The organism is Pseudomonas sp. SJZ077, from assembly GCF_007993905.1.
GTDB lineage: Bacteria > Pseudomonadota > Gammaproteobacteria > Pseudomonadales > Pseudomonadaceae > Aquipseudomonas > Aquipseudomonas mandelii.
The window spans coordinates 57672-114218 of sequence record NZ_VIUJ01000006.1 but is presented as its reverse complement, the minus strand read 5'-3'; the positions used below and the strand labels follow the sequence as shown (position 1 = coordinate 114218).

The 56547-nt window shown below is 58.5% G+C and carries 53 protein-coding genes and 3 pseudogenes (2 of these 56 running past the window's edge); 33 read left to right on the top strand and 23 right to left on the bottom strand.

Annotation, left to right across the window (positions count from 1 at the left end; genetic code table 11):
- The 5 genes in view from FBY01_RS11785 to FBY01_RS11765 are tightly spaced (at most 46 nt apart) and all read right to left on the bottom strand, a layout consistent with a single transcriptional unit that may run on beyond the window.
- Positions 1-892, bottom strand: the 5' portion of a protein-coding gene (locus FBY01_RS11785) for a dihydrolipoamide acetyltransferase family protein (RefSeq protein WP_145307743.1). 227 nt of this gene lie to the left of the window's left edge; the window shows 892 of its 1119 coding nt (coding positions 1-892); its start codon is at positions 890-892; its stop codon lies beyond the left edge, outside the window.
- Positions 893-938: 46 nt separating this feature from the next.
- The gene (locus FBY01_RS11780) at positions 939-1925 is read right to left on the bottom strand and encodes an alpha-ketoacid dehydrogenase subunit beta (protein WP_042932032.1); all 987 of its coding nucleotides are present in this window, start codon (positions 1923-1925) and stop codon (positions 939-941) included.
- Positions 1922-2905, bottom strand: a complete 984-nt coding sequence (gene pdhA, locus FBY01_RS11775; RefSeq protein ID WP_145307745.1) for a pyruvate dehydrogenase (acetyl-transferring) E1 component subunit alpha — start codon at positions 2903-2905, stop codon at positions 1922-1924. Before pdhA ends, FBY01_RS11780 begins: the two co-directional genes overlap by 4 nt.
- A complete protein-coding gene (gene acsA, locus FBY01_RS11770) occupies positions 2902-4665 on the bottom strand; it encodes an acetate--CoA ligase (protein WP_145307747.1) in 1764 nt (587 codons plus the stop codon). The genes pdhA and acsA overlap by 4 nt, the downstream gene beginning before the upstream one ends.
- Before the next feature lie 32 nt (positions 4666-4697).
- The gene (locus FBY01_RS11765) at positions 4698-5585 is read right to left on the bottom strand and encodes a universal stress protein (protein WP_145307749.1); all 888 of its coding nucleotides are present in this window, start codon (positions 5583-5585) and stop codon (positions 4698-4700) included.
- A 259-nt stretch (positions 5586-5844) separates the two neighbouring features.
- Between FBY01_RS11765 and FBY01_RS11760 the strand changes: the two genes are divergently transcribed.
- A complete protein-coding gene (locus tag FBY01_RS11760; protein ID WP_145307751.1) occupies positions 5845-6897 on the top strand; it encodes a phosphotransferase in 1053 nt (350 codons plus the stop codon).
- 20 nt (positions 6898-6917) lie between these two features.
- Here FBY01_RS11760 and groL read toward each other — a convergent pair whose 3' ends face one another.
- Complete coding sequence (groL, locus tag FBY01_RS11755; protein ID WP_145307753.1) at positions 6918-8534, bottom strand: chaperonin GroEL; 1617 nt, start codon at positions 8532-8534, stop codon at positions 6918-6920.
- A gap of 318 nt (positions 8535-8852) precedes the next feature.
- On the opposite strand from groL, the gene FBY01_RS11750 reads away from it, so the two are divergent.
- The 3 genes and pseudogenes from FBY01_RS11750 to FBY01_RS11740 form a co-directional block, all read left to right on the top strand.
- Entirely contained in the window at positions 8853-9350 is a 498-nt protein-coding gene (locus FBY01_RS11750; RefSeq protein WP_010460640.1) for a BCAM0308 family protein, read from the top strand.
- Positions 9351-9437: 87 nt separating this feature from the next.
- Positions 9438-9671: a hypothetical protein gene (locus FBY01_RS11745; protein ID WP_145307755.1), complete on the top strand. Its 234-nt coding sequence runs from the start codon at positions 9438-9440 to the stop codon at positions 9669-9671.
- 44 nt (positions 9672-9715) lie between these two features.
- A pseudogene (locus FBY01_RS11740) lies at positions 9716-9937 on the top strand (LEA type 2 family protein); the annotation flags it as partial.
- A 149-nt stretch (positions 9938-10086) separates the two neighbouring features.
- Here FBY01_RS11740 and FBY01_RS11735 read toward each other — a convergent pair.
- Positions 10087-11010: a carbon-nitrogen hydrolase family protein gene (locus tag FBY01_RS11735; RefSeq protein ID WP_145307757.1), complete on the bottom strand. Its 924-nt coding sequence runs from the start codon at positions 11008-11010 to the stop codon at positions 10087-10089.
- Between the two features lie 85 nt (positions 11011-11095).
- Here FBY01_RS11735 and FBY01_RS11730 point away from each other — a divergent pair, with 85 nt between their 5' ends.
- Positions 11096-12004, top strand: a complete 909-nt coding sequence (locus tag FBY01_RS11730; protein ID WP_145307759.1) for a LysR family transcriptional regulator — start codon at positions 11096-11098, stop codon at positions 12002-12004.
- A gap of 9 nt (positions 12005-12013) precedes the next feature.
- Here the strand turns inward: FBY01_RS11730 and FBY01_RS11725 are convergent, their stop codons facing one another.
- A complete protein-coding gene (locus FBY01_RS11725; protein WP_010460650.1) occupies positions 12014-12265 on the bottom strand; it encodes a hypothetical protein in 252 nt (83 codons plus the stop codon).
- A gap of 164 nt (positions 12266-12429) precedes the next feature.
- Between FBY01_RS11725 and FBY01_RS11720 the strand changes: the two genes are divergently transcribed.
- Entirely contained in the window at positions 12430-12747 is a 318-nt protein-coding gene (locus tag FBY01_RS11720; protein WP_010460652.1) for a YqjD family protein, read from the top strand.
- Positions 12748-12843: 96 nt separating this feature from the next.
- Here FBY01_RS11720 and FBY01_RS11715 read toward each other — a convergent pair whose 3' ends face one another.
- Positions 12844-13884 carry an Ldh family oxidoreductase gene (locus FBY01_RS11715; protein ID WP_083376650.1) on the bottom strand — a complete coding sequence of 347 codons (1041 nt, stop codon included), beginning with the start codon at positions 13882-13884 and terminating at the stop codon, positions 12844-12846.
- A gap of 227 nt (positions 13885-14111) precedes the next feature.
- Between FBY01_RS11715 and FBY01_RS11710 the strand changes: the two genes are divergently transcribed.
- Positions 14112-18950 (top strand): dermonecrotic toxin domain-containing protein, encoded by a 4839-nt coding sequence (locus tag FBY01_RS11710; protein WP_145307761.1) that lies wholly within the window; start codon positions 14112-14114, stop codon positions 18948-18950.
- A 96-nt stretch (positions 18951-19046) separates the two neighbouring features.
- Positions 19047-20048 carry a FecR family protein gene (locus FBY01_RS11705; protein WP_145307763.1) on the top strand — a complete coding sequence of 334 codons (1002 nt, stop codon included), beginning with the start codon at positions 19047-19049 and terminating at the stop codon, positions 20046-20048.
- A 54-nt stretch (positions 20049-20102) separates the two neighbouring features.
- Here FBY01_RS11705 and FBY01_RS11700 read toward each other — a convergent pair whose 3' ends face one another.
- Complete coding sequence (locus FBY01_RS11700) at positions 20103-22448, bottom strand: acylase (RefSeq protein WP_145307765.1); 2346 nt, start codon at positions 22446-22448, stop codon at positions 20103-20105.
- A gap of 244 nt (positions 22449-22692) precedes the next feature.
- Here FBY01_RS11700 and FBY01_RS11695 point away from each other — a divergent pair, with 244 nt between their 5' ends.
- On the top strand, positions 22693-23064 hold the full coding sequence (locus FBY01_RS11695) for a hypothetical protein (protein WP_010460662.1): 372 nt from the start codon (positions 22693-22695) through the stop codon (positions 23062-23064).
- A 19-nt stretch (positions 23065-23083) separates the two neighbouring features.
- Here the strand turns inward: FBY01_RS11695 and FBY01_RS11690 are convergent, their stop codons facing one another.
- On the bottom strand, positions 23084-23272 hold the full coding sequence (locus tag FBY01_RS11690) for a hypothetical protein (protein ID WP_010460665.1): 189 nt from the start codon (positions 23270-23272) through the stop codon (positions 23084-23086).
- Between the two features lie 157 nt (positions 23273-23429).
- On the opposite strand from FBY01_RS11690, the gene FBY01_RS31540 reads away from it, so the two are divergent.
- The 6 genes from FBY01_RS31540 to FBY01_RS11665 all read left to right on the top strand — a co-directional run bounded on the left by FBY01_RS31540 (position 23430) and on the right by FBY01_RS11665 (position 30909).
- Positions 23430-23567, top strand: a complete 138-nt coding sequence (locus tag FBY01_RS31540) for a hypothetical protein (protein WP_010460667.1) — start codon at positions 23430-23432, stop codon at positions 23565-23567.
- 266 nt (positions 23568-23833) lie between these two features.
- Entirely contained in the window at positions 23834-25075 is a 1242-nt protein-coding gene (locus tag FBY01_RS11685) for an MFS transporter (RefSeq protein WP_145307767.1), read from the top strand.
- A gap of 21 nt (positions 25076-25096) precedes the next feature.
- Positions 25097-26227, top strand: a complete 1131-nt coding sequence (locus FBY01_RS11680) for an acyl-protein synthase (RefSeq protein ID WP_145307769.1) — start codon at positions 25097-25099, stop codon at positions 26225-26227.
- 1 nt (position 26228) lies between these two features.
- Positions 26229-28631 carry an aldehyde dehydrogenase family protein gene (locus FBY01_RS11675; protein WP_145307772.1) on the top strand — a complete coding sequence of 801 codons (2403 nt, stop codon included), beginning with the start codon at positions 26229-26231 and terminating at the stop codon, positions 28629-28631.
- 53 nt (positions 28632-28684) lie between these two features.
- A complete protein-coding gene (locus tag FBY01_RS11670) occupies positions 28685-29974 on the top strand; it encodes an AMP-binding protein (RefSeq protein ID WP_145307774.1) in 1290 nt (429 codons plus the stop codon).
- Positions 29974-30909 carry a GNAT family N-acetyltransferase gene (locus FBY01_RS11665; RefSeq protein ID WP_145307775.1) on the top strand — a complete coding sequence of 312 codons (936 nt, stop codon included), beginning with the start codon at positions 29974-29976 and terminating at the stop codon, positions 30907-30909. The genes FBY01_RS11670 and FBY01_RS11665 overlap by 1 nt, the downstream gene beginning before the upstream one ends.
- Here FBY01_RS11665 and FBY01_RS11660 read toward each other — a convergent pair.
- Positions 30898-31824: a LysR family transcriptional regulator gene (locus FBY01_RS11660; protein ID WP_145307777.1), complete on the bottom strand. Its 927-nt coding sequence runs from the start codon at positions 31822-31824 to the stop codon at positions 30898-30900. The two genes, FBY01_RS11665 and FBY01_RS11660, sit on opposite strands and share 12 nt — an antisense overlap.
- A 117-nt stretch (positions 31825-31941) precedes the next feature.
- On the opposite strand from FBY01_RS11660, the gene FBY01_RS11655 reads away from it, so the two are divergent.
- On the top strand, positions 31942-32937 hold the full coding sequence (locus FBY01_RS11655; protein ID WP_145307779.1) for an aldo/keto reductase: 996 nt from the start codon (positions 31942-31944) through the stop codon (positions 32935-32937).
- A gap of 45 nt (positions 32938-32982) precedes the next feature.
- Here FBY01_RS11655 and FBY01_RS11650 read toward each other — a convergent pair whose 3' ends face one another.
- Positions 32983-33516, bottom strand: a complete 534-nt coding sequence (locus FBY01_RS11650) for a hypothetical protein (RefSeq protein ID WP_010460681.1) — start codon at positions 33514-33516, stop codon at positions 32983-32985.
- 390 nt (positions 33517-33906) lie between these two features.
- On the opposite strand from FBY01_RS11650, the pseudogene FBY01_RS32220 reads away from it, so the two are divergent.
- From FBY01_RS32220 to rarD, 7 genes and pseudogenes are all read left to right on the top strand, one after another.
- Positions 33907-35034 (top strand): annotated as a pseudogene (locus FBY01_RS32220) (cache and HAMP domain-containing protein); the annotation flags it as partial.
- Positions 35035-35373: 339 nt separating this feature from the next.
- Positions 35374-35898, top strand: a pseudogene (locus FBY01_RS32215) (methyl-accepting chemotaxis protein); the annotation flags it as partial.
- 192 nt (positions 35899-36090) lie between these two features.
- Positions 36091-36537, top strand: coding sequence for a DUF411 domain-containing protein (locus tag FBY01_RS11640; protein WP_010460685.1), 447 nt, complete (start codon positions 36091-36093; stop codon positions 36535-36537).
- Entirely contained in the window at positions 36537-36971 is a 435-nt protein-coding gene (locus tag FBY01_RS11635) for a YqaA family protein (RefSeq protein WP_077747751.1), read from the top strand. The genes FBY01_RS11640 and FBY01_RS11635 overlap by 1 nt, the downstream gene beginning before the upstream one ends.
- Before the next feature lie 85 nt (positions 36972-37056).
- Positions 37057-38082: an alpha/beta fold hydrolase gene (locus tag FBY01_RS11630; RefSeq protein WP_010460690.1), complete on the top strand. Its 1026-nt coding sequence runs from the start codon at positions 37057-37059 to the stop codon at positions 38080-38082.
- Between the two features lie 13 nt (positions 38083-38095).
- Positions 38096-39049 (top strand): D-2-hydroxyacid dehydrogenase family protein, encoded by a 954-nt coding sequence (locus FBY01_RS11625; protein ID WP_145307783.1) that lies wholly within the window; start codon positions 38096-38098, stop codon positions 39047-39049.
- Positions 39050-39151: 102 nt separating this feature from the next.
- A complete protein-coding gene (gene rarD / locus FBY01_RS11620) occupies positions 39152-40033 on the top strand; it encodes an EamA family transporter RarD (RefSeq protein ID WP_145307785.1) in 882 nt (293 codons plus the stop codon).
- Between the two features lie 127 nt (positions 40034-40160).
- Here rarD and hppD read toward each other — a convergent pair whose 3' ends face one another.
- Positions 40161-41237: a 4-hydroxyphenylpyruvate dioxygenase gene (hppD, locus tag FBY01_RS11615; RefSeq protein WP_010460695.1), complete on the bottom strand. Its 1077-nt coding sequence runs from the start codon at positions 41235-41237 to the stop codon at positions 40161-40163.
- A gap of 249 nt (positions 41238-41486) precedes the next feature.
- Entirely contained in the window at positions 41487-42425 is a 939-nt protein-coding gene (locus FBY01_RS11610) for a DMT family transporter (protein ID WP_145307787.1), read from the bottom strand.
- Between the two features lie 78 nt (positions 42426-42503).
- Here FBY01_RS11610 and FBY01_RS11605 point away from each other — a divergent pair, with 78 nt between their 5' ends.
- The 3 genes from FBY01_RS11605 (at position 42504) to FBY01_RS11595 (ending at position 45620) form a co-directional block, all read left to right on the top strand.
- Positions 42504-43376 carry a LysR family transcriptional regulator gene (locus tag FBY01_RS11605; protein WP_145307789.1) on the top strand — a complete coding sequence of 291 codons (873 nt, stop codon included), beginning with the start codon at positions 42504-42506 and terminating at the stop codon, positions 43374-43376.
- Positions 43377-43492: 116 nt separating this feature from the next.
- The gene (locus FBY01_RS11600; RefSeq protein WP_145307791.1) at positions 43493-45025 is read left to right on the top strand and encodes an EAL domain-containing protein; all 1533 of its coding nucleotides are present in this window, start codon (positions 43493-43495) and stop codon (positions 45023-45025) included.
- Positions 45026-45257: 232 nt separating this feature from the next.
- Complete coding sequence (locus tag FBY01_RS11595) at positions 45258-45620, top strand: histone-like nucleoid-structuring protein, MvaT/MvaU family (RefSeq protein ID WP_077747869.1); 363 nt, start codon at positions 45258-45260, stop codon at positions 45618-45620.
- Positions 45621-45796: 176 nt separating this feature from the next.
- On the opposite strand, the gene FBY01_RS11590 is transcribed toward FBY01_RS11595, so the two are convergent.
- Positions 45797-46321: a DUF4946 domain-containing protein gene (locus tag FBY01_RS11590; protein WP_077747746.1), complete on the bottom strand. Its 525-nt coding sequence runs from the start codon at positions 46319-46321 to the stop codon at positions 45797-45799.
- Between the two features lie 145 nt (positions 46322-46466).
- On the opposite strand from FBY01_RS11590, the gene gloA reads away from it, so the two are divergent.
- Complete coding sequence (gene gloA, locus FBY01_RS11585; protein ID WP_010460703.1) at positions 46467-46988, top strand: lactoylglutathione lyase; 522 nt, start codon at positions 46467-46469, stop codon at positions 46986-46988.
- Between the two features lie 144 nt (positions 46989-47132).
- Here gloA and ahpF read toward each other — a convergent pair whose 3' ends face one another.
- The 3 genes from ahpF to FBY01_RS11570 all read right to left on the bottom strand — a co-directional run bounded on the left by ahpF (position 47133) and on the right by FBY01_RS11570 (position 50470).
- Positions 47133-48695 carry an alkyl hydroperoxide reductase subunit F gene (gene ahpF, locus FBY01_RS11580; protein WP_077747745.1) on the bottom strand — a complete coding sequence of 521 codons (1563 nt, stop codon included), beginning with the start codon at positions 48693-48695 and terminating at the stop codon, positions 47133-47135.
- 122 nt (positions 48696-48817) lie between these two features.
- Positions 48818-49381 (bottom strand): alkyl hydroperoxide reductase subunit C, encoded by a 564-nt coding sequence (gene ahpC / locus FBY01_RS11575; RefSeq protein ID WP_010460707.1) that lies wholly within the window; start codon positions 49379-49381, stop codon positions 48818-48820.
- Between the two features lie 150 nt (positions 49382-49531).
- The gene (locus FBY01_RS11570; protein WP_145307793.1) at positions 49532-50470 is read right to left on the bottom strand and encodes a site-specific integrase; all 939 of its coding nucleotides are present in this window, start codon (positions 50468-50470) and stop codon (positions 49532-49534) included.
- A 177-nt stretch (positions 50471-50647) separates the two neighbouring features.
- On the opposite strand from FBY01_RS11570, the gene FBY01_RS11565 reads away from it, so the two are divergent.
- Positions 50648-51667, top strand: coding sequence for a DNA-binding protein (locus tag FBY01_RS11565; protein ID WP_145307795.1), 1020 nt, complete (start codon positions 50648-50650; stop codon positions 51665-51667).
- Here FBY01_RS11565 and gorA read toward each other — a convergent pair.
- Together gorA and galU are read right to left on the bottom strand one after the other, a co-directional pair.
- Positions 51664-53022, bottom strand: a complete 1359-nt coding sequence (gorA, locus tag FBY01_RS11560; protein ID WP_145307797.1) for a glutathione-disulfide reductase — start codon at positions 53020-53022, stop codon at positions 51664-51666. The two genes, FBY01_RS11565 and gorA, sit on opposite strands and share 4 nt — an antisense overlap.
- Positions 53023-53154: 132 nt before the next feature.
- The gene (gene galU / locus FBY01_RS11555; protein WP_010460715.1) at positions 53155-53994 is read right to left on the bottom strand and encodes a UTP--glucose-1-phosphate uridylyltransferase GalU; all 840 of its coding nucleotides are present in this window, start codon (positions 53992-53994) and stop codon (positions 53155-53157) included.
- Between the two features lie 258 nt (positions 53995-54252).
- Between galU and FBY01_RS11550 the strand changes: the two genes are divergently transcribed.
- Both FBY01_RS11550 and FBY01_RS11545 read left to right on the top strand, forming a co-directional pair.
- Positions 54253-54441 carry a hypothetical protein gene (locus FBY01_RS11550; RefSeq protein ID WP_010460717.1) on the top strand — a complete coding sequence of 63 codons (189 nt, stop codon included), beginning with the start codon at positions 54253-54255 and terminating at the stop codon, positions 54439-54441.
- Between the two features lie 139 nt (positions 54442-54580).
- Entirely contained in the window at positions 54581-54862 is a 282-nt protein-coding gene (locus FBY01_RS11545; protein WP_010460719.1) for a hypothetical protein, read from the top strand.
- Between the two features lie 11 nt (positions 54863-54873).
- Here the strand turns inward: FBY01_RS11545 and FBY01_RS11540 are convergent, their stop codons facing one another.
- Together FBY01_RS11540 and FBY01_RS11535 are read right to left on the bottom strand one after the other, a co-directional pair.
- A complete protein-coding gene (locus FBY01_RS11540) occupies positions 54874-55104 on the bottom strand; it encodes a hypothetical protein (protein ID WP_010460721.1) in 231 nt (76 codons plus the stop codon).
- A gap of 72 nt (positions 55105-55176) precedes the next feature.
- Positions 55177-55533, bottom strand: a complete 357-nt coding sequence (locus FBY01_RS11535) for a hypothetical protein (RefSeq protein WP_083376633.1) — start codon at positions 55531-55533, stop codon at positions 55177-55179.
- 212 nt (positions 55534-55745) lie between these two features.
- On the opposite strand from FBY01_RS11535, the gene FBY01_RS11530 reads away from it, so the two are divergent.
- The 3 genes from FBY01_RS11530 to FBY01_RS11525 all read left to right on the top strand — a co-directional run.
- Positions 55746-56048 carry a DUF1883 domain-containing protein gene (locus FBY01_RS11530; RefSeq protein ID WP_007946189.1) on the top strand — a complete coding sequence of 101 codons (303 nt, stop codon included), beginning with the start codon at positions 55746-55748 and terminating at the stop codon, positions 56046-56048.
- Between the two features lie 29 nt (positions 56049-56077).
- Positions 56078-56254, top strand: coding sequence for a hypothetical protein (locus FBY01_RS31535; RefSeq protein WP_010460725.1), 177 nt, complete (start codon positions 56078-56080; stop codon positions 56252-56254).
- Between the two features lie 137 nt (positions 56255-56391).
- Positions 56392-56547, top strand: partial view of a methylated-DNA--[protein]-cysteine S-methyltransferase gene (locus tag FBY01_RS11525; protein WP_145307799.1) — the 5' portion only. It continues 351 nt past the right edge of the window; 156 of the gene's 507 nt are visible here — the first part of the coding sequence; the start codon lies at positions 56392-56394; its stop codon lies beyond the right edge, outside the window.

The following is a 56547-nucleotide window of genomic DNA, read 5'->3' as shown; positions in this document are numbered from 1 at the left end:
CGAGTTGAGTGACCGTCATGCCGGCGCCTCCCAGCTCGGAGCTGCGCAGGGATCCGCTGCGGGCGCGCTCGACCAGGCTGGCCAGTTCACTCATCAAATGAGTCAATGATGTGTCCGCCACATGATGCAGCACCGGGGCGACCAGGCCACCCTGGCGCAAGGTGATTGCCACCCCAAGGTCGGTATCGAGTGCGGGCTTGAAGGCGTTATCCAGCCAGAAACCGTTGAGCTGCGGATAGTCGCGCAAGGCCAGCGCCACTGCTTTGAGCAGCAAGACGCTGGGCAGCAGGCGCTCTTGAAGGGTGCTTTGCGCATTGTGTGCCTGCAGCCAGGCCATGGCTTTATCCAGGGCGATGGTTTCGCTGAGGTAGTAATGGGGAATCTCGCGTTTTGAACGAGTCATGGCCGCCGCAATGGCGTGCCGCATGGCCTGGTCGGGGTCCGGCGGGTGCGCCACATGAGCGGCGGCCTCGATGTCCTCCAGGGTAACGACTCCCTGTGGACCATGGCCTTTCACATCAGCGGTGCTGACGCCTAGCTCGGCAGCACGCTTGCGCGCCGCGGGAGATATCCGCGGGCGTCTGCCGGACGATGCCTGCTCTTCGATCAGCAGCGGCGCCGCCGTCGTTGTTCGTCGCGCACTGTGCGGATCTTCGCCCGGTTCCAACAACCAGGCGATGGTGGTACCGACCGGGACTTTGGCGCCGATATCGATCAGCAGTTGCGACACCGTGCCCTCATGCCAGCACTCGACATCGATGGCGGCCTTGGCGGTATCGACGACGGCAATCACCTGGCCCGGCTTGACCGCATCGCCCGGGTGGACTTTCCACTCCAGCAACGTGCCTTCATCCATATCAGCCCCCAGAGAGGGCAATTTGAATTCGATCATCGTTTACCTTCCTGGCCTGATACTTGAGTACGCCACGTCATCGCGCTCACCCTGATGTCCCCCGGCACAGTTCATGAGCGGCCGCGACGATCGTCGACACTTGTGGCAGGGCCGCCTCTTCCAGATGCCGGGGATAAGGTATCGGCACTTCGGCGCTGCACACCCGTGCCGGCGGTGCATCCAGCTCGAAAAAGCCTTGTTCTATGATCCGTGTAATGATCTCGGCGGATAGACTGCCGCTGCGCCATCCCTCATCGACCACCAGGGCCCGACGGGTCTTGCAGACAGAAGCCATCAAAGTCTTGTCATCCAGAGGGCGCAGGACACGCAGGTCGATGACTTCGCAATCAATGCCCTCCCCGGCCAGTACCTGCGCAGCCTCCAAGGTCTTGCCGAGTGTGCCGCCGTAAGTGATCAGGGTCAGGTCCTTGCCGGTTCGGCGGACCTTGGCGGAGCTGATGTCCACCGTCTCCCACTCGCCCGCATCACCCTCCAGGTTGTAGAGCTGGGCGTGTTCGAATATCAGCACCGGGTCCGGATCCAGCAGCGCTGGCCAGAGCATGCCGCGTGCATCTTCGATGGTCGCCGGCGCCAGGATTTTCAGCCCGGGAATATGGGCGTACCAGCCCTCCAGGCTGTGCGAGTGTTGCGCCGCAAGCTGGCGTCCGGCGCCTGTCGCCATGCGCACAACCAGGGGCACGGAGAACTGTCCACCGGACATGTGCCTCAAGGCAGCAGCCGTATTCATCAACGGATCGAGGGCGAGCAGACTGAAGTTCACGGTCATGATTTCGACAATCGGCCGCATGCCCCCCAAAGCCGCCCCTATACCGGCTCCCACGAAACCCAGCTCGGACAATGGCGCGTCTCGAATGCGTTCGGGGCCGAACGCCTCAAGCAATCCCAGGGACACGGCATAACTGCCACCGTAGCGACCGACGTCTTCGCCCATCAGGAATACCCGTGGGTCCCGCTGCAGCGCCTCACGTATTGCCTCGCGCAGCGCCTCGCGATAGCTCATACGAATGCTCATGGCGCCGCCCTTGGGGTGTAGACATCGCGAAACAGATCCTCGAGCGGCTCCAGGCTACCGCTTTCGGCATAAGTAACGGCGGCTTCCACTTCAGCGTCCACCTGGGCGAGGATCGCCAGAAATCCGGGTTCGTCCAAAAGGCCCTCGGCCTTAAGCTGTGCACTGTACGTATGGATCGGCCCATGGGTCTTCCATTGCTCCACCTCGTCCTTGTCACGATACAGCTGTGGGTCGAACATCGAATGGGCACGAAACCGATAGGTGCGGAACTCCAGAAAAAAAGGCCCACGCCCCGCACGGATGTGTTCAACCGCATCACGAGCGGCTTCATACACCGCGATCACGTCCATGCCATCGACGGACCGGGTATCGACTTTGTAGGCCGACGCTTTCGCACACAGGTCCGTTTGCGACTGCGAACGGTCCAGGGCAGTCCCCATCGCATAGAGGTTGTTTTCACAGCAAAACAGCATCGGCAGTTGCCACAATGCGGCCAGGTTGATGGACTCATGGAAAGCCCCTTCCGCCATCGCGCCTTCACCAAAAAAACAGGCTGAAAGACGCGCTCCACCTTGCATACGTTCAGCGAGCGCCAGGCCGACTGTCAGTGGCAAGCCACCCGCGACAATGGCATTGCCCCCGAAGAATCGTGTCGTGGCATCAAACAGGTGCATTGAGCCGCCGCGCCCTCGCGAGCAGCCTTCCTGGTGCCCATACATTTCGGCCATGATTGCTTTCATGGTGACGCCCTTGATCAGGGCGTGGCCATGTTCGCGATACGTCGCGACCACCGCATCGTTGGCCGCCAGTGCATGCAGAACGCCGACTGCGACCGCTTCTTCACCGATGTACAGGTGCAGAAAGCCACGAATCTTGCCCTCCCCGTACAACTCGCCAGCGCGCTCCTCAAGACGACGGATACGCACCATGTCCCGCAGCAGCTCGAGAGCAATGTCCTGGGACCGCGGTGGGAGGCTCATGGCGGACTCTCCATGCTGGACGTGTCGCCTTCAGGCAAACCCAGTTCCCGGGCCTTGAGCAGACGCCGCATGAGTTTTCCGCTACGGGTGTGCGGAAGCACTTCCACAAATTCCAGTTCCTTGGGCGCAACGACCGCCCCGAGGCGCTTGCGTCCATGACCGAGCAACTCGTCGTGCAGGGCCTGGCTGGCAGTGAAACCACGCTTGAGTGAAACAAAGGCTTTCACGGTTTCACCCAACAGCGGGTCGGGCTTGCCGATCACCGCGGCCTCGGCTACGGCCGGATGTTCCATGAGGGAGCTTTCAACTTCGAACGGACCGATCAGGTGACCCGCCGACTTGATGACATCGTCGCTGCGACCAATGAACCAGTAGTAACCATCGGCATCGCGACGCACGAGATCGCCGCTCAGGTACCACTCACCGACAAAGCAGTGACGATAACGCTCCTCCTGCCCCAGGTAGGTACGGAACATGGCAGGCCATGGCTGTTTCAAGGCAAGGTCACCGACCTCGTTGTCACCCAGAAACGCCAGTCCGCCCTCTTCTCCTCGAACGACGATGGCCGCCTCGACACCCGGCAGCGGCTTACCCATGGAGCCTGGTTTGATGGGCATGGCAACCGTGTTGGCAATCATGATGCCGCCGGTTTCGGTCTGCCACCAATTGTCGTGGATCGGCAGCCCAAGCACCTCTTTGCCCCACCAGACAGCCTCGGGATTAAGCGGCTCGCCGACGCTGGCAATAAACCGCAGACTCGGAAAACGATGGCCGCGCGCCAACTCCGCCCCCGCTTTCATCAGCAGGCGAATGGCCGTCGGGGCGGTATACCAGACCGTCACCTGTTGCTTCTCAAGTATCCGGTACCAACGCTCGGCATCGAATTCATTGCCCTCGACCACACTGGTGACGCCCAGCAACAACGGGGCAAAGATCCCATAGGAAGTACCGGTCACCCAACCCGGATCGGCGCTGCACCAATAGACATCTTCGGGGTGCAAGTCCAAGGCGTATTTCCCGGTGACGCGATGGGTCAGCGCCGCGCCATGGGCATGCAACACGCCTTTCGGAGTGCCTGTCGTGCCGCTGGTGAAGTGTAAAAGTGCCGGGCTGTCGGCCGTCGTATTGGCAACGGTGAAGGCTTCCTCTGCCTGCGCCAGCAGTTGATGCAGATTGAGCGTCCCCTCGATCTGCGCCGTATCGCCACCGTTTTCGTCATACAGCAGCACATGTTTGAGGGCCGGCAAACGCTCGCGTATGGCCGCGACCTTGCGCCGGTAGAGGGTTTCGCTGGTCAGTAACACACTGCCTTCGCCAAGACGCATACGGGTTTCGATGGGCTCCGGGCCGAACGCACAGAACAATGGCGACACCACGCAACCGAGTTTCAGGCCACCGAGCACCCCCAGATAAAGTTCCAGCCCTCGGCCACAGAGTACAAATAGTCGCTCGCCGGGCATCACGCCCAGCTTTTGCAATACATTGGCAAACCGGTTGGTCAGGATGCTCAGTTGGGCGTAACTGATGTCGCAACTCCCCCCGTTGCGATCAAGAATGCGCAATGCCGTATGCCGTCGATGCGCACCCTGCGCATGGCGATCCACGGCCTCATACGCCAGGTTCAAACCGCCGCCCGGCAAACCGGCCAGCGCATTGGCTTCCACCTGCCAGGAAAAGGACTCCCGAGCTTGCACGCTATCGAGCCAATTCGGCGCTAACGGCAAGTTGGCCAGGGTTTTCTTAATGATCGCTGGATGCATGATTGCCACCTTGAGTCGTCTTCGGTCCGTCCCTAGACCGCCAGGACACTGCAGGGCGCCTGATACAGAATATGTTCGGTCGTGCTGCCCAGCAGTTTCTCCACCCCGTGGTACTGGACTCTGCCCATCACGATCACATCCACGTTGTGCTTGTTGGCGAACTCGCTCAGCGCCGAAACGGGATGTCCCAGAATGAAATGTCGACGGTTAGCAGGCACACCGTACCGACCGGCGAGTTTCAGAAACGATTGTTCCAGCTCTTTGCGCAGCCCCTTGGTCAGCTCCGACAGTTTCAAGCCACCGCCCAATTCCTCCAGGTAGTCTTCCGTAATGTCATAGGCATACAGCAGGTGCAACTCGGCATCACACTGTATGGCGAGGCTGGAAGCCTGGTGGATAATGCGGTCATTCAACTCACTGTTCTCAGGCCCACCCGCCGAAGCATCAACCGCCGCCACAATCCTGCGCGGCAGGACATGGCGAGCCTCGCCCACCAGATAAACCGGTACCGGACAGTGGCGCAGCAAGTGCCAGTCCAGCGGGGTGAAAAACGTGCGCTTAAGCGCTGATTCTTGCTGGATTTCCTTAATCAACAGGTCGGGCTGCAATTCCTTGACGTGATCCAGGATGTCTTGCTCCATGTCATCAGCCCACGCCACCTCGGTGGTCACCTCGATCCCTCTGCCACGCAGAAGTTTGGACTGGTCCTCCAGCCAATCGTGATGGTCCTGCAGGTAACGCTCCCGAGCCTTTTCCCGGTCGCCTTCTTCGAGCAGCGACAACAGTTTCAACGCAGGAATCAACGTCGCAATATGCAAACGTGCACCGCTGGCCCTGGCGAGCGCTGCTGCATGGTCGATTGCCGGAGAATGGCGCAGGGCCAGGTGGAGGATGAGTAACAGTTGTTGATACTGGCTCATGGTCTGACTCCAGGCAGAGGGTTCAACGCCTGCCGTTGGCCTCGTAGGGCTCAGCCGTTGCGTCCACGCCGGACCAAGCACCAGCGCTGATTCAGGTTGCTCCGCTGGAAAGTGCCTGACGTTGATAAATATCAACTACCGGCGTGAGCCCCCATAAGAGGAGCAGCCTTTCATTCCACCGTACTTGATCAATATCAATCGGAGCGGGCCTTCCCTTCTTCACACTGCCGAAAAGTCCGCAGACGACGTGGAGGCGAGAATGCACACCCTGCAAGACGAAGTCATAGCCTTTCTCTCCAGGCCGTCCAGCTACGGCACGTCAAACCAACCCGTGGAGCGTATCGAGACCCATGGTTCGGTGATTTTTCTGCATGCCAACCGCGCCTACAAACTCAAACGCGCCGTGGCGTTTGCCGAGCTGGATTTCCTCAGCCTGGAAAGCCGCAAAAACGCCTGTGAGGCAGAGTTACTGCTCAATCGACGGACTGCGCCGACGCTGTATTTGAGCCTGTGTCCGATCAATCGCCAGGCGAATGGCCAGTTGGCGCTCAACGGTTGCGGACCAGCGGTTGACTGGCTCGTGGTGATGCGCCGCTTCGCTCAGGATCGGCTGTTTGACCGTATGGCCGTTGAAGGACGTCTGACTGAACCGATGATGGAACAGTTGGGGGCTGAGATCGCCCGCTTTCATGCCAATGCACCCATTACTCCTTCTTACGGTCACATCCCGGACCTGTATGAAGAAATCGAGAAAAACCATCGGGAAATGTCTCGCTACCCACCCATCCTCGATTTCGCGACAGTCACCGCGATTGCTCATACCTCCCGGACCCTGTTGGAGTCGTTGACCGGCTGCCTCGAAGATCGCCGCCGTGAGGGCCGCGTTCGCCGTTGCCATGGTGATATGCGCTTGGCCAATATCTGCCTGCTCGACGGTCAGCCCACCCTCTTCGATGGCATCGAGTTCAGTGAGCGGCTTGCCTGCATCGATGTGCTCTACGACCTGGCTTTTGTGCTGATGGACCTGCAACACCATGGCCTGAACAGGTTAGGTGCTCGGCTGTTGTCCAGTTACCTCAACCACAGTGATGTGCAGGAAGACTGCAAACCCTTGGCGTTTTTCCTTTCTTTGCGGGCTGCCACGCGCAGCTTCTCCCTTGCGGGTGCAGCGCTACGTCATGCCGATCCGGCCAAGCGATACGAGAAAAAAGAAAAAGCTGTCCAGTTGATGCACCAGGCACTGAGTTACTTGCACGGCGAAAACCCGATTCTCAATCACCTGGCGATGTCTAAGGCGGTCTCCTATACATGACGTTACCCACGATGGGCGTTTCATTCAGGGAAAGGGGCCTGGGCTGGTGATTCCTTTTCCGGAATATCCGTCATGGTCGCCTCGGTCAGCAGCAAGATACTGGCGACTGAAACAGCATTTTCGAGGGCAATACGCACCACTTTGGTCGGGTCAATGATGCCGGCTTCGTACATGTCGACATAGCAATTGGCAGACGCATCGAAGCCAATGTTCCCAGGTTCGGCGAGCATGCGCGCAACCACGACGCCGGCATCCACCGCCGAATTTTCAGCGATGAGTCTGGCCGGAGCTTCCAGCGCCCGGCGAAGAATCTGCAGGCCGGTCCTGGCATCGCCCTCATATCGGGCCTCTTCGGCCGCGATAATCGGGACGGCCTTGAGCAACGCAAGACCACCCCCCGGCACAATGCCTTCGGCGATCGCCGCCCGGGTCGCTGAGATGGCATCATCCAGCGCATCCTTGCGCGCCTTCATTTCAGCTTCGGAAGGCGCCCCGACCCGGATCACCGCAACACCGCCAGACAGCCTTGCCAGTCGTTCCTGAAGCTTTTCACGGTCGTAATCGCTGGTGGTACTGTCTAGTTGCGCACGGATCTGCTGCAAACGCGCCTCGATGGCCTCGCGCGTACCGGCGCCCCCTATCAGCGCCGTGCTGTCTTTTTGCACCACGACTCGATGTGCACGTCCCAACTGGTTCAGTTCCACCTGTTCCAGAGTGACGCCCAGTTCGCTGGAAACCACCGTTGCCCCTGTCAGAACGGCCATGTCCTGCAGCATTTCCTTGCGCCGATCACCAAAGCCCGGAGCCTTGATCGCCACCGCTCGCAGAACACCGCGTATCTGGTTGACGACTAGCGTGGTCAACGCCTCACCCTCGATATCGTCCGCGATCAAAACCAGTGGTTGCCCGCTTTTAGCCACGAGTTCAAGCAAGGGCAGCAAGTCTTTGAGTGCACCGATCTTATGGTCACAGAGCAGCAAGTAGGCATCATCGAGTTCGACCTGCATCTTCTCGGCATCGGTGACGAAATAGGGTGAGACATAACCCCGGTCAAACCGCATGCCTTCCATGACTTCGACCACTGTTTCGGTGGTCTTGGATTCCTCGACACTGACGACGCCTTCAACGCCGACCTTTTCCAGGGCGTCTGCCACCAGCTGACCGATGACGGCATCGTTATGCGCCGACAGCGTGGCGACCTGGGCCTTTTCCTTGGGGGTGCTGACCGGACGCGACTGGGCGGCCAGGGATTCGACGACCAACAACAGCCCGCGATCCAGGCCGCGCTTGAGGTCGATTGCACTGGCGCCCGCGACGACGTTACGGATGCCATCGGCCAGGATTGCATGGGCCAGCACCGTTGACGTACTGGTCCCGTCCCCTACCGCATCGCCTGTGCGTTCGGCCGCCTGACGCAGCATTTGCGCGCCCAGGTTTTCCTCGGGGTCGAGCAAGTCAATGCGTTTGGCGATCGTGACGCCATCATTGCAGACCGTCGGATTGCCCCATTTACTCTGGATCAGTACCGATTTTGATTTTGGCCCCAACGTCACTCGCACGGCGTCTGCCAACTGTGTGGCGCCACTCAGAATTTTCTCGCGGGCTGCAGCACGAAACACGATTTTAGTGTGAGCCATCAGGGTGTTCTCCTGGCCAGTTTTACAACAAGTGCGTTTTGGCAGCTTCTATGAACTGGCCCGGGCGACGTTGACTTTTATCAACAAACTCACAACGCCACCGCGCCCCAGACGGCCCAAACAATGCGCGCACCGTCGGGATGACCGACTGTCAGTTCACGTCCCGGAATTGACAAAGATCAATTCGCGCAGCAAGAAACAGAGTCCAAATGAAGGTGTGTGTTCAGCAGGCTGAAAGGAGAAGGGATCTGTTTTTCAGTCACGGTTTCACGGTTACAGGTGAGATCTTTTCCCATTTGATGCGCGAGGAGAAAAGCCATGGACAAGTTTCAGCAGAGTCAAAAAAGCAAGCTGTTCAAAACATCCACTCATGACCCCTATTGCTCGCAGCGGGTTGAAGGTTCAGCCATCTGCCCGCAGTGTGACGCGGTCTATCAAGCCGGGAACTGGACTTGGAAACACCCTGAAAACACGGTCATTCATGATGCGCAAACAGTGACGTGCCCAGCCTGCCGACGCATCGATGACAACATGCCAGCGGGGACGCTCACGTTATCGGGCAGCTTCTTGCTCAAGCATCGAAATGAAATCATCAACCTGATCAAAAACACCGAAAAAAAGGAAAAAGCCGAGCATGCCCTGGAGCGCATCATCGGCCTTACCGACTCAGCGGCTGCTCTAATCGTGACCACGACCGGCATCCATCTCGCGAATCGCCTGGGCCATGCACTGGAAGCCGCGTTCAAAGGGAACTCTGATTACCGGTACGGCGATGATAAGTATGGCTTGAGCGTCAACTGGACACGTGACGAATAGAACCGGGCGCGGTTGTCTCAATATGGAAAGTTGAGGGGGATCAGGACACCCAGCTCACCTTCTTGTGCTTCCAGAAGGAGTACGACCATGGCCATCAATGAATCAGCCTCGCCGAATGCAACCAACCTTAAATCGATCAGCCATAGCAGGGCGTTGTTTTTTGAAGCCGACCGTTTGAACGATCAAGCCTACGCATTTTTGAACGAGCCCGTTTCGGCGCAGACCATCCATAAGTTTTCTGACGCAAAAAAACGGGCGGATGAAAAATACCGACAAGCCTGGCAGGAATGGTTGCAAACCAGGGACAAGAACAACCGATGACAGCACGTGAATGCTGTTGGGTCAGCAGCGTGGCCAGCCGTGGCATGGCGTCCGGCGTCAGCGATCAATCGGGCTCGATTGCACGCTTTTCCGAAACCGTGCTGAGCGTTTCGGCGTACTCGGTGTTACGCCAGACGTTGGGGCTGAGCCAGACGCAGACACTGAATAATCTTCCCTACGTGTTACGCGGCAAACTGGCGGGCGGCTTGTTTGGAACGGTGCGCTTCGTCGACACCGGAAAACTGCGCTTGCCGAGGTCGACAGCCCGGAACTCGGTCATACCGACAATGAATATCCCCTGTGGGAGCGAGCCTGCTCGCGAAGACGGAGTGTCAGTCAATACACGGTTTTCCGACACACCGCATTCGCGAGCAGGCTCGCTCCTACAGGGATGATGCTGTTCAACCAGTGACGGTTATGCGGTGAAACGGACGCCGGGCCTGGCGCGCTCGTCGACGCTCAACTCGAACACATCCGGGCGCGCGTAGTGACCGACCACGTCGTAGTCATAACGCGCGCGGACCAGGTCGTCGGTGTCGATTTCGGCGGTGAGCAACCCGGCCCCGTCACGCAACGGCCCCGCCAGAATGTCGCCCATGGGCCCGACGATCACACTGCCGCCCGCAATCAGCGGCCGATCCGCCGGCCAGTTGGCAATCTCCACGCCCAGGGCTTGCGGTGAATCCTGAACCTGGCAAGCGCTGACCACAAAACAACGGCCTTCATGGGCGATGTGGCGCATGCTGACCTGCCACATCTCGCGCTCATCCACGGTCGGCGCGCACCAGACCTCGATGCCTTTGGCGTACATCGCGGTGCGCAGCAACGGCATCATGTTTTCCCAGCACACCACCGCGCCGATTCGCCCGACCTGGCTGTCGATCACCGGCAACGTCGAGCCATCGCCCTTGCCCCAGATCAATCGCTCAATGCCCGTGGGCATCAGTTTGCGGTGCTTGGCGACCAGGCCGGCCTGCGGATCGAAATACAGCGCCGTGCAATGCAACGTGCTCCCGGCGCGCTCGATCACGCCGATGACCAGGTTGGCCCCGGTGCGCGCCGACAACCCGGCCAGGGCGTCGGTTTCGGCCCCGGGCACGTCGATGGCGTTGGCAAAATAGCGGGCAAACGCTTCGCGACCTTCCGGCAGTCGGTAGCCCAGCTGAGTGCCGAACGTCTCGCCTTTGGGATAACCCCCGAGCAACGCTTCGGGCATCACCACCAGCGCGGCGCCGGATTCGATAATCGCGTTTTCCCAGGCAAGAATCTGTTCCAGGGTCTCGGTCTTGCCGCCGGGCAAGGCGCCGATTTGTAACGCTGCGACAATGGATTTTGGCATGGCGATCTCTCCGAAAGCGTTGAGGTGTTGCCCATTCTCATGCGCCACGGGATCATGAATAAAGCCCGACTCACTGCTGAATGATATGAGCCAAATGAATATCGCCACTGTTGACCTCAATCTGCTCAAAGTTTTCGAAGCGCTGCATGAAGAGTCCAGCGCCAGCCGTGCGGCGTTGCGCCTGGGCGTGACGCAATCGGCCGTCAGCGCGGCGTTGCGGCGACTGCGCGAGCTGTATGGCGATCAATTGTTCGTGCGCACCGGCCGTGGCCTGGCACCGACGCTCAAGGCCAATCAGTTAAAACCGGTGGTGAGCGATGCGCTGAACAAATGCCGTCAGAGCCTGGCAATGGTCGATCCGGCGGCCAATCATTACGACGGGCGCTCGGTCACGGTGGGGTTATCGGATGATTTCGAGGTGGCCTACGGCCGGCGATTGATCGAGGCCATTGCGCGCAGCGCGCCGAAGTTGCGCCTGATCTTTCGGCAAACCCACAGCCAGATCGTCGCCCAGGCATTGATGGAACGCAGCATTGATCTGGCGATCACCGCGGGCGGGTTCAGCGAGCGGTTGCTCAGTCGTCAGGTGCTGGGTGAAGGCAGTTATTCGTGCCTGGTGGATCCGCTCAGCCTGGCCCCGGGGCAACAGACTCTCACGCTTGAGGAGTTCGTCGCCCGCGAGCACATTCTGGTGTCGTCCGGCGGCTTTATCGGGATCACCGATGAGGGGTTGGCGGCGCTGGGGCTGAGTCGGCGGGTATGCGCCTCGACCACCCACTTTGCGGCGTTGCCACACTTGCTCAAGGGCAGTCAGACGGTGGCGACCATTCCGGCCCACGCCGCTCAAAGCATCGCGACGCTCTGCGGTCTGGCGCTGCTGCCCTGCCCTTTGGCGTTACCGCGCTACCCGATCGAACTGGGCTGGCGCACCAGCACGCAGCTCGATCCGGTGGTGTTGAAAGTGCGCGAGGCCATTGTCGCGAGTTTTGCGTGAAGGCAGGCCTTACTTGGCGGCCATCAAGCGATTCACTTCACTGCGCACCATATTGGCGAACTCCGGGGGCGACATGGCATCAAGTTCGGCACGAACCCATTCAGCCCATTTGCCTTTGCGCTTGGCGCGTTCGCCAAACAACCGCGCGGCCTCGCCCTTGGATTTGCCAAGGTTGCTTTGCCAGAGGTCGAACAGACGGGATTTCTCATCTTCAAGCGCTGCGCGCTCAGCCAGGGGTTTGTCGGCCAGATTGAAGCTCATGGGAGTTACCTGCTGCGTAAAATAGGCGACATCTTACACTGTAGGACGAAATATCCGACTCGGGATTTTTCCTTGGCGTACAGTCAATACGCAAAGTCGCTGCAACTTTTTCAGTTGCCGCAGACTCCATTGTTCACTGCCCATTTACCTGCAAGGAGTACCCAATGGCCCGGAAAACCGCCGCACAAACCGCCGAAGACCAGATCAAGGATCAGGCATTCAGCGAACTTCAGGCACTGATCGAAGAATCGGAAAAACTGCTCAAAAGCAGCGCTTCTCTGGTGGGTGAGGAAGCCGAGACCCTTCGCGGGCAAATCTCTCAGAAACTCCAGCAGGCCCGGGACTCGGTCACCAGTGTTCGTGACCGCACCAAACCGGTGGTCGACGCGACGGAGACCTACATCGGTGGCCATCCATGGCAAACCGTGGCCATCTCCGCCGGGTTCGGCCTGGTGGTCGGGTTGCTGCTGGGCCGCCGTTAAACAGAAACACATCGAAACTGCAGGACCCAGGCTTGCCGGCGAAGGCGTATTTGAAATCGCCTTCGCCGGCAAGCCTGGCTCCTACAAAAAAAAGTTTCAGAGCCCTGCCAGTTCTCGCAGGTTTGCCAGCGTCTGAGCGTTCAGCTGAATGCCTTGAGCGTTGGACTGAGCTCGCTGGTGGTGACGTCGATCACCCGGCAGGCGCTTGAGCCCTACGCTGTGCATCTGACGCACCAGTTCCTGGCTGCGTTCGGCGAAATTCTGCCCGGCAGCCTTGCTCGGATCGATCACGATCAGCAGTTGGCCGGTCCATGGCGTTTTGGCTCCCGGATGGTTCTTCCAGTCGAACTCGAAGGAGAAATTGCCGCCGGTCAGGGCCGCCGCCAACAATTCGACCATCATCGACAGCGCTGAACCCTTGTGCCCACCAAACGGCAGCAGCGCGCCCCCCTCCAGAATCGCCTTCGGATCCTCAGTCGGCTGGCCAAGGCTGTCCACGCCCATGCCTGCCGGCAAGCGTTCACCTTTTTGCGCGGCAATCTGCACATCGCCATGGGCGATGGCGCTGGTGGCCAGGTCAAAGACAATCGGCTCACCGTCAGCCCGGGGTGCGGCGAAGGCGATCGGGTTGGTGCCGAACAGCGGCCGGTCGGCGCCGTGGGGCACCACGCACGTCATGCTGTTCACTACGCTCAGCGCCACCAGCCCTTCATAGGCAAACGGCTCGACATCCGGCCACAGTGCCGCGAAATGATGGGAGTTGCGGATCGCCAACACCGCAATCCCGGCGCTGCGGGCCTTTTCCACCAGCAGAGCCCGGGCGGCCGCCAGCGCGGGTTGGGCAAAACCGTTAGCCGCGTCGACCCGGACAAACCCCGAGGCGACGTCCTCGACCACGGGCACGGCCTGGCCGTTGACCCAGCCGCTCTTGAGTGTCGAGACATAACCTGGAATACGAAACACGCCATGGCTGTGGGCGCCATCGCGTTCAGCGCCGGCGCAGTTCAACGCCAGGGTCTTGGCGACATCGGCGGAGGTGCCATGGCGCAGGAAAATTTGCTCAAGCAATACAACAAGCGCGTCGAAATCGAGCGATGGGGTGGTCGAACTGACGGCCACTTCGGGCGTTGCGGTCATCTGAAGCTCCAGTTTTATTATTGAATACGGGCACCAGGGGAAACGAGGTTGCTCGGCAACCAACAGCAGACGTCGATTAAGCGCTGTTGTACCGGCGTCCTGTCAAGTCTCGAGCACCTGATCGGCTCAAGCAATATGTACCGCACCGAAGCACTCCGCTGACCTTAATGTTTTTCCTCAACCAATAGCCTGCGATGGCCACTGATCGCAGCCAATGAGGAACATCCATGACCACCCCCGCTGAGCCCTATTTTTTCGACGAGGCTGAACGCGCAGCCAATGCCAGACAACCCGGTGAACGCGAAAACACGCTGAACTTCACCCTCGACGACCTGAAATGGCTGAAGCACGTGTATTTGGCCACCCACGCTGCTCGCGTCGCGCAAAAAGAGCCCATGCAGGCCTGCCAACTGTTGTTGAAAGTAACCGGCAAAACAGACATTCCATTGGCCGGAGCCTTTGCCCTGAGCCGGTCCGAAAATGGAGAGGTCATCCTTTACACACCGTGGAAAGGCTTGATCAAGTTTGCCGATTTGGCCGACCTCAAAAGCAAACTCAAGGAGTGGCTGACGCAGGCCACAGGCAAACGCGAACTGTTGCGCTTTCTCTCCATCGAACAACGCAGCGCTTTACCCGTCGCCACCGTTCCCGACATTGCCACGAAAGACATCGAAGGCGCGGTGTTCCAGGATCAGCAACTGACCCTCGATCACAATCAGGAACAGAACATCAAGGCGATGAAGGCTGAGCTGCTGAAGACGCCAACCCTGCAATCGATGCTCGATGACACACTCAAGCACGCGTTGCACAAGGCATTTCCCGCGCTGGACCAGCGTCTGACCCGGCTCAAGAGCTTCGTGAAGACCGTTTCAGCCTTCGACGGCAACGAAGACCTGCACACAATTTCCTCGATCCCTTTGAGCGATGCACTTCTGCACTTCTATCTGACCAACCAGTGGCCCGCCGGCGATTCAAGAGTCTTCGCCAATCCCGAGCACAGCGTCAGCAGCGACGCGGATAACCTGACGTGGGAAAGCGCGGTGAAAGAAATCGCGCAGAGCTTCACGCCGCACTTGCACAGCCTGCTCGCCTTGTTCTGGAACACATCCATGAGCACAGGCCTTTCACGCTTGGCGTTTTTCACCGAGGGCCTGCGTGGCACCTTTCACCTGAAACTGCTGCACCAGCGCCAGAACGGTGGTTTGACCACGCAGGAATACCTGCGGCTGATGAACGTCAGCCTCCCGCCTGACGCGCACGACCCTCTTCGCATCGAGAAAATACGAGTGACCGCACCCTTCAGGCATTTTGCGGAGCTGGCCTCGACCTTGATGATCGGGGGCACCAACACCCTGGGTTTTCTGTACTCCCCTTCCCGAGGCATCGAAGCGACGAACAATCTGCCGGCAGTCAAAAACATCGTGCTGGAGATGATGAAAACCGAAGGGTATGAAGACACCTTGCTCAACTTCATGTCGCTGGACGAACGCGCCACCTTTCTTGCTTTGGAGCCGGTTGAGCGCGTGATTGAGGGCAAACCGATCGTTGGTCCGGTGTTCAATCACTTGATGGCCGACATCCTCGGCAAGCAACGGGACAACCTGTCTCATGCGCTGAGCCGCTTGCGCGAAAGTGAAGGTACGCTCGACCCCCATGCCTTGCTCGACAGCGCACTGGATGTCCGGGGGTTGATCGATGACCGTCTGCTGGCCTCCGACCCTTCAGGACGCTGGAGTACACGCGTGGATCGGCGCCTTGGCGCGCAACCGGCCACCGTCCGCGCCGAGTCGGCCAGGGAGGAGTTGGCGCGGCTCGATTCCGTCGAACAGGCGCTCGATCAACTTCTGGATAAACACCCGGCCATCTCCACGGCAACCCGCTCGATCACTGACGCTGAGCGCGTCCTGAGTGACTCCGTGGCCAGCTTGCAATCGACGTTTTCTCATACGTTGTCAACGGCATTGCGCAGTGAACTGAAGCTGCGTGCCGTCACCCGCACCTTGAGTACAACGGAGCAGGCAATCATCAAAACCGTGCTCGACAGCCCGATACACCTGCAACGAGCGGCATTGAACGGCTTTCTCCCGGACGTGTTTTCCCTGGCGCTCAAGGCCGGCGATGCAGCGGATCCGTTGAAGCTGGCCAGCTGTTTTGTCCTGACTGAACGAGGCGGCCAGGATCCGGTGCATTCGGGCAAGGCGATTGTGTGGACACCTGCGTTGGGGTTTGAAGCGTTCAAAGGGCTGATGCCGTTGCTGACCGAACTCGGTCGACGCCTCGCCGACGTCAACCATCGCTCAATGCTGCTGGAGAACCTTGGTCGCAGCGAGCGTTTGCCTGGCCGGACTTACACGTTGGCGCCTCTGCAGCGGGTCTATGGGCATTTTCTTGATTATCTGCAAAAACCTTATGTGCACCTCGATGAGCCGTGCCTGACCGATGCGCTGGCAACAAAGCTCTCCGCGACGCCACTGACCCATCTCCTGGATCTTGTCTCGCTGCGTAAACCGATGACAGGGCTTGACCGTCCAATGGACATTGCACAATCCCTGACGACCCGGCAAAAGCTGCCGGCATGGCTGGCCCAGGCATCCGTCAAAGAGCTGATTGTGCATGCCGAGCTGCTTCAGCAATACGTCGATAATGTGAAAGACGACCAGGATTACCTGACCGGCCTGCGGTCACTGCAACGCACGGCGCACCATGGCCTTGAAAAACAACTCAAGGCGGACGGCTTCAACATCGACCCTGACACTGTCCGGGTGCAAATCAACGCCCGCCCGACATCCACGGCCCACACCCAAACCCTGACAGACTTTGCCTTGACTCATCTCAAGTCGCTGGACCCACTCCATTTCAAACTGGTATCGCTTGATAGCACCGTGATTCCCGAGGGGATGAACGAGCGCTACATCAAAGAGCTGATCCGCAACCTGAAACCGGGCGACCATCAACAGAAAATAGTGAACGACGCCCTGGCCGACACCCCGGCAAACGCAGAGCGCCGCAAGCGCTTCTACACACAATTGCCCTGGCAATTAATGCATTACGCCCACGCGGAAAAACTTCAGGAGCGCCTGAGCGAGACCGGGTTTGATCTGATCCGGCAAGTCATGGACATGCCCGACGCCCTCGCCCGCGCGGCGGTCGACGGTGCCCACGCAATCATCCGTCCGCTTGAGTTCCTGGGTATCAGGCAGGCCCAATCGATCAAAGTGCCCGGTGTCTATCTGATCGGCTCGACGGCGGATCGCACTGGACCGCAGGTGCTGATTGCGCCTCACAGCCCTGGGCACGGGGTGAAGGAATATGAAAACGAAGCCCAGCTGCTGACAGAACTGAAGACCCGCGGACCGCTGCTCGACTGGTTACTCCTGAATCTGCAGAACCCTGACCGGACGCTACTGGAAACCCGGATGGCGACCCCCCATCACCGCGTTGCCAGAGCCACGTCGTCGAACATCACCACGCTGGCTTCCCATCCGATCAAGGGGAACCTGTTCAAACACCTGCTCAATGACAACGTCGCCTTGCTGGGCCGATTGCTCGGTTGCCAGTCCGATGAGCGAAAACAAGGCGAATGGGCAACCATCAAGCATGTGCTGGGCGAAGACCTGCACGAGGCCTATACATTTTTCATGGGCAAGCTCGCCTACCCGGAGACGGTGTGGCGCAGTTACCGCGACATCAAGCAATCTGCCGAAGACCTGCAAACCCATCGGTGGGGAGCCGCCGTAAAAGCGTTCATCAGCGGCGTGGCCGAACTTTCCACGCTGCGCCAGACACTGGGGGATTCAACGCTGCTGTCGTCGACACCGGCCCTACAGGCACCGGAAAAACCCGATACCCGGCTCAAATGGCAGGACATCGATGTCACGGGACCCGAACGCACGACACTCGCGCGCCACGAAAGCATCAACGTTGATCTGGGTTCGCTGACTTCAGACGCCACGCTTGGGCTCTACACCCACCCAACGACAAAACAGCACTACGGGCCGGTTGAAGGAAAGGTGTATCCGGTCATCAAGCGCGGCAGCCGATGGCGCATCGGCGACACACGCAAGCTGGGCCCTCATCTGCGCCAGAACGAATCGAAGCAATGGTTGCTTGATGGACGAGAGTCGGCGCCTCGCTTCAGTCTGTTCGGACGCCTGGAGACCGCGAGATCGGTGTTTGATGGCATGAACGTCGATGCCTCGGGCATGTCCCGTATCCGACGATCGTTTCCACAGAAGGCCCGTCAGATTGACGAAGCGCTGGACCTGGCAACGACCTACGCCTGGAACAGCTACCGAAACCTGCAACAACTCAAATCCTCCGACGACACCGTCACGCCCGTGCATCAGCTCATCATGGATTTCCTCGGTGTGCAGCATGTGCTGCCCGCGCATGTCGAGCAGCTTAAAAAAGTCATTGGCGACGTTTTCGCAGCGCTGCTGGAGCCATCACTGAGAAAACCGAAGTCCAGTCGTTTTGCCGTCGGCAGGCTGACCGAAGACGCCCAAAACACGTTTGCCTTCATTGTCGCCAAAGACAAAAACCGCAGAATTCACCTTGCAGAAAGATTCTTCGACCTTAGATTCGATCACTACCGTCAACACCTGACCGACGCGGCCTTCCCGATCGACACCCATGCACGGGCGGTGACGTTGATACATGAGTTGTCGCACATGGCCTGTCAAACCGAGGACATCTCCTATCTCGATCCCGGCAGGCCGTTCACCGACCTGATTGGAACAGCCACCCCGCTGGCCACAGAGCTCAAACGTGCGTTGACCCACGTGCAGAAAACGGCGCTTTCGATCCAGACCCCTTATACCCGGCTGTTCATGACCCAGGATCCTGATACCGGTGAGTGGGAAGATCTGGGCAGTAACTCCGACAAGGAATCCGATCGGGTGAAGGACCATATCCTGGCATTGACTGGCGCAGAAAACCTCAGCGGAGCCCGCGAAACGTTCAAGAAAAACCCGCTGGTCAGGCTGACCGTACAGTTGGGCAACGCCGACAGTGTGGCCTGGCTGGTCAGTCATCTGGGCCGTGAACTGCACGTCAGTACGCCCTGATGTCAAAAATAATTCTCATTTGATGGTTAATTGCCATGACGGCTGTTCTCGCAGACTTCCCCTCAAGGTTAGAATGCACGAAATCAGGATGAGTCAATGACCGACAATTCTCTCTCGCAAGCCGAATATGACGCCATCACCGATGCCGCTGCGCACTGGTGCATGCGTCTGCACGCCGTCGACTGCACCGCCGAAGAGCGGATCGCCTTCGAACATTGGCGTGATGTTCATCCGCTGCATGCGTTCGAGTACGAAGCCATGCTCGAGATCTGGGAAGTCGCGGGGGATTTGCCGCGTCCCGAAGCCGTTACATCGGTACCTCGCTTCAAACAGGCCGCACCTTGGCGCACGGTCGGCATCGCCGCCGCCGTGTGCGCCTTGGCGTTGCCGCTGGCGGCGTACAGCGGCTGGAACATGGGCTGGCTACCGAATTCGTATCAGCATTTCGAAGCGAGTGACACGGTCCGTCAGGTCACCCTGAGCGATGGCAGCCAGGTGGAGCTGAACCTCGGCAGCGAACTGATCTTCAGCAACTACAAGGATCAGCGCCGGGTCACGCTGGAAAAAGGCGAGGCCTTCTTCAGCGTCAGCCACGATCTGGCTCACCCTTTTGTTGTCAGGGCAGCGGACGGCAGGATTCGCGTCACTGGGACCAAGTTCAACGTCTGGATGTACGAGGATCAGGTACGCGTGAACCTGATTGAAGGCTCGGTGCTGGTGAGCAGCAACGATGACCTACCAGGGGATGGCTTGCGCCTGGGGCCGGCGATGCAGGCGCGTTATAAACACGGCGACTTCACGCCGCAGATCAATCAGACCTACCCCAACGACAATTCCCTGGCGTGGCGCAGTGGCAAACTGGTGCTCGATGATCTGGCGCTGAACGATGCCCTGCCGTTGATCAACCGTTACCTGAGCAAACCGGTCATGGTCGCTGACCACAGCACCGGCACGATTCGCCTGGGTGGCATCTACAACATCAAGGAATTGAACAACCTGGTGGCGTCCCTGCCCAAGGTGCTGCCGGTCTACCTGACCCGTAACAAGGAAGGTAATCCGGTACTCAATTCGATCCCGCAACAACCCCCTAAAAGCTGAAAAGGCCGCAACCCTCAAGGGGGTGCGGCCTTTTTTACTGCTTGAATCGCCCTCTTACTGAGCGGCGACCTTCCCGGCTTTTTCATCCTGCTCGCGGATCGTCTGCGCCTGATACTGCGGATCTGAGGTTATCTGCTGCTCGGTAAACGGCAGCGGGCTCAACTGCTTCTTCGAAAAGGCAACGGTCTGATCCCGTGAGTACTTCGACGTCGGGTCGCTGGACAACGAGAAAGCCAGCAGGCCTTGGGCGTGCGGCCCCTTGTCATCAAAGGTCACCACTTGCAAATAGCTGGTGCCGCTGATGACTTCAAGTTTGCCGTCGGTTCTCGGAACACTCTGGATGGCGTTGTACACGCCAAGCGTGCCGGGTCCGCCGTGGATCGGCGTCTGTTGCCCGCCGCTGCTGACCACCTGAATATCACCCCAACGGCTGTCATCCTTGAGCCCCAGTTTTTCCACCTGTTCCACCGACGCCAGCATCGCCTCGCGAATCGCCTGGGTGACCTGCGAATTATCGAGCGCCAGGCCACGGGGCGTGTGCTGCGGATCTTTCGGGTCGAACGCCACTCGCCAGATATCCGGGACTTGCTGCAACGGTTCCATGACATTCTGGAAGTGTACAAAGCCGAGTCCGCTGTCCAGATTCGCACTGCGGTCCCAGGTCTTCAGGCTCGCGCACATCGGAGCGAGCGTTGCTGCATCGGCACCCAGATCGTTGGCGCAAAATTGCAGCAGGTCCGGCATCACTTGCCCGGCCTGGTACACCTGATCGTCCATCACCATCCGTTGCAGATCCGCCGCCGAGACCGGACCGGCCTTGCTCAGCGTGCTCAACCGGTCCAGAGCGAACCGCGAGCGCAGCCCCAGCGGCTGGCCTTCCTGACTGATCAGGGGCGAGAAGCCGGTGAGCGGTTGCGCCGGGTTGGCCATCCACGCCGAATCGTTGGAGTGTTGGACGTAGTCCCTGCGTTGCAGTTGCGGCAACTTGTCCGCCGCATAAATGCCTTTTTGCGCGGCGTTCGGGTCGATGTCCCAGGCACAGGCGCTGTTTGAACCATCGAGCACGATCAACTGCAACCCGACGCGCGGGTCGCTGCACTTGGCGAGTTTGTCGGCACTGACGTTCGGCACCACCGACAGGTTCATGTACAGCGTCTGCCCCTGATCATCCACCGCCAGGGTATTGACCCACGGGATACCCTGAATCTTGTGGACCGAGGCCTGTAGATCCTTGAGGCTGGAGGCCTGGTTCATGGCGTACCACTGCTGCAACACCCGGTCGTTTTCCAGGTTGGCATCGCGCAGGCTGTAGGCGTACTGATTGTCCCAGTCGAGTTTTTCGGGCCACTGCACGATCGGACCGAACTGCGAGCTGTAGACCACATGGGACACTGCTTTGGTCTGGCCGTCGGGCTGTTTCACGTTCACCGTCACGGTCTGCTTGTTCATCGGCAGCGACTGGCCGTCGAGCAGATAACGGGTCGAATCCTTGGGGTCAAGTTGCAGGCGATACAGGGTGAAGTGCTTGGACGTGTCCACCGTATGGGTCCACGCCAGGTGTTGGTTGAAACCGATATTGATCATCGGCAACCCCGGCAACGCCGCGCCCATCACGTCCAGCTTGCCGGGAATGGTCAGGTGCATCTGGTAGAAGCGCATCCCGCCAATCCACGGGAAATGCGGGTTGGCCAGCAACATCCCACGGCCGTTGAACGAACGTTCGCTGCCGACCGCCACCGCGTTGCTGCCGCGATCCAGCGCGAACCGCTGCATACGCGTGGCCGCCAGCTGAAACGACGACCCTTCGCCCGCGGCCTGAGCAACGGCCTTGGGTGGCGTCGCCCCCGCCAACGCTTCGGCGAACTGCCCTACGCCACCTTCGACCAACAGGCGGCGGGTCAACTTGACCAGGTCCTGCGAGGTGATGTCGCGCACCCATTCGCCCTGGCACTGCTGCGGCAAACCCTGTGCACGTCGCTCGGACAGCGAGCGGTTGTATCCGGCCACATAACCGTCGACCAGATCACGCACTGGCTGAGTTTGCGCCTTCCAGAACCCGGCGACGGCTTCTGGGGTATTGAGCCAGGTGAAGAACAGGTCGCTGACCTGGTTCTCGCGCTCCTCGACCGTCAGCTGATCCGGGCCGAAATAGCGTGAGCGCTCGCCATTGACGGTGACAATCTCATTGGCCAGCAAGCACAGGTTGTCCTGCGCATAGGCGTAACCGATGCCATAACCGAGTCCACGCTCGTTTTCGGCACGAATATGCGGCACACCAAAACTGGTGCGGCGAATGTCGGCGCTGGCCTGCTCCGGCGCATTGCGTGCATTTGCCGCAAGGCTCAGCCCTACCAACATGCCCGCAAGGCTCAACCTGGTAAATTGCCTGGAAATAATCACGCTCGCTCCTGATCGAAAAGACAAACACCCTGCGTCAAACACGCATCGCGCCTTCCCCTAGGAACGAAACCCACGACAAAAATTTAGGCCCTGAAAGGCGCTTTAACCAGCCTGCTCACAGGATGCTGACGTGATGGTGACGAATTTTCTACATTCGATCCTTCATTATTTGCCGTGCTCATACGTCTTATTGAATGAGAGCACCCATCACATTTCCTGGCCGGCTCGGAAAAGGAGTTTTTGCATGTACAACTCGCAACTGCCAACGGACGGTAGTCACGCGCCCAAGCGTTCAGCCATGGACTCCGGGGTCTTCAGTCAACGAGGCGAGCGTAATGGTAACGAGCGGATCAGATTGCTGCTCAAAAGCTTCGGCCTGCGAACCAGCCTGATTCGCCTCAAGGTCATCGACGCCTTGCTGACCGCCGCCGAAAGCGAGCGCAGCCTGGGCGTGCGAGGCGTGCACGGCCATTTGCTGGACCTGGATATTCCCCTGTCCTTTCTGAGTGTGCGAGAAGTGTTGAAACGCTTGTGCAGCGAAGGCGTGATCACCCTCAATGCCGACAAAAGCTACAGCCTGCATCCGCACGCTGTAGCCATGCTCCATCGCGACTGATCAGGTCAAGGTGCGTCGCTCAAGGCTTGACCTTGCGACGCATCACACCATTGACCACCACCACGATCACCGCGACGCCGATGGCGATGTACTGAAACAGCTTCTCACTGATGACGCCTGCGTTTTGCAGATACGAAAGGCCGAACATGATCCCCAACACCACCAGGGAGATCAGAATCGAGTATTTCAAACGTTGCGACTGAGTCATTGCGAATTCCTGAACCTGAAAAATGTGTCCGGTATGTATCCGAAAGCATGCCAAGCCCCTACCTTTGTGCAGGAATGGGACGCTGCAAACGGGGTCTCATGTTACAGCCGATGAAGAGATTTGGCTTTATTACGGCGATAACCATGAGGATTTTCAAATGTTCCGTCGAATCACACGGCTGATTCCCCTGCTCGCGCTGCTGATGCTGAGCGGCTGCATCGTTTTCCCCCACGGTGGCCGGCACGGCGACCACCATTACGATCGCGGTGGACCGGGTTATTACCAGCATCGATAACGTATGACGCGTAAGTAATTGAACACCCGCTTGTAAGAAAAGCGGATATCCCGTGATTGCTGAACCAATGCCCGCCCCGTTGCGGGCATTTTTCGTACATACACTTTCCCTTCTTTTTTTACTGCCCTCCCCCATCGAAACCTGGCGAAAACTATTGAAGCTTTCAGTCTTAATAGTCCGTTTGAGGTATTCATACCCGCTTGATTAATCTTGGCGCATCGCAATAAGACCCACTATTTAACTTCACGACGAAGAACAGGGATGCCATGCACAAACCGCTCATAAATATTAGCCCCTATCAGGTGTTCGGCTTTTGCCTTGCCATTACTTTTTTTGAACTTCTGACGTATATGGCCAGCGACATGATCATGCCCGCCATGTTGACCGTCACTCATGATCTGAATGCCAGCGGGAGACATGTCCCCTACGCCTTCAATCTTTATCTGGCGGGCGGCATTCTTCTGCAATGGCTTATTGGTCCGCTGTCGGATCAGTTCGGTCGCCGACCGATGTTGCTCATCGGTTGCGCGTTATTCGCCCTGGCCTGTGCCGCCGCGTTCAGCGTGCACAGCATTTATGCGTTCAACGGCTTGCGGGTGATTCAGGGCATGGGGCTGGGATTTGTCATCGCGGTCAGCTATCCAGCCTTGCAAGAAGTATTCTGCGAGGCCGACGCAGTAAAAATCATGGCGTTGCTGGGCAACGTTGCATTGCTCTCTCCGCTACTGGGGCCTTTGCTCGGCAGCCTGCTGCTGGAGTGGTTGTCCTGGCGGCAGCTGTTTTTACTGCTGGGTATCGGCGGCCTGTTGGTCTGGCTCGGGCTTTACCTGTTCATGCCGGAAACCGTGGGTACCTCGCGTCATGACGGTCAGCGACTGGCGGCGGTGCCGTTCGAATGGCGCGGCACCGTGCGCCGTTATGCCGCGTTGCTCGGCAACCCGCGATTCCTCAGCGCCTCGGTCGCGCTGGGGGTCATGAGCCTGCCCTTGATTGCGTGGATCGGGCTGGCTCCGCTCCTGCTGATTCACAATCAGGGACTTTCACCCTTGCAGTACGGCCTGTGGCAGATCCCGGTGTTTGCGGCCGTCATTCTCGGCAACCTGATACTCAATCGATTGATCGCCGACACTGAATTGCCGCAACTGATTCGATACGCGTTGTGGCCGTTTTGCGGCGGACTCCTCGCCTTGCTCGCCAGCAGTTTCTACGGGGTGTCTACGCCTTTGCTCATCAGCGCCCTGGCCGTTTACGCCATCGGCCTTGGCATGAGCAACGCCGCCCTGTACCGGCTCGCGCTGTTTTCAAGCGACGACAGCAAAGGCCTGGTCTCGGCCATGATCGGCATGATCTCGATCGCCGTCATGGGCGGCGGCGGCTCGCTGATTGCGGCGGCCGGTGCCGGTGACAACCACGAATCCTTCGCCCTGATGGCGGCTATTGCAGGGCTCATGTGCCTGCTGCCCTTACGCCTTTTTCTGCGGCGTTCTCACCTCCCGCTTGCTGCCTGACTCCACCCGAAAGGTCCTTCGATGATCCATTTACCCCACACCGATGCGCTTTGCGCGTTAACGCAACCCTATTGCCTGGATTCCGTGCCTGAAGGCCTGTTCGACCGGGCCATGGGGGAAGTCAGCCTGTTTCATTGTCACCACACGCCTGGCTATGAGCGCTGGCTCAACAGCAACGGGCTGGTCGCTCAAGACCTGGCGACACTGGATGACTGGTCAAGACTACCGCCGATTTTCGCTCACTATTTCAAACGTCACCTGTTGTTCGGCCCTACGGGCGAAGGCGCGCTGGAGCTGACATCGTCCGGCACCAGTGGCCAGAAAAGTCGCCTGCGCTATGACCAGCGCAGCATGGCGGCCGCCCAGGGCATGGTGGGCCACATTTTTCGCCATTACGGCTGGGACACTCCGGACAGTCCCTGCAACTACTTGCTGCTGAGCTATGAGCCCAAGGCTGCGATCACCTTGGGCACTGCGTACACCGACCAGTTTCTTTGCAGCTATGCGCCGGTCAACCGCATCGCTTATGGATTGCGCCTGACGGGCAACGGTCACGCGTTCGATGTGTTTGGGGTGATCCGCGCCTTGCAGGAATTCGCCGAAGAAGGATTGCCGGTGCGCATTCTCGGCTTCCCGGCGTTCCTCTCCCACGCGTTGCAGCACATGGAAGACACCGGCGTCGCGGATCTGAAGCTAGCGGCCGAGTCCCTGGTGTTTCTCGGGGGGGGTTGGAAAACCCAGGCCGCACAGGAAATTCCTTTGTCGCAGTTGTATCAACGCATCCACCGCCAATTGGGCATCGACCTGTCCCGCTGCCGGGACGGTTACGGCGCTGTCGAGCATGCCGTGCCCTACATCCAGTGTGCTCGGCAGCATTTCCATGCGCCGGTTTATTCGAAGGTCTTCGTGCGCAACCCATCCAGTTTCGCTGTTCAACCCTACGGTCAGCGCGGCTTGTTGGAGTTCGTGTCGCCGTACATTTCGTCCAGCCCCGCGCACGCCGTTGTCATGGGCGACCTGGCGACGCTGCACTCTGGTGCCAGCTGCGGATGCGGCTTGCAGACCGACTGGTTTGAACTGCATGGACGCGCCGGCACGACCGCCAGCCGAAGCTGCGCAATGGCCGCGTCTGAACTGATTGAAGGAGCCTGACATGTACTTGATCAATGGTGAACTGCGGGACGATATCACCCTCGAGACAGCCCTCGAGCAACTGCATCCACAATTGCCACAGCGGTTGAATGCACCGATCGACAGCGACACCGTCATCGACGCAGCGGCCCGATTTGCCCTGCAATTGCAAGCTGGCCGACTGGATGTGCCCCTCGACAACGATCAACGATTGGGGCTTGTCGACTTCTGCCAACGCAGCCACCTCACCACCAAGCTTGAACGTGAGTTGGGTGTGCAACCGCGTTCGTTACGGCGTATTGATTACCGGCAAGCCTGTTTTGAAAGCTGGCATCCGCTGGGGCTGGTGGTGCACATCACGCCGGGCAATGCGCCGATGCTGGCGTTCTGCGCGGTCCTGGAAAGTCTGTTGGCCGGCAACATCAACTGGCTGCGCCCCAGCTCCAGCGATCAAGGATTGACCGCCCGGTTACTCGCCGCGCTGGTGCATTGCGACACCCGTGGCCAGTTGGCTGATTTCATCGCGGTGCTGCCGGTCAGCACGGCTCAGATAGCGCAACTCTGCACCCGCGCCGATGGCGTCGCCGCCTGGGGTGGTGAAAACGCGCTAAAAGCGATTCGTCAGCAGATCCCGGCCGGGTGTCGCTGGATCGATTGGGGCCACAGGATCAGCTTCGCTTATCTGTCGCCCGAGGCGGCGAGCGATTCGACGCTGGACGCGCTGGTGGATGAAGTGTGCAGTCTGGATCAGCAAGCATGCTCCAGCCCGCAATGGCTGCTGGTAGACAGCAACGATCCGGCGATTTTGCTGGACCTGGGTGAACGTCTGGCCAAAGCCTTTACACGTCGTTCCTCTCATTGGCCGGCGCTGGTTCCTACCGACCAGGAGGCTTCGGAAATCACCACCCGTACCGCGATGGCGAGGCTGGAACATTGCTTTGCGCAGCAGACTGGTCAGGTCTGGACCGGCCCGGGATGGAGGGTCATCTGGGATCACCATCACACGCTCGCGCCCTCGCCGCTGTTTCGTACACTGCTGCTCAAACCGGTGCCGCAACACTTGATCGCCGAGACGCTATTGCCTTGGCGCACCGTCCTGCAAAGCTGCGTGTTGATGTGTTCTGCGGTGCAGACGCCCGGGTTGGTGCGCTCGCTGGTCAATGCCGGCGTTACGCGTATTGCCCCGTGCGGGCTGATTCATGACGGTTACCCTGGGGAACCCCATGACGGCGTCTACGCGCTGTCGCGCTTCAGTCGCCGCCTCTCGGTGAGTCTGTCGCCTGAGGCCGTGCCTGGCCGGGCAACACTCGACGCGCTGCCAACCGCTGCGGATACACGCCATGAGCCAATCATGGACAAAAACACATTCATGACCCAGCCGATCAACGCCATGGCCCAGCTGTTTTTCCGCTCTGGGGGCAGCAGCGGCACGCCAGCCCTGGCCGGGTTCAGCTATCAGGACTTTCAACGGCAGATGCGCGCGGCGGCAGACGGCCTGTTCGCCGCCGGTCTCGACCCGTCAACGGATCGGGTGATGAACCTGTTTTACGGCGGCAGCCTGTATGGGGGATTCTCCAGCTTCACCAAGGTTCTGGAATTGATGGGCGTTACACATTTCCCCATGGGGGCGCCGCACGATGATGACTTCAGCGAAATGGCCCGAATGATCGTGGATCATCGCATCACCGTGCTGATCGGCATGCCGAGTACGTTACATCGCTTGTTTTTCAACGAACAAAGCCAGCTTCGCGCGTACTCGGGCATCAGCAAAGTGTTCCTCGGCGGCGAGCACCCTGGCCAGGCCAGCCTGCGCCTGATGGAAAGCTGCGGAGTCTCGACGATTCGCTCCGCGATTTATGGCTCGGTCGATGCCGGTCCGCTGGGGCATGCCTGCGCGGCAACGGCAGACGGCGTCTTTCATTTGATGTGCGATACCCAGCATCTGGAAATCGTGCATCTCGAACACGATTCTCCGGTGCAAGCCGATGAGATCGGCCGGCTGCTGTTCACCTCTCGGGCCCGGCAAGGCCAGGCCGTGCGCCGGTATGACGTGGGGGACACCGGTCGCTGGATATCCGGAGCCTGCCCTTGCGGGCTCGACTCACCGCGATTCGAATTGCTGCAGCGCCACGGCAAGCTGATACGGATGGGCACGGAATTCATTTCACCGTCGGCGCTGCAGGACAGCCTCGGCCTGCCCGTTCAACTTGTGCTGGACCACGCCTGCGATGGCAGCGAGCGGTTGAAGGTTTTAGTGAACCTGGAGGCCGAAAAGGCGTATGAAAAGTTATTGACCCACGCCGCACTGACCAATGCCGTGAATGCCGCGCTGATCACGGTAGAAGTTCACGAGTGTGCTGAATCCGAATTCACCAAAAACAAACACAGCGGAAAAACGCCGTTGGTTATCGACAACAGACATTAAACATCTCGTTTGTCTTTTAATCTCACAACGCCTGATAAAAAAAAGAGAACCCAGTGAAAACAACTTATTCGCTTGAACAACTCTTGCCTTATATAAGGCAACACTCAAACTTCTATCGCAAACACCTGCAACACTTACCGGCAGAAGGTATTACATTAAAAGACCTGCCACTGACCAATGTGGCCGACTATTGGGCTGACAGTAACGACCTGAATCATTGGCCTGTGCTGACCGGCAACATCGAAGACGCGTTGGTGTTTAAAACAGGCGGATCCACCAGTCAGGGCAAACTGACGGTTTACTCGACCCGCGAGTGGCAAGCCTTGGTCAGTACGTTTGGAAACAGTGTTTCCTCTCAACTGAAGGACGGTGACAGGGTCGCCAACCTGTTCTTTTCCGGCGATCTCTACGCCAGTTTTCTGTTCATCCACGACTCGCTGGCGCACGTCAAAAGGTCCATCTGTGAGTTTCCGTTCACCGGCGAAGTCAGCATGGATGTCCTGGCGGATGCGCTGGATCAGCACCGGATCAACGTGCTGGTGGGTGTGCCGGCGCAGTTGTTGAAATTCGCCGCGTACCTGAATCAGCATCAGCGGTTGCTGTGTGGGGTTGATACGTTGCTGTACGGCGGCGAAAGCCTGTTCGGCCCGCAATTGGCCATCCTCACCCAGGTATTTCCCAACGTGCGCATCGCCTCAATCGGCTACGCCAGTGTCGATGCGGGCCTGATCGGCGCGACAAGCCGCGACTGCGCCTTGGGCGAGCATCGGGTATTTGAACCCCAGACCCTGCTGGAAATCGTCGACGAACTGACCGGTGAAGTCATTGAACAATGCGACCGCACCGGATTATTGCTGGTGACCAACCTGACCCGCCAACTCATGCCGCTGCTGCGTTATCCGGTAGGCGACCGCGCCTGCTGGCGTGAGCCCGCCAACACCCCGATGCGCAAATTCGCCCTCAAGGGGCGTAGCGCCCATAGTCAGCGGGTTCGTGTGGGGTCGGCGTCGTTGTTGATCGACGAAATGCGACAGATCGTCCAGCGCGTTGCTGGCACCGAACAATGGCAATTGCGCATCGAACATGACGGCTACAAGGACATCGTCAGTGTGACATGGGTGCCTGACGCAAACGCCGTGGCCACCGCCCCACGATGCCTGGCATTGTATGAAGCGCTTATGGCCCATTACCCCGCGCTCGATCATCTGAATCGCGAAGGGCTGCTGGAGTTGCGAGTGCTGTCCTGCAACGTTACCGACCTTAAGCTTCACCCTCGTTCCGGCAAACAGATGCGGGTCCTGGATTTGCGCCCCTATGACGCGCCATCGCTGGAGACTGCGTGATGTCTCATCTGATTTTTCGACGCTACCGCCCTTCCGACGCCCGCGCCGTGAGCCAGTTGTTTCGCGAGGTTTATGGCGATCATTACGTTCAACCGGATGTTTACCTGCCGCACATGATCAGCCAGCACACCGCCGAGGGTCGCTGGAAATCGATGCTGGCGGTGGATGATGTACGCGTTCTGGGGCATGCCGCGTTATGCCACGAATCGTCCCCGCAGAGCGCGGAACTGGCTCTCAGCGTGGTGCATCCCGCGGCGCAGGGGCAAAGTATCGCGACACGCCTGGGCCGGGAGTTACTGTTGCAGGCCGGGGCACTGGGCTTTAAGAGCGTCCTGATCAAGCAAGTGACCCACCATCCGTACACGCAACGCATGGCCGCAAACATCGGTTTCCACAGCACGGGAGTGCTGCCCGACTACGTTCCTTCGCCCTTCGCCGAACCGCACCCGGAAACCATTGTGATGGGCTGCCACGTGGTCGAAGGGCAGGCGCGTCCTCTTCCCGACATACCCTGGCCCGAACGCTACCGGGGGTTTATGCAGCACCTGAGTTCGCTGTTCGGAACCCATCCAGAAATGCCCCCACAACCTTCGATACCCTTGCAGATCAAGCAGCACCATCACCGCTTCGACATGGTCATTCACCGTCTGACCAAACGTCTGCTCGACCAGATCCGGCAATTGCCCGGTCACTGGATGATCTCGACCCGACTTGCGCTGTCGCGACACTTCGCCGAAGACTTGCGCAGTTTGACGACGCTTGGCTTCTCGTTTACCGGGTTGATGCCCGCTCCCGGCAGTCATGGATGGTTTGCCCTGTTTCATCGAGGGGCGCGGCCTCGGTCCCTCAATCTGCATTGCCCCTACATGCAACAGTTGCACGACGATTTGCAGCAAAACACCGAAGCACTGGACAGCGCTCGCTCAGCCGCTTGAGTCTTTTCGGTAAAACTCATTTCCCGGTTGCGCGCAAAGCTCCACCAGCCAGTCGACAAACACCCTCACCCGCCGGGACAACTGGCGGTGTGGGGGATAGAGCGCCGTCAACGGCATCCCGGGGGGCGGCGTCGCTTTCAATACTTCACACAAACGCCCTTCCTTCAATTGGCGGGCGACATGGTAGTACGGCGTCTGGATCAGTCCGTAACCCGCCTCACAAGCAGCCAGGTACCCGTCGGCACTGTTGACCGACACGTGCTTGGGCAGGTCAATCAACCGGAGTTGATCATCGACCATGAATTCCAGCCCGAACCGCTTGCCGGTGGTGCCGGAGAAATACTCCACCATCTGATGGCCCTCAAGGTCAGCCAGATTGTGCGGGGTTCCATGGCGCGCCAGGTACTCGGCGCTGGCGCTGGTGATCTGGTCGAGCATGACCAGCGGCCGCGCCACCAGTGACTCATCCAGCGCCGCCCCGCCGCGCAGCACACAATCGACGCCTTCACGAATCAGGTCGACAGGTCGGTCATTCAAACCGATATCCAGTTCGATCAACGGATAGCGGCGGGTGAACTGCGGCAATGCCGGAATCACGATCAGGCGCCCGATCCCGGACGGCATGTCCACTCGCAGCAAGCCTTTGGGGTTGTGGCGGGCGGCGGAAAACACCGCTTCGGTTTCCTCCAGATCGGCCAGCAACCGCACGCAACGGGGGTAATAGGCTGCGCCGTCGAGGGTCAGGCTGATCTGCCGCGTGGTCCGTTGCAGCAGTTGCACGCCAAGGTGAGCCTCAAGTTGCTTGATCAGGATGGTCACCGACGCGCGGGGCAATTGCAGGCTGTCCGCCGCTTTGGCAAAGCCACCCAGCTCGACGATTCGGGTGAACACGCGCATGGCGTTAAAACGGTCCATTGTCAGGCGATCCGGTCGACTATTTAGAAATTGCGAACAGTGATAGCAGTTGTAGCCGGTTTATCTTGTTTCTGTCGAGGTCAACACTGGAGGCTTACACCACAGGGAGTTCATTTCATGCAAACACGTCAATTGGGCAAAAACGGCCCACAGGTTTCTGCCATCGGTTTGGGCTGCATGGGCATGACCGATTTCTATACGACCGGTGTCGATATCCGTGAAGCCACCGCCACCCTGCATCGGGCGCTGGAGTTGGGGATCAACCTGCTCGACACCGCAGACATGTACGGCCCGCACACCAACGAAGAGTTGATCGGCAAGGCCATCGTCGGCAAACGCGAGCAGGTGTTCCTGGCCAGCAAGTTCGGCATTGTCCGCGATCCGTCCAATCCCGGCGCCCGGGGCGTCAACGGCCGACCGGACTACATTCGCACGTCTATCGACGGCACGCTCAAACGACTGGGCGTTGAAACCCTGGATTTGTACTACCAGCACCGGATCGATCCGCAGGTGGCCATTGAGGAAACCGTCGGCGCCATGGCCGAGTTGGTCAAAGTCGGCAAGGTGCGTTATCTGGGCTTGAGTGAGGCGTCAGTGACCACGCTGGAACGGGCACACAAGGTTCATCCGATCAGCGCCCTGCAAAGTGAGTATTCGCTGTGGAGCCGTGACCAGGAAGAGAACGGTTGCCTGGCTGCGTGCCAGCGTCTGGGCATTGCGTTCGTCCCTTACAGCCCATTGGGTCGTGGCTTTCTGACGGGGGCACTGAAAAGCCCGGATGACTTTGCCGCCGACGATTACCGGCGCTTCAGCCCGCGCTTTGAAGGGGAAAATTTCGCGAAAAACCTGTTGCTGGTGCAGCAGGTACAAGCCTTGGCAGCCGACAAAGGGGTGACGGCGGGCCAATTGGCGCTAGCCTGGGTGCTGGCGCAAGGTGACTACCTGATCCCGATTCCCGGGACCAAACAGCGTAAATACCTTGAAGAAAACGTTGGCGCACTGGAGGTGAAACTCAGCGACCACGACTTGCACGCCCTGGAAGCGATTTTCCCGGCCAATGCCACCGCAGGCTTGCGCTATCCAGAGGAAGTCATGAAATTACTTGATCGGTAACCAACGCCTGGCCCATTCGGTCTGAGTGGGCCGGCACTGCGAACATCAAGCCTTGGATCTGACGCCACCGTCAGTAGCAGGCACCGTTGTACCGTTGCCCTTGCCGTAAGCCTGCAGGTTCTGCAGCACATAAATCGCCGTCTTGTATTCCGGAATCAGGCCGGCGGCGTATCTGTCGCCCTTGATGCTGTTGTTCTGGATGGTGTCCAGTTGCGTAGCGAAATACTCCAGCGCATTGAATTTTGCATCCGGGTCTTTCTGAATCCCAAACCGGTCGAATTTGTCACCGGCGTTCATCAACGTCATCGACGTGATATCGGAAATCAATCCCTTGCCTCGCAAAAAGGCGCTGAGATTGCCCAGCTGTTTGGCGGAGACATTTTCCGGGTCAAAGCCTTTCACGTTCCGATGGATTTTCTGCTCATCCATTTTCGCCGTGTTCAACGCGTTTGGATTGGTCCCCACCAGTGCCAGCATCTGCTTGACCCTGGCGCTGTGGGTGACAGGTTTGCCCCCGCCCGTATCCTGAACCAGCAACCCTGCCTTGGGAGTCCAGGCCCCTGTGTAGCCGATAGTCATGAATGAACTCCCGACTGCGTGACCATAAAAAATTCCTTGTTAAGTCCAGTTTTAGAGCCGCCGAGTATCGGCCTGGCAACTAGCCATACCAACAACTTTTTTCCAGTTTTTACAATTTTTGTACATGTTAGATACAAAGCACCAAGCGCCTTGTTTCATTGGTCTACACATTCTTTTCAAAAGAGGTCTAGCCAACTAATCAGCCTCTTGTACGTCTTGGTTAGTTTATTTGTATCAACATCGACACTGTCCGGCCCTTGACCGCTCGTCACCCTGCCCCTTTCTAGCACGTCCGTACCTAAAGCTCGTCCCTTGCAAGCCGATAGCTCTTCGAAGCGCCGATTTTCATTCCGAAAACCACAATAAGAACGCTGCACAAGGACCGGTCCCATGCCCGCATTCCGCACCATCCAGGCTCGTTACACGCTGTTTCTGGTCCTGTTCATCCTGCTGTTGTTCGTCCTCACGGTGGTCGGCATCAGCCAGTTGGTCGCCCCCAAGCTTCGTCACACCGAAGAACAGGTGGCCCTCAACCGCATCGCCGAAGTGGCCGAGCAAATCCAGGGCGAACTGAACAAGGTTCAGGCGCAACAGCGCAGCATCACCCAGACCATTCCGTTGCTCGACAGCGCCGCCATCGACACGGTGCTGCCAGGCCTGGTCGATCAATACGGCGAGTTGAAAGTGTTCGGAGGCGGTATCTGGCCGTTACCCGGCCAGCGTGAGGCCGGACGTAACAAATTCAGCACCTTCTGGCACCGCGACGCCTCGGGCAAGCTGGCGGTCAATACGTTCTGGAACAGTGACGCCGCTCCCAACTATTACGACCAGACTTGGTACAAGGGCGGCATGCAAACCCCGCGCGGCCAATGCGCCTGGGCCGCTGCCTATAAAGATGACGCCAGCGCGGAGCCACGGACCAACTGCGCCATGGCCATTCAGAAAAATGGCGCGGCGTATGGCGTCTCGACTATCGACGTGACGCTGGGCTTCTTCAATGACTTGATCGCCCGCAAGGAAAAAGACCTCGGCGCCGAAATGCTGATCGTCGAAGCTGACGGCAAGATCATCAGCAACAGCTCGCGGATCAGTGGGCCGATCGTACTGAAGAACATCAGTGAACTGGCCGGCAACTCGCCGTTCGCCAGTCAAGTGAAGGCCGGCCTGCAAAACCGTGATCAGTCGCAGCGGGTCGAGTTCGACAACAACGGTGAAGCCAACACCTTCTTCATGCGCCCGATCGAAGGCACCCCGTGGTTCCTCGCCACGGCCCTGCCGACCACGCTGATCACCGCCCAGCGTGACGATGTGCTCAGTACCTTGAGCCTGCTGCAAATCCCGATGGTGATTCTGCTGGTGTTGCTGCAGATCTATGCGATTCGCCAACTGATCCAGCGGATGAAAATCCTCAAAGCCAACATTGACGCCCTGTCCGCGGGCGATGCCGACCTGACCAAGCGCATCACTATCCGCGCCGAAGACGAACTGGGCGCCATCGGGCACTCGGTCAACGCCTTCATCATTTATTTGCAGAACATGATCGGCGAAGTCACCCAGGCCACCGGTGCCATGGCCTCCAGCCTGGACAACCTGCAGCGGACTTCCGCCCACACCAGTCAGATTCTGGTGCGCCATGCGTCTGAAACGGATCAGACGGTCACGGCGATTACCGAGATGAGTTCGACCGCCGAAAGCGTCGCACAGAATGCCGCTGAAACGGCGGCCTTCACCCAGCGCGCCAACGAGAACGCCGATCGTTCACGGGTCGTGGTCGGTGAAGCGTCCAGCAGCGTGATCGCCTTGATCGACGAAGTGGCGAGCGCCACCCATAAGGTCGAAAGCATGCAGGAAGACGCGCAACGCATCACCGAAATCCTCGGGGTGATTGGCGCGATTGCCGGGCAGACCAACTTACTGGCGCTCAACGCCGCGATCGAAGCGGCCCGGGCCGGTGAGCAAGGTCGCGGTTTCGCGGTCGTCGCCGATGAAGTCCGCGCCCTCGCCGCCCGCACGCAAGCCAGCACTTCGCAAATCAATGAAATGCTCAAGCGCCTGACCCAAGGCGTGAGTTCGTCTGTAACTGCGATGGAAAATACCCAGGCCAGTTGCCAGTCTGCCGCCGACGCCACGGCGCGGGTCAACACGGGCCTGGATGAAATGGCCGGCTCGGTCAGCCACATCAACAGCCTGAGTACGCAGATCGCCACCGCCGCCGAGCAGCAAAGCGCGGTGACCGAAGAGATCAACCGCAGCATGGTGCAGATCCGTCACATGGTGGATGAGCTGGTGAAAAGCGGCCAGGCCAGCGAACTTAATACCCAACAACTGCTGCAAGCCAACGCGCGTGTCAGCTCGATCATGGGGCGATTCAAGGTTCGTTGATCGCTGCTGAATTACACATGCTCCCTGGGGCCGGGGAGTTGGGTCTGGTGAGGATCTTTGTGGCGAGGGGGCGTGCCCCCTCGCCACGACAGCTTGGCGTACCTGTATTACTTCGAAACAACCTCGTATCTCTTCCCGGCAAAAAATGGTCAAAATGCATCTTTTTGGCCGCAACCCGAGACGAGATCCCCCATGCGAATCCACCTGCGTCTGGTCGCCCTGAGCGCCCTTTTTATCTCCTCCATGGCCCAGGCCGCCGACCTGGTCCCGATCGAAGTCCACCGTGACGCCAACTGCGGCTGCTGCAAAAAATGGATCAGCCACCTCGAGGCCAACGGCTTCAAGGTTGAAGACCACGTCGAATCCAACATGAGCGAATTCAAGCAGCAGCACGGCGTGCCTCCACGCCTGGCGTCCTGCCACACCGGCCTGATCAACGGCAAATTCGTCGAAGGCCATGTGCCTGCGGATCAAGTCCTGGCCTTGAGCAAACGCAATGACCTGCTGGGTGTTGCGGCACCGGGCATGCCTATGGGTTCGCCGGGCATGGAAATGGACGGCATGAGCGATGCCTATCAAGTGATCGGCCTGAAAAAGGACGGCACTGATGTGGTGGTGGCGGACTACCCGGCCCATTGATGGGTGGCGCCTACATCGGGCTGTTCTTCGCGGCGTTCGGTGCCGCGACCTTGCTGCCGTTGCAGTCCGAAGCGCTGCTCGTGGGGCTGTTGCTCAGCGAACAGTATTGGCTATGGTTGCTGCTGGCCGTCGCGACGCTGGGTAATGTCCTCGGTTCGGTGGTGAATTGGTGGCTCGGCTGTCGCATCGAGCGGTTTCGCGACCGGCGCTGGTTTCCGGTCAGCCCGCGCCATCTGGAACAGGCCCGAAAACACTATCAACGCTATGGTCATTGGTCATTGCTGCTGAGTTGGGTGCCAATCATCGGTGACCCGCTGACGTTGGTGGCCGGCGTCATGCGCGAGCCGCTTGGGCGGTTCCTGCTGATCGTGACCCTCGCCAAAGGTGCTCGTTATGGCGTGCTGGCCCTGGCCACGCTCGGCTGGATCGGTTGAACGATCGGCGGCGGCGATTGCCTGTCTTTAATGTCGCCCTAATCATGCCGATCCAGCATCGGCGGGTTTTCTATGGAGTTCACCCATGTCCCTTCCCCTCTCCCGTTGGCTGCCCGGCCTGTTTCTGACCGCTGCACTGCCTGTTCTGGCTCACGCCGAAGGCCCGGAATACGGGCCGGAACTGCAAGGGTTCGAGTACCCCTATACGGTCAAGCACTTCTCGTTCGAGTCCCAAGGCAAATCCTTGCAGATGGGTTACATGGACGTCGCCGCCCACGGCAAGGCCAACGGGCGAAGCGTGGTGTTGATGCATGGCAAAAACTTCTGCGGCGCCACTTGGGACAGCTCGATCAAAGCCCTGAGCGAAGCCGGTTACCGGGTGATTGCGCCGGACCAGATCGGTTTCTGCACCTCCAGTAAACCGGACAACTATCAGTACACATTCCAGCAACTGGCGACCAATACCCAGCAACTGCTCAAAGCGCTTGGCATCCAGAAGTCCAGCGTGCTCGGGCACTCCACCGGCGGCATGCTCGCCACACGCTATGCGTTGCAATACCCCGATCAGGTCGAGCAACTGGCGTTGGTCAATCCCATTGGCCTGGAAGACTGGAAAGCCCTTGGCGTGCCCTATCGCACCGTCGATCAGTGGTACGAGCGCGAACTCAAACTCAGCGCCGACGGCATCCGCACCTATGAACGCAACACCTATTACGGTGGCCGCTGGAAGCCTGAATTCGATCGCTGGGTCGATATGCTTGCCGGCTTGAACAAAGGCCCGGGGCACACACAGGTGGCCTGGAACTCGGCGTTGATCTACGACATGATCTTCACCCAGCCGGTGTACTACGAGTTCAAGGACCTGAAGATGCCGACGCTGTTGCTGATCGGCACGTCCGACACCACGGCCATCGGCAGTGACATTGCCTCCCCGGAGGTCAAGGCCAGGCTCGGTCATTACGACGTGCTCGGCAAGCAAGTGGCAAAGTTGATTCCGCAGTCCACACTGGTTGAATTCCCCGGCATGGGCCACGCGCCGCAGATGGAAGAACCGGCGCAATTCCACCAGGCATTGCTCGACTGGCTGAACAAAACCAATCCCGTGCGTTAATGAGGTAAGGCTGATGGCGGTGCAGATTGCGGTGATCGATGATTGGCAGGACGTGGCCCGTGACGTGGTCGACTGGTCAGTGCTGGACTGCCTCGGCGAGGTGAGTTTTATCCATGATTACCCCGCCGACAACGCAACCCTGGCGGAGCGCCTGGGTAAATTCGAAGTGATCTGCGTAATGCGCGAACGCACCCGCTTTGATGAAGACCTCCTGCGCCAATTGCCGACACTCAAGCTGCTGGTCACCGGTGGTATGCGTAATGCTGCGCTGGATCTCAAGGCCGCTGCGGCACTGGGCATCCAGGTCTGTGGCACCGACAGCTACAAACACGCTGCTCCAGAACTGACCTGGGCGTTGATAATGGCCGCGACCCGCAATCTCGTGGCCGAAGCCAATGCCTTGCGCGCCGGGAAATGGCAGCAAGGCCTGGGCGGCGACTTGCACGGCAAGACACTGGCGATCCTCGGCCTTGGCAGCATCGGCCAACGGGTCGCGCAGTTCGGTCAGGTGTTCGGGATGCGGGTGATCGCGTGGAGCGAAAACCTCACGGCCGAACGTGCCGCTGAAGTGGGCGTGACCTATGTCAGCAAGCAGGAACTGTTCGAGCAGGCCGATGTGCTGTCGGTTCATCTGGTGCTCAGTGATCGCAGCCGCGGATTGGTCGACGCCCAGGCGCTGGACTGGATGAAACCCTCGGCGCTGCTCGTCAACACCGCACGCGGACCGATTGTCGATGAGGCTGCGCTGATCAAGGCCTTGCAAAAGAATCGACTCGCGGGGGCGGCACTGGATGTGTTCGACATCGAGCCATTGCCGGTGAATCATCCGTTCAGAACGCTGGACAACGTGTTGGCAACGCCGCATGTCGGGTACGTCAGCCAACAGAACTACCATCAGTTCTTTTCGCAAATGATCGAGGACATTCAAGCGTGGTCGGCGGGTGAGCCGATTCGCCTTCTGAGCTAGGATCGAAGCGCCGCTCTCGCACTCGATCGATGTTGGTCAATACTGAACGCGAAAACCACGTATCCTCTGCGCCCGTTTCACGTTCAACCTCGCGAGGGCAGTTTGTCTAAAGGTATCGCTTTATCGGTCTCGGCCTCGGTGCTGTTTGCCGTCATGTATTACTACACCTCGCTGCTCACGCCCTTGAGCGGCGTGGAGATTTTCGGCTGGCGCATGCTGCTGACCGTGCCGTGCATGACCGTGTTCATGATGGTTTCCGGCGAATGGAAACGGGTGCTCGAAATTTTCCGGCGCATCGCCGGGAATCGCAAACTGATCGCCGGCCTGATCGCCTCCTCTGCCCTGCTCGGCGTGCAGCTTTGGCTGTTCATGTGGGCGCCGCTCAACGGCTACAGCCTGGATGTGTCGCTCGGCTATTTCCTGTTGCCGCTGACCATGGTCCTGACCGGGCGGATCGCCTATGGCGAGCGCCTCTCGTATCTGCAAAAAATCGCCGTGGTGCTGGCCTGCCTTGGGGTGATCAACGAGGTGTATCAGGTCGGTGGTTTTTCCTGGGCAACCTTGCTGGTCTGCATCGGCTATCCCTTGTATTTCATCCTGCGCAAGCGCCTGGCCGCCGACAACCTTGGCGGTTTATGGCTGGACATGGCGTTGACGCTGCCGGTGGCATTCTGGTTCGTGCAGAGTGGCGAACAGGGTTTCGGCGTGTTTGATCAACACCCGTGGTTGTCGCTGCTAATCCCGATACTCGGAGTGATCAGCGCGTCGGCGCTGGTGGTCTACATCATCGCCAGCCGGTTGTTGCCGTTCAGTCTGTTCGGGCTGTTGAGTTATGTAGAGCCGGTGTTGCTGCTGGGCGTTGCGTTGCTGCTTGGGGAAAGCATCAAGCCCGGGGAATGGTTGACTTATATTCCGATCTGGCTGGCGGTGGTGGTGCTGGTGTTTGAAGGGTTCAAGCACCTGGTTCGGCATCGCAAACCTTAAGCCCTACACAAAACCAAATGCAGGAGTGAGCCTGCCCGCGATAGCTATCTGTCAGTCAACAATGATGTTGAATTTCACGACGCTATCGCGAGCAGGCTCACTCCTGCAGTTTTAACGGTGAAGCGGCTTAATCGGTGGCGAGTACACCGCGGCGAACCTGATCACGCTCGATCGATTCGAACAGTGCCTTGAAGTTGCCTTCGCCGAAACCGTCGTCGCCTTTACGCTGGATGAATTCGAAGAACACCGGCCCCATCAGGGTTTCCGAGAAAATCTGCAGCAACAGACGCTTGTCGCCCGACTCGGACGAACCGTCCAGCAGGATCCCACGCGATTGCAGCTGATCGACCGGCTCGCCGTGGTTCGGCAGGCGGCCTTCGAGCATTTCGTAGTAGGTTTCCGGTGGCGCGGTCATGAAGCGCATGCCGATGCTTTTCAGGTGATCCCAGGTCTTGATCAGGTCATCGCTGAGGAAGGCCACGTGCTGGATGCCCTCACCGTTGAACTGCATCAGGAACTCTTCAATCTGCCCGGCGCCCTTGGACGATTCTTCGTTCAGCGGGATGCGGATCATGCCGTCCGGCGCGGTCATGGCCTTGGAGGTCAGGCCGGTGTATTCGCCCTTGATGTCGAAGTAACGGATCTCACGGAAGTTGAACAGCTTCTCGTAGAAGTTGGCCCAATACGCCATGCGACCGCGATACACGTTGTGGGTCAGGTGATCGATGATTTTCAGACCGGCGCCGACCGGGTTGCGGTCAACACCTTCGATGAACACGAAGTCGATGTCGTAGATCGAGCTGCCTTCACCAAAACGGTCGATCAGGTACAGCGGCGCGCCGCCAATGCCTTTGATCGCCGGCAGGTTCAGTTCCATCGGTCCGGTTTCGATGTGGATCGGCTGGGCGCCGATTTCCAGCGCGCGCTTGTAGGCCAGTTGCGAATCCTTGACGCGGAACGCCATGCCGCACACCGATGGGCCGTGCTCGGCCGCGAAGTACGAAGCAACGCTGTGCGGTTCGTTGTTGAGGATCAGGTTGATCTGGCCCTGGCGATACAGGTGCACGTCTTTGGAGCGGTGGGTCGCGACCTTGGTGAAGCCCATGATCTCGAAGATCGGCTCCAGGGTGTTCGGGGTCGGCGATGCGAACTCGATGAACTCAAAGCCCATCAGGCCCATTGGGTTTTCGTATAAATCTGCCATTTTGGCGCCTCATCATTTTTTAGAATTAACGGAACGTTAGTTGCTAAGAATGCTGAAGCCGGCGGGTGGCGCGCAGGAGATGCCCCGCACGCTGCGGGCGAGGAAGTCACCGTAGATCAATTGAAACCCAAAACTTTTCATTGTCGACCCAAGGCTGATGCGGGCGAGGCTTCTGCTGGCAGAAGACGATTATTATTGTATGCGTAACCCGATTCTACACAGCGTAAATAGGTTTGTCCGCCTTCTGTATCAAATCCCCTTTTTCCCTGCTCGCGCAAGGGGTTTGTTGCACAGGAAAATCCCCGTGAGAATCAGCCCGCCTCCCAGGCACATCGCCAGCGTCAACTGCTCGCCCAACAGTAACGCGCCGAGGATCACCGCCGTCAGCGGATTCAGGGCAATGAACACCCCCGAACGTGTCGCGCCGATTTGGCGAATGCCATCGTAATAGCCGATGTAGGCCAGCGCCGAGCCCAATACACCCAGGTACATCAGGCTCATCCATTGCTGCGGACCGAGGCTCATGAGCGCGCTGACACTCAGTTCACCCCGTATCGCACTTGCCACCCACAGCATCAGGGTGCCGAGCAGAATCGAATACGCCACCGTCTGCACCGGCCCCAGCGAGTGGTTCAGTTCTTTGGAGAACAGCGAGTAAATCCCCCAGCCGAGCACGCAGCCGAAAATCAGCAGGTCACCGATCCACGCGTCGGCGTTGTCGACCAGTAACTGCGGGTTTCGACTGACGATCACCAGACTCGCCCCGGCGATACAGATCGCGATCCCGATAACCTTCGCCCGACTCAAGCGCTCCTTGAACAGCAGCCACGACGCCAGTCCGATCACGGCGGGGTTCAGCGCCACAATCAATGACGCTCGCGATGCATTGATGTAATGCAGTCCATAAAAGAAGCACAGGTTGTAGAAGAAGATGCCGAAGAACCCCAGCAGCGCCAGTTGCAGCCACTGCCCGGGGCTCGGCTTCGCCAGTGGTACGCGGGCCAGCAGCAAAAACAGCAGCAATGCCACGCTGGCCAGGAGGAATCTGAGGCTGGCGGCGAACAATGGACTGAGGCTGTCCGCGAGAAACCGGCCAGCCACAAACGTCCCGCCCCAGATCATGGTGACGGCGGCGAGTTTCAAATAAACCGGCACATCCGATGAGGTTGTTTGCGCGTAAGCATTCATGAGGTGCAAGGACTTCAGTCAGGGAAGATGACGTATCATTCGACTAATGCATGATCATCGTAAAATGAGTAAAGACTCATGACCCTGACACAACTCGAGATTTTTTCGCTGGTCGCCGAACTGCGCGGGTTCACGGCGGCGGCCAATCGGCTGGGGATCTCCCAATCGGCGGTGTCGCATGCCTTGAAGTCGCTGGAACAGGAATTGGGTGTCGAGTTGTTCCGGCGCCATCAGTCCCAAGTCGAGCCGAGCGACATCGGTCTACAGCTCTTGTCGCGCGCCCGGGCCATGCTCGGGTTGGCCGACACCTTGCGCCAGGAAGCCGCCGACGCTCGCGGGATGAAGCGCGGCACCCTGCGCATCGGCTCGTTCGGCCCCACCTCATCAATCAAACTGCTGCCACAGATCCTGGCGCACTACCGCGCCGCTCACCCCGGTATCGAAGTGCACATCGACGAGGGTCCGGACCGGCAGATTATCCAGTGGCTGGAAGAACGACGAATCGATATCGGTTTCGTGGTGCTGCCCGAAGATCGCTTCGATACCTTCTCGTTGATCGAAGACCGGATGGTCGCGCTGTTGCCCTCCGATCACCCGCTGACCGGTCGCGACAGCCTGAGTTTGAGCGACTTGTGTCACGACCCGTTCGTGCTGACCGAAGCCGGGTCTTCGGAGCTGGTTTCGCGGCTGTTCACGGCTTCCCGGCTGACACCGAACATCCGTTATCGCTGCTCGCAGCTGCTCAGCACCCTCGACACCGTAGGCCGAGGCGATGCCGTGACCGTGGTCGCCGAAGGATCGTTGCCCGACGACAACGACAGCCGCTACGTGAAAAAACCGCTGTCTCCATCCGTCAATCGGCAGGTAGGTCTGGCGGTGCTCGACCAGCGTCAGTCGTCGCCCGCAACGCTGGCGTTTATCCAAATGGCTACAAACCTTGACTATCGTTGACCGGCATAAGTACCGACGGCCATCTATCATGCCCACTACCTGAACTCTTTTTTGGGAGGCGTGCCGTTGTCCTCCCTGCATTTTAGAGCCGTATCCCTTCGTCACAGGCTTTGTGAATGCCACTGAACGCCAAGACCCACAAACGCGGCAAACGAATGGCTGTAACCGTTTTGAGCGGGTTACTCCCGGTGCTGTTGGGGGTTGTCATTCTCTATATGCAGGCCGAGCGTGCGCTCAAGCAGAGCACCGAGCTGACGGCCGAAGAAGCCATCCGCCAATTCGAACTGATGCTCGACAATACCGCCCAGGCCGCACGGGAACTGCTGCCGCTGGCCGGCCAGACCTGTGACAACGTCAAACTTGCCCTGCGCGAACAGGTCACACGCCGGCCGTTCGTGCGTTCGACGAACCTGGTATGGGATAACAACCTCTATTGCAGTTCGCTGTTCGGGGACTCCAGGGAGACGGTCAATCCGGACGACTACACCCAGGGCAAGTTGTGGTTGATGAACGGCAACCCGGTGACGCCCGACACCGCGTTGTTAGTGTATCGGCTCAGTGAAGGCGATCGGGGGGCGCTGACCACACTGGACGGTTATCACTTGAGCAACGTGTTGCGAATGATTGGGCGCAAGACACGGCTGGTGCTGGAAGTCGGCCCCGTATGGTTATCCGCCGAGAGCAAGGTTCACGAAGGCCCCCTGCCCACTCTGCCTGTGGCCGAAAGCAAGCAAACGTCCACGCGTTATGGCTTTACGGTCGCAGCCGGTTTCCCCGAGGGTGAAACCTGGCGCTACATGAACAGCGAGTACCCACCGCTGTTCAGTTTGCTGATCTTCTTCGGCGTGGTCTCGGGCGCAATCGGACATGTCCTGCAAAAGCGCTCGTCGTCCCCCAGCCATGAAATGCAGCGTGCGCTGGAGGCCGGTGAGTTTGTTCCCTACTTTCAGCCCGTGGTGCATGGCGATACTAAAACCTGGTCCGGCGCCGAAGTGTTGATGCGCTGGAATCACCCGAAGGAAGGCCTGGTACGCCCGGACCTGTTCATTCCTTTTGCCGAGCATTCCGGGTTGATCGTGCCAATGACCCGCTCGTTGATGCGACACACCGCGACGCTATTGGCGCCTGCCGCTGCGTCGTTCGATGGGCCGTTTCACATTGGCATCAACATCACCGCCAGTCATTGCAAGGACTTGGACCTGGTTGAAGACTGCCGGGAGTTTCTCAGTGCCTTCGCACCAGGGGCCATCCACCTGGTGTTGGAATTGACCGAGCGCGAACTGATCGAACCAACGGCCATTACGCACCAGCTGTTCGAGCAGCTTCACACCTTGGGCGTAATGATCGCTATCGATGACTTTGGCACAGGTCACTCAAGCCTCGGTTATCTGCGTCAGTTCAATGTGGACTTTCTGAAAATCGATCAGAGTTTTGTCGCGATGATCGGCGTTGACGCGCTTTCCCGGCACATTCTGGACAGCATTATCGAATTGTCGGCCAAGCTTGATCTGGGCATCGTCGCCGAAGGCGTGGAAACCGAGGAGCAAAGTGACTATCTGGCCGCTCACGGCGTAAACTTTCTGCAAGGTTATTTGTTCGGTCGACCGATGCCAGGAGCCGAATTCATTAGTGCATTAAGGCACCATTAACCTGCGGTTTAAGCGACGAGGCAACGAAGCAGCGCACCAAATTGAATCAAAAGACTACTGTAGTTACATGAAGAAAAAGACAGGATTTACTCTTGGCCAATTAACTACTACAATTTTTCATGCCTGCGCAAGATTGGCAGGTGAGCCACTATCACCGAGTCGCTTCAAGGCTCTTGGCTTATAGCTTTGTTTGCGGTTGGTATCAGCCAAACACACTATTGGAGTAATGAATTTGTCCAGACTCGCTGAATTTCGTGCCGCTGAGAAGGCCCTTCAAGAACAGCTCAAGCAGCTGGAATCGCTGAAGAATGATGCCGGGCTCAAGAAAGAAATCGAATTCGAAGAAAAGCTCCAGGGGCTGATGAAAACCTACGGCAAAAGCCTGCGCGACATCATCGCCATCCTCGATCCGAACCCGGCAAAATCCGGTCTGCAGGCAGCAGCCCCTAAAACCCGTCGCGCCCGCGTGGTCAAGGTTTATCACAACCCGCATACCGGTGAGCTGATTGAAACCAAGGGCGGCAACCACCGTGGCCTGAAAGCCTGGAAGGAACAATACGGTGCCGCCACCGTAGATTCCTGGCTGCGAGGCTAAGCACTCGCGGTGATAAACAAGCCCTGCCAATGCAGGGCTTTTTTTATGGCCGGCCTCCCAATGCAACGAGGGGAGTCGTTCAACTCGCTACTTGCCGACTAAACTTTATGCTTAATCCGTTTGGGTATCTAAAGATTTCAGATCGCGCTGAAATCTGCAGTCACGCAAACCCGCCACTAAAGTTTCAAGCTGTTACGAGCCGCCGCAATTTCATCCTCGCTTGCCTTATAAGCCTCAGCCTGCCCCGCGTAGGAAAGAACATAGGCCTTATCGGCATCCACCGCTGCGACCAATGTTTGCGACAGCACATGTCGACCATTCTGCGTAATCGTGCAGGTAGTTTCCAATCCCGATAAGCGGCTCAAGGTCGCCGGATGAATCTTGTTGCAGACACTTTGATAGCCGCCTTGAAAGAAGTCCTTCTGCACCGACTTGCGCATTTCCAGCAGCACACCCTCCAGATTGACCTGATGACCGCTTTCTACTTGAGTCATGGTCAATTCCATCACCATTACCGGCGTGCCGCCTTGGTCGACTTTCACCGCGCGCTGTCGGGAAACCCCTGGTTTGGCATCATCTTGCGGAACGGCTTCCACCTCCCAGCCCTTCGGCCAGGTCACCACCGGTGCATCCGCTTGAGCGCTGGCGACACCTGACAACAGGAAAATCAGGACCCACGTCGATTTACAGAATCGGATCATTGCAATGAGCACTCACGGATTGAACCGTAAAGTCTGAGCCTCACCCGTCCGTCAGGCAATAGCAGACTCTTAGCGTTTGGTGATGTCCCAGCCCTTGCGTATCATTGTCGCCATTCGTTAGCCCCACTTATTTTCCGGAGGGCCCATGAGCCTGCACGAATTGAACACTTTCCCCGGCGTGACCGCTCAACCTGACACCGCCACCCAGAAGTTCGTCTTCAACCACACCATGCTACGGGTCAAGGACATCACCAAGTCCCTGGATTTCTACACGCGCATCCTGGGTTTTTCGCTGGTGGAAAAACGCGACTTCCCGGAAGCCGAGTTCAGTCTGTATTTCCTGGCGCTGGTTGATAAAAACCAGATTCCGGCCGACGCCGCCGCCCGTACCGAATGGATGAAATCGATCCCTGGCATTCTCGAACTGACCCATAACCACGGCACCGAGAACGACGCGGATTTCGCCTACCACAACGGCAACACCGACCCGCGCGGCTTCGGCCATATCTGCATCTCCGTGCCGGACATCCGTGCGGCGTGCGAACGTTTCGAAGCGCTGGGCTGCGATTTCCAGAAACGCCTGAACGACGGGCGCATGAAGAGCTTGGCCTTTATCAAAGACCCGGATGCGTACTGGGTCGAGATCATCCAACCGGCACCGATGTAAAAAATTCGCTGCCACTGATCGCTCCCACGCTCTGCGTGGAATTCAGCCCGGTAGGCGTTACCACGCAGAGCGTGGGAACGATCAGTATCACGCACACAAAAACCCCATGATCGCTCATGGGGTTTTGTGTTTCAGCGTTGGTGTTTAAGCCGGCGCGGAGGTGCGGATCAGGTGATCGAATGCGCTCAGAGAAGCCTTGGCGCCCTCGCCCACTGCAATCACGATCTGCTTGTACGGCACGGTGGTGACGTCACCGGCAGCGAACACGCCCGGCATCGACGTTTCACCACGGGCATCGACGATGATCTCGCCGCGAGGCGACAGCTCGATGGTGCCTTTGAGCCAATCGGTGTTAGGCAGCAAACCGATCTGCACGAAGATCCCTTCCAGCTCTACGTTACGCAGCTCGTCAGACTGACGATCCTTGTAACGCAGGCCATTGACCTTCTGACCGTCGCCCAACACTTCAGTGGTTTGCGCACTGGTGATCACGGTGACGTTCGGCAGGCTGTGCAACTTGCGCTGCAAGACCGCGTCGGCGCGCAGTTGTACGTCAAACTCCAGCAACGTGACATGAGACACGATGCCCGCCAGGTCGATGGCCGCTTCGACGCCGGAGTTACCGCCGCCAATCACCGCCACACGCTTGCCTTTGAACAGCGGACCGTCGCAGTGCGGGCAGTACGCCACACCTTTGTTGCGGTATTGCTGCTCGCCCGGGACGTTCATTTCACGCCACCGCGCACCGGTCGCGAGGATCACGGTCCTGGCTTTCAGGGTCGCGCCACTGGCGAAATGGACCTCGTGCAACTCACCGTTCTTGCCCGGCACCAGTTTGTCGGCGCGTTGCAGGTTCATGATGTCGACGTCGTATTGCTTGACGTGTTCTTCCAGTGCTACTGCCAGTTTCGGGCCTTCGGTTTCCTGCACGGAGATGAAGTTCTCGATGGCCATGGTGTCGAGCACCTGCCCACCAAAACGCTCCGCCGCCACACCGGTGCGAATGCCTTTACGAGCAGCGTAGATCGCTGCCGAAGCACCGGCCGGGCCACCGCCGACGACCAATACGTCAAAGGCTTCCTTGGCGCTGATTTTCTCGGCCTGGCGCTCGATGCCGCTGGTGTCGATCTTGGCGAGGATTTCTTCCAGGCCCATGCGGCCCTGGCCGAAGTTCACGCCGTTGAGGTAAATGCTTGGCACGGCCATGATCTGACGATCATCGACTTCGGCCTGGAACAACGCGCCGTCGATGGCGACGTGGCGGATGTTCGGGTTCAGTACCGCCATCAGGTTCAGCGCCTGGACCACGTCCGGGCAGTTCTGGCAGGACAGCGAAAAGTAGGTCTCGAAGCTGAACTCGCCTTTGAGCGAACGGATCTGTTCGATCACTTCGACACTGGCCTTCGAAGGGTGACCGCCCACTTGCAGCAAGGCCAACACCAACGAAGTGAATTCATGGCCCATCGGGATGCCGGCAAAACGCAGGCTGATATCGGCACCCGGGCGATTGATCGAGAACGATGGCTTGCGTGCATCGTCACCGTTATCTAACAAAGTAATCTGGCTGGAAAGACTGGCAACGTCTTTCAGGAGTTCGAGCATTTCCTGGGATTTCGCACCGTCGTCGAGGGAAGCAATGATCTCGATCGGCTGGGTGACCCGTTCCAGGTACGATTTCAACTGGGCTTTAAGATTGGCGTCCAACATACGGGCGATTTCCTTTTACTTGAGACGAAAAAAAACGCCCGAGCGAATCTCGCCCGGGCGTTTTGAGGGCGGTTGCAGCTTACTGAGGTGCGGAAACCCGCCCTGATAGTGCTTTCACAGACTTAGATCTTGCCGACCAGGTCCAGGGACGGAGCCAGAGTGGCCTCGCCTTCTTTCCACTTGGCTGGGCAAACCTGGCCTGGGTGAGCAGCGACGTACTGGGCAGCCTTGATTTTGCGCAGCAGCTCGGAAGCGTCACGGCCAACGCCGCCATCGTTCAGTTCAACGATTTTGATCTGGCCTTCAGGGTTGATCACGAAGGTGCCACGGTCAGCCAGGCCAGCGTCTTCGATCAGCACGTCGAAGTTGCGGGAGATGGCGTGAGTCGGGTCGCCGATCATGGTGTACTGGATTTTGCCGATGGCTGGCGAAGTGTTGTGCCAGGCAGCGTGAGCAAAATGGGTGTCGGTGGAAACGCTGTAGATCTCGACGCCCAGTTTCTGGAACGCGTCGTAGTTGTCAGCCAGGTCTTCCAGTTCGGTCGGGCAAACGAAGGTGAAGTCGGCTGGGTAGAAGAACACGACAGACCACTTGCCTTTCAGGTCAGCGTCCGACACTTTTACGAAGTCGCCATTTTTGAAGGCGTCAGCTTTGAACGGTTTAACTTGGCTGTTGATGATAGGCATCGATGACTCTCCGTCAGGGTTGAAAAGTTTGGTTGAGAAGTTGATGGGGTGAATCCTACCCACTCGATCGCCGCCTGGCTCATTGGCAAAGCTCATGCTGCTGATTGGTTTTCGCTATTAGCGGACAGTATTAATAGAAGAAAACGGTATCTAGCTCACCAATGGCTTTTCAGCGACTCGGGCCATCCCGAGAAACGGGCTGACTTCAACATAGCGCATGGCTGACTTCACATCCTTCCAACCCACATAACTCATCAACGATTTCAGATCCCAACCACTCTGATGGGCCCAACTGGCAAAGCCGCGGCGCAGGGAATGGCTGGTGTAGTGGTCCGCCGAAATGCCGGCACGTTCCAAGGCCTGGCGCAACAAAGGGATCACGCTGTTGGCGTGCAAGCCCTCCTCGCTCAAGTGACCCCAGCGGTCGATTCCGCGAAACACCGGCCCGCGGACCAGCGCAGCTTCCGTGATCCATTGAATGTAGGCGTTCACTGGGCAGAGGCGCTGCAGGGCCGGGGTCTGGTAAGTCTTGCCGACGTTCTCGCGATCGCTTTTGCTGCGCGGCAGGTAAAGGGTGATGCCTGAACTGGCGATCGCCTGCACGTGTTCGATTTGTACGCGGCACAATTCATCACTGCGAAAGCCACGCCAGAAGCCCAGCAAGATCAGCGCGGTGTCACGTTTGGCGCGAAGCAATCCTGGCTGATCGTTTTGCGCCCTGGCGGTTTTGGCCTCCTGCTCCAGCCATGCCACCACTTGCTCCAAATGCTGAAGCTGCAATGGCTCGGCCTGTTTCTCCTGGGCCGGGTGCAGCGCCCGTATGCCCTTGAAGACCTTGCGCACCACCGGCGACTTGGTGGGGTCGGAGAATCCCTGGCTGTTATGCCACTGCGCCAGCGCTGACAAACGCAACTTCAACGTATTGATCGACAGCACGCCCGCATGGGCCGCCAGGTAACGCGCAACGCTGTCGCTCGTCGCAGGCAGGAAACCACCCCAACTGACTTCGAAATGCTCGATGGCCGCCCGGTAGCTGCGACGCGTGTTGTCGCGGGTGGCGGCTTGCAGGTAGCGATCCAGGTCGGTCATGGGCTATCTCTCGAAAATGTACCGCTTTGGTGAAGTAAAAATTGTAATACGGCGTATCACGCGGGGTAATACCAGTATATCCCGCCTCAATAACTTAGATTTTTTATCTTTTTGTTGATGATGGTACACTGCGTACTTTAGTGGCATGTACCACAGTACGAAATCGTAGGAGAAGAAATGGCTCGTGGCGGCGTAAACAAAGCGGTGGTGCAGGCGGCACGTTTGGCAATCCTTGCCCGTGGCGAAAACCCCAGCATCGATGCAGTACGGATCGAGATGGGCAATACCGGCTCAAAAACCACCATTCACCGCTATTTGAAGGAGCTGGACGACGGCAGCGAGCGCGCTGAAACGCCCTCTGAACCCATCGATGATGAGCTCGCAGGCTTGGTCGCGCGTCTGGCGCAGCGCCTCAAGGAGCAGGCGCAAGAGCCCATCGACCAGGCACGCACGCAGTTCGATCAGCAACGAAAGGATCTGGAAATCCAGCTGACTGAAGCACGGCAAGCCAACACTGAACTGCACCAGCAATACGAAATTCAAAGCCTGGCCCTGACTCAAGAGTCCGAAGCGCTGCACGAAACCCGCGCCATGCTGCAGACCGAGCAAACCCGCAACGCCGGATTGAACCAGGCACTGGCCGATTTCGATTTACGCTTGCAAGACAAGGATGTGCAGATCCGCTCACTGGAAGAAAAGCACCTGCACGCACGCGATGCACTGGAACACTACCGCAACGCCATCAAGGAACAGCGCGAGCAGGAACAGAGCCGCCACGAAGGCCAGTTGCAACAGATTCAGATGGAATTGCGCCAGGCCCAGCAAAGCGCATTGGTGCGTCAGGACGAAATCACTCAATTGCACCGCGACAACGAGCGCCTGCTCACTGAGAACCGTGGAACGCTACGCGAACTTGGGCTGCTACAGGAGCAACTCAAACACACCCACAGCCGCCAGGATCAACTGCTGGAGCAGGTCAACCGCATCGACAGTGAGCGCACCCTCCTCCAGGAACGCTTGCGTGCCGCGCTGTTGGAAAGTCAGTCGCTCAAGCAAAGCGTCGACGAGCAGTCGCAGATAAACAAAGCGCTGGAAATCGATGTGCTCAAGACTCGGGCGAGCCTCGACGAAAGCCTGCGCCTGGCCGCTGTCATTGCAACAGCGCCAGACGCATCAGAGAGTGAAAAGAGCGATTAACCGGCAACCGGCGTGCGCATGGTGACGAACTCTTCGGCGGCAGTAGGATGCACGCCGATGGTTTCGTCGAAATCGCGCTTGGTCGCACCAGCCTTCAAGGCAATCGCCAAGCCCTGAACGATCTCACCGGCATCCGGCCCGACCATGTGGCAACCCAAAACCTTGTCGGTCTTGGCATCGACCACCAGCTTCATCAGCGTGCGCTCCTGGCACTCGGTCAGGGTCAGCTTCATCGGCCGGAAACGGCTTTCGAAAATCTGCACCTCGTGGCCAGCTTCGCGCGCATCTTCCTCGCTCAAGCCGACAGTGCCAATGTTTGGCAGGCTGAACACGGCGGTCGGGATCATCTTGTAATCCACCGGACGATATTGCTCAGGCTTGAACAAGCGACGCGCCACGGCCATGCCCTCAGCCAAAGCGACGGGGGTCAGCTGGACACGGCCGATCACATCGCCAAGCGCCAGAATCGACGGCTCCGCAGTCTGATACTGATCATCGACCGCGATGAAACCTTTCTTGTCGAGTTTGACGCCGGTATTTTCCAGCCCGAGGTTGTCGAGCATCGGCCGGCGACCGGTGGCGTAGAACACACAATCCGCTTCCAGCTCGCGACCATCCTTGAGCGTCACCTTCAGGCTGCCATCGGACTGTTTATCGATGCGCTCGATGTCGGCGTTGAATTGCAGGTTCATGCCGCGCTTGGTCAGCTCCTCCTGCAAATGCTGGCGTACCGCACCGTCGAAGCCGCGCAGGAACAGCTCGCCGCGATACAACAACGTAGTGTCGGCGCCCAGCCCGTGGAAGATCCCGGCGAATTCGACAGCGATGTAACCGCCGCCCACCACCAGAACGCGCTTGGGCAACTCTTTGAGGAAGAACGCCTGGTTGGAACTGATCGCGTGTTCATGCCCCGGAATCTCCGGGATCTGCGGCCAGCCACCGGTCGCAATCAGGATGTTTTTAGCGGTGTGACGCTCGCCATTGATTTCGACGGTGTTCGGGTCGACGATTTTGGCGTGGCCTTCATGCAAGGTCACACCGCTGTTGACCAGCAAGTTGCGGTAAATGCCATTCAGGCGATTGATCTCACGATCCTTGTTGGCGATCAGCGTCGCCCAGTCAAACTTCGCCTCACCCAACGTCCAGCCAAAGCCCGAAGACTGCTCGAAGTCTTCGGCGAAGTGCGCGCCGTAGACCAGCAATTTCTTCGGCACGCAGCCGACGTTCACGCACGTACCACCCAGGTAACGACTTTCAGCCACAGCCACTTTCGCGCCAAAACCGGCAGCGAAACGCGCAGCCCGTACACCGCCGGAACCGGCGCCAATTACATAAAGGTCAAAATCGTAGGCCATTTTCAATCTCCTCGGCAGGCAACCAGCATACCCGCAGACGTCCGTTGGGCAAGCGCTGCAAGCGATATCGGGGGGCAGTAAATGAAAAAGCCACCCGAAGGTGGCTTTTCAATACAAGCAGGTCAAACGCTATCAGTAAGCCTTGCCAGTCTTGTAGAAGTTCTCGAAGCAGAAGTTGGTCGCGTCGATGTAGCCTTCAGCGCCACCGCAGTCGAAACGCTTGCCTTTGAACTTGTAAGCCATGACGCAGCCGTTCTGGGCTTGCTTCATCAGGGCGTCGGTGATCTGGATTTCACCACCCTTGCCTGGCTCGGTTTGTTCGATCAGGTCGAAGATGTCCGGCGTCAGGATGTAACGACCGATGATCGCCAGGTTCGACGGTGCATCTTCAGGCTTTGGCTTCTCGACCATGCTGTGAACACGGTAGATGTCATCGCGGATCATCTCACCAGCAATCACGCCGTACTTGTGAGTTTCTTGCGGGTCGACTTCCTGGATGGCAACGATCGAGCAGCGGAACTGCTTGTACAGTTTGACCATCTGGGTCAGTACGCCGTCGCCTTCGAGGTTGACGCACAAGTCATCCGCCAGCACCACGGCGAACGGTTCGTCGCCGATCAGTGGGCGACCGGTCAGAATCGCGTGGCCCAGGCCTTTCATTTCGGTCTGGCGGGTATAGGAGAACGAGCAGTTGTCGAGCAGCTTGCGGATACCGACCAGGTACTTCTCTTTGTCGGTGCCCTTGATCTGGTTTTCCAGCTCGTAGCTGATGTCGAAGTGGTCTTCCAGGGCGCGTTTGCCACGACCGGTGACGATGGAGATTTCAGTCAAACCAGCGTCCAGTGCTTCTTCGACGCCGTACTGGATCAGTGGCTTGTTTACCACCGGCAGCATTTCTTTGGGCATGGCTTTAGTCGCTGGCAGGAAGCGAGTACCGTAACCGGCTGCTGGGAACAAGCATTTCTTGATCATATAAGTCCTTGAAAGGGCTGTGTGTACGAGTTTCGGCGCAGTCTAATCAGGCGGCGTGCACCTTACAATGCCCCGCGCTGGCTAACCAATGCCATCATAGAGAAATATTCCCGCGGATAGTTCAATCCGCATTTTCACGCGGTCAAATCAGCGTAGCTCAAAGAGGCCGACAAACTCGACCACCATACGCTTATCGTCCCCCAATGCGAGCATTTGCCGGTATCATGGCGACTTTGAACCAGTGAACGAGACAGATAGATGACCGTAGCGAAAATCATCAACGGGTACACGGTCGACAAAGGAAAAGATGGCCAGTGGCACATTACCGCCGCCAATGGCGAAGATGTTTCCGGGCCGTTACCCAGCGAAGCGATGGCGGTTGAAGTGGCGTCGGTGCTCGACTACACCCCCCCCGCGCCGAAGCGACGCGGCAAGAGTCAGGACTGATATCCTGCAGCACTCGCAGAGCCCTGCCATTGAGCAGGGCTTTTTTGTGGCCAGGTACAAACAAGTGGCCATTCGCTATAACCTTTTGCTGCCTGCGCTGTCACAGGCTTAGCCCCATCATCCTGACGACGACAACGACATGACTAAATTTTTGCCCCTGATTGCAATCCTGGCCCTGAGCGGCTGCGCCACTTCCGAGAAAATGTACCTGAACAACGGAGAGCAAGGCCTGGCAATCGACTGCTCCGGCGAAGCCAACTCCTGGGCCACGTGCTATGAAAAAGCCGATGCCTCTTGCGCGGGGACCGGCTACCGGATCGTCGGCACCGACGGATCGCCTTCCACCAAGGAAAGCGACAAAACCCTGGGGGTCGATGTCGGCAACTTCAAGAACCGCAGTGTCGTGGTGGTCTGCAAGTAGGGCGCCCTGCCCTACATGTGAATTTCCGCAAATTTGATTCCGAGACCACGCACGGTCTCGATCAAATCGTCGAGACGAGCAAACGACTCGACCTCATCGTTATCATCCACCAGAAAATAGCTGCGCCCGGCGCTCTTCTTGAAAAACACGATCCATTCCCCCGGGTTCGCGGGATTTTGAATGACGTGGGTGGCAGAGATCAGTCCCTCTGCATGGCGTTCCTGTACCTGCTCTCGCTTCATGCTCGACTCCAGAAAAGACAATGCCGCCAAAGCATGACTTTGACGGCATCGGTGTGAACGGTGGCTAGTCTATCAGCCGGAAATGCAGGCGTTGGCGGCTTTCTGCACGTCTTTAGGACGCACCGGCACATTGGACATACGCTCATGCAGCTTTATACCACTGCCACCCGAACGGTCTTCGATGTCGAACACGGCTGCCGGGGCCGATGAGAATTTCGCCGGCACGATGACGCGCATCCCGTCCTTGGTTGACTCCAGTTGCAGGGCGCCACGACTGTCGGCCAGTTTTTCGACCAGGCATTGCGCGTATTCATTGGGCTTTTTGCCTGAGATCACGTTCATGGTAGGCAACGTCTCATTAATCTCCGAGACATTAGCACAGCCACTCATCACCAATGCCAACGGCAAGGCCAACACACCCCACTTCATACAAAACCTCCGATAAAGACCCTCCGACAGCACAAATGCTGATTTTCTCCGAGGCTCGCTGCGTTTATCGCTCATAGAATTCCGAATAACTGTTTTTAATTGTCAAAGCGAACCTCGACGACCGGATAATAACCTGTTCGGGCTGATAAACTGCGCCAATCGCCCATGCTATCGTTTTGATTTTGTAGAAAAAGCCCTTCTGGAGGCGCCTCATGAAATTTATCCACCAGCGCGAGCACCTCAACGAAGACGACATCGTCGTCATCCAGTGCTCCCAAACATGCAACATCCGCTTGATGAACGACGCCAACTTCCGCAGCTTCAAGAACGGCGGCCGTCACACTTACCACGGCGGTGCGTTCGATACTTTCCCGGCCCGGATTACTGCACCGAGCACCGGTTTCTGGAACATCACCATCGATACGGTCAACCGCCGTCCGATCAGCGTGACCCGCAAACCGACCCTGACGCACTCGATCAAGATCATCCGTCGCTCCAGCACGAAACTGAGCTGAGTGACGCTCCCACACGAATAAAAGCAGGTATGACCGTGGCCCAAACGACCAAGTACGTCATCAAATACAAACTCAACGGCGAACGCCGCTTTGAATTTGCCCAGCTCGAAAAAGGCACTGAAGAAGAAGCCAAAGCTGCGCTGGACGCCATTCATGGTTCGAGCGACGACGTCATCAGCGACATTGCCGTCAGCAAAGCACTGTAACGCGACCCGGCACCCGGAGCGACAACAAGGACGTCATGCTCCGCGCCCGTCTTGAATTCGACCGCAAGCGCCGGAGTGTTCACTCCCTTGGCGCACCCTAGACTGGCCACCTCGACCTTTGGTTAAGGAGTCAGAACATGTCTACCTCCCCGATTCGCTACATCAGCGGCACTTCCAGCCTAGGCGTCTTGTTGCTGGCGTTCAGCGCCGAGGGCCTGTGCGCGTTGCTGCTCGGTGAAGACTTGATCACGCTCGAACGCGATCTGGCGCGGCGCTTCCCTGGCCCGCCACCG

Bases quoted from the DNA above. Each gene is read 5' to 3' on its own strand.
- FBY01_RS11780 (WP_042932032.1), bottom strand. From the start codon at position 1,925: ATGAGCATTCGTATGAGCTATCGCGAGGCGCTGCGCGAGGCAATACGT.
- pdhA (WP_145307745.1), bottom strand. From the start codon at position 2,905: ATGAGCCTCCCACCGCGGTCCCAGGACATTGCTCTCGAGCTGCTGCGG.
- acsA (WP_145307747.1), bottom strand. From the start codon at position 4,665: ATGCATCCAGCGATCATTAAGAAAACCCTGGCCAACTTGCCGTTAGCG.
- FBY01_RS11765 (WP_145307749.1), bottom strand. From the start codon at position 5,585: ATGAGCCAGTATCAACAACTGTTACTCATCCTCCACCTGGCCCTGCGC.
- FBY01_RS11760 (WP_145307751.1), top strand. From the start codon at position 5,845: ATGCACACCCTGCAAGACGAAGTCATAGCCTTTCTCTCCAGGCCGTCC.
- groL (WP_145307753.1), bottom strand. From the start codon at position 8,534: ATGGCTCACACTAAAATCGTGTTTCGTGCTGCAGCCCGCGAGAAAATT.
- FBY01_RS11750 (WP_010460640.1), top strand. From the start codon at position 8,853: ATGGACAAGTTTCAGCAGAGTCAAAAAAGCAAGCTGTTCAAAACATCC.
- FBY01_RS11745 (WP_145307755.1), top strand. From the start codon at position 9,438: ATGGCCATCAATGAATCAGCCTCGCCGAATGCAACCAACCTTAAATCG.
- FBY01_RS11735 (WP_145307757.1), bottom strand. From the start codon at position 11,010: ATGCCAAAATCCATTGTCGCAGCGTTACAAATCGGCGCCTTGCCCGGC.
- FBY01_RS11730 (WP_145307759.1), top strand. From the start codon at position 11,096: ATGAGCCAAATGAATATCGCCACTGTTGACCTCAATCTGCTCAAAGTT.
- FBY01_RS11725 (WP_010460650.1), bottom strand. From the start codon at position 12,265: ATGAGCTTCAATCTGGCCGACAAACCCCTGGCTGAGCGCGCAGCGCTT.
- FBY01_RS11720 (WP_010460652.1), top strand. From the start codon at position 12,430: ATGGCCCGGAAAACCGCCGCACAAACCGCCGAAGACCAGATCAAGGAT.
- FBY01_RS11715 (WP_083376650.1), bottom strand. From the start codon at position 13,884: ATGACCGCAACGCCCGAAGTGGCCGTCAGTTCGACCACCCCATCGCTC.
- FBY01_RS11710 (WP_145307761.1), top strand. From the start codon at position 14,112: ATGACCACCCCCGCTGAGCCCTATTTTTTCGACGAGGCTGAACGCGCA.
- FBY01_RS11705 (WP_145307763.1), top strand. From the start codon at position 19,047: ATGACCGACAATTCTCTCTCGCAAGCCGAATATGACGCCATCACCGAT.
- FBY01_RS11695 (WP_010460662.1), top strand. From the start codon at position 22,693: ATGTACAACTCGCAACTGCCAACGGACGGTAGTCACGCGCCCAAGCGT.
- FBY01_RS11690 (WP_010460665.1), bottom strand. From the start codon at position 23,272: ATGACTCAGTCGCAACGTTTGAAATACTCGATTCTGATCTCCCTGGTG.
- FBY01_RS31540 (WP_010460667.1), top strand. From the start codon at position 23,430: ATGTTCCGTCGAATCACACGGCTGATTCCCCTGCTCGCGCTGCTGATG.
- FBY01_RS11685 (WP_145307767.1), top strand. From the start codon at position 23,834: ATGCACAAACCGCTCATAAATATTAGCCCCTATCAGGTGTTCGGCTTT.
- FBY01_RS11680 (WP_145307769.1), top strand. From the start codon at position 25,097: ATGATCCATTTACCCCACACCGATGCGCTTTGCGCGTTAACGCAACCC.
- FBY01_RS11675 (WP_145307772.1), top strand. From the start codon at position 26,229: ATGTACTTGATCAATGGTGAACTGCGGGACGATATCACCCTCGAGACA.
- FBY01_RS11665 (WP_145307775.1), top strand. From the start codon at position 29,974: ATGTCTCATCTGATTTTTCGACGCTACCGCCCTTCCGACGCCCGCGCC.
- FBY01_RS11660 (WP_145307777.1), bottom strand. From the start codon at position 31,824: ATGGACCGTTTTAACGCCATGCGCGTGTTCACCCGAATCGTCGAGCTG.
- FBY01_RS11655 (WP_145307779.1), top strand. From the start codon at position 31,942: ATGCAAACACGTCAATTGGGCAAAAACGGCCCACAGGTTTCTGCCATC.
- FBY01_RS11650 (WP_010460681.1), bottom strand. From the start codon at position 33,516: ATGACTATCGGCTACACAGGGGCCTGGACTCCCAAGGCAGGGTTGCTG.
- FBY01_RS11640 (WP_010460685.1), top strand. From the start codon at position 36,091: ATGCGAATCCACCTGCGTCTGGTCGCCCTGAGCGCCCTTTTTATCTCC.
- FBY01_RS11635 (WP_077747751.1), top strand. From the start codon at position 36,537: ATGGGTGGCGCCTACATCGGGCTGTTCTTCGCGGCGTTCGGTGCCGCG.
- FBY01_RS11630 (WP_010460690.1), top strand. From the start codon at position 37,057: ATGTCCCTTCCCCTCTCCCGTTGGCTGCCCGGCCTGTTTCTGACCGCT.
- FBY01_RS11625 (WP_145307783.1), top strand. From the start codon at position 38,096: ATGGCGGTGCAGATTGCGGTGATCGATGATTGGCAGGACGTGGCCCGT.
- hppD (WP_010460695.1), bottom strand. From the start codon at position 41,237: ATGGCAGATTTATACGAAAACCCAATGGGCCTGATGGGCTTTGAGTTC.
- FBY01_RS11610 (WP_145307787.1), bottom strand. From the start codon at position 42,425: ATGAATGCTTACGCGCAAACAACCTCATCGGATGTGCCGGTTTATTTG.
- FBY01_RS11605 (WP_145307789.1), top strand. From the start codon at position 42,504: ATGACCCTGACACAACTCGAGATTTTTTCGCTGGTCGCCGAACTGCGC.
- FBY01_RS11600 (WP_145307791.1), top strand. From the start codon at position 43,493: ATGCCACTGAACGCCAAGACCCACAAACGCGGCAAACGAATGGCTGTA.
- FBY01_RS11590 (WP_077747746.1), bottom strand. From the start codon at position 46,321: ATGATCCGATTCTGTAAATCGACGTGGGTCCTGATTTTCCTGTTGTCA.
- gloA (WP_010460703.1), top strand. From the start codon at position 46,467: ATGAGCCTGCACGAATTGAACACTTTCCCCGGCGTGACCGCTCAACCT.
- ahpF (WP_077747745.1), bottom strand. From the start codon at position 48,695: ATGTTGGACGCCAATCTTAAAGCCCAGTTGAAATCGTACCTGGAACGG.
- ahpC (WP_010460707.1), bottom strand. From the start codon at position 49,381: ATGCCTATCATCAACAGCCAAGTTAAACCGTTCAAAGCTGACGCCTTC.
- FBY01_RS11570 (WP_145307793.1), bottom strand. From the start codon at position 50,470: ATGACCGACCTGGATCGCTACCTGCAAGCCGCCACCCGCGACAACACG.
- FBY01_RS11565 (WP_145307795.1), top strand. From the start codon at position 50,648: ATGGCTCGTGGCGGCGTAAACAAAGCGGTGGTGCAGGCGGCACGTTTG.
- gorA (WP_145307797.1), bottom strand. From the start codon at position 53,022: ATGGCCTACGATTTTGACCTTTATGTAATTGGCGCCGGTTCCGGCGGT.
- galU (WP_010460715.1), bottom strand. From the start codon at position 53,994: ATGATCAAGAAATGCTTGTTCCCAGCAGCCGGTTACGGTACTCGCTTC.
- FBY01_RS11550 (WP_010460717.1), top strand. From the start codon at position 54,253: ATGACCGTAGCGAAAATCATCAACGGGTACACGGTCGACAAAGGAAAA.
- FBY01_RS11545 (WP_010460719.1), top strand. From the start codon at position 54,581: ATGACTAAATTTTTGCCCCTGATTGCAATCCTGGCCCTGAGCGGCTGC.
- FBY01_RS11540 (WP_010460721.1), bottom strand. From the start codon at position 55,104: ATGAAGCGAGAGCAGGTACAGGAACGCCATGCAGAGGGACTGATCTCT.
- FBY01_RS11535 (WP_083376633.1), bottom strand. From the start codon at position 55,533: ATGAAGTGGGGTGTGTTGGCCTTGCCGTTGGCATTGGTGATGAGTGGC.
- FBY01_RS11530 (WP_007946189.1), top strand. From the start codon at position 55,746: ATGAAATTTATCCACCAGCGCGAGCACCTCAACGAAGACGACATCGTC.
- FBY01_RS31535 (WP_010460725.1), top strand. From the start codon at position 56,078: ATGACCGTGGCCCAAACGACCAAGTACGTCATCAAATACAAACTCAAC.